Source organism: Mongoliitalea sp. (genome assembly GCF_054166905.1).
In genome coordinates this window covers 57,672-99,322 of the sequence record NZ_JBSZCK010000037.1, presented here as the reverse complement: position 1 = coordinate 99,322, position 41,651 = coordinate 57,672, and the positions used below count along the sequence as shown (strand labels likewise).

At 39.6% G+C, this 41,651-nt stretch carries 32 protein-coding genes and 1 pseudogene (1 of these 33 only partly in view); 16 read left to right on the top strand and 17 right to left on the bottom strand.

Features of this window, described 5'->3' with window-relative positions; genetic code table 11:
- Positions 1–11: 11 nt before the first annotated feature.
- Positions 12–170: a hypothetical protein gene (locus ACXIUD_RS13915; protein WP_458053249.1), complete on the bottom strand. Its 159-nt coding sequence runs from the start codon at positions 168–170 to the stop codon at positions 12–14.
- A 280-nt stretch (positions 171–450) separates the two neighbouring features.
- Between ACXIUD_RS13915 and ACXIUD_RS13910 the strand changes: the two genes are divergently transcribed.
- Positions 451–1,377 (top strand): ribose-phosphate pyrophosphokinase, encoded by a 927-nt coding sequence (locus ACXIUD_RS13910; RefSeq protein WP_458053253.1) that lies wholly within the window; start codon positions 451–453, stop codon positions 1,375–1,377.
- Positions 1,378–1,454: 77 nt separating this feature from the next.
- On the opposite strand, the gene ACXIUD_RS13905 is transcribed toward ACXIUD_RS13910, so the two are convergent.
- The 3 genes from ACXIUD_RS13905 to ACXIUD_RS13895 form a co-directional block, all read right to left on the bottom strand.
- Positions 1,455–2,801, bottom strand: a complete 1,347-nt coding sequence (locus ACXIUD_RS13905; RefSeq protein WP_458053248.1) for a RagB/SusD family nutrient uptake outer membrane protein — start codon at positions 2,799–2,801, stop codon at positions 1,455–1,457.
- A gap of 11 nt (positions 2,802–2,812) precedes the next feature.
- Positions 2,813–5,860 carry a SusC/RagA family TonB-linked outer membrane protein gene (locus tag ACXIUD_RS13900; RefSeq protein ID WP_458053247.1) on the bottom strand — a complete coding sequence of 1,016 codons (3,048 nt, stop codon included), beginning with the start codon at positions 5,858–5,860 and terminating at the stop codon, positions 2,813–2,815.
- A gap of 324 nt (positions 5,861–6,184) precedes the next feature.
- On the bottom strand, positions 6,185–6,511 hold the full coding sequence (locus tag ACXIUD_RS13895; RefSeq protein ID WP_458053246.1) for a HesB/IscA family protein: 327 nt from the start codon (positions 6,509–6,511) through the stop codon (positions 6,185–6,187).
- 82 nt (positions 6,512–6,593) lie between these two features.
- Here ACXIUD_RS13895 and mce point away from each other — a divergent pair, with 82 nt between their 5' ends.
- Both mce and thiL read left to right on the top strand, forming a co-directional pair.
- Positions 6,594–6,998: a methylmalonyl-CoA epimerase gene (gene mce, locus ACXIUD_RS13890; protein WP_458053245.1), complete on the top strand. Its 405-nt coding sequence runs from the start codon at positions 6,594–6,596 to the stop codon at positions 6,996–6,998.
- A complete protein-coding gene (gene thiL / locus ACXIUD_RS13885; protein WP_458053244.1) occupies positions 6,998–8,032 on the top strand; it encodes a thiamine-phosphate kinase in 1,035 nt (344 codons plus the stop codon). The genes mce and thiL overlap by 1 nt, the downstream gene beginning before the upstream one ends.
- Before the next feature lie 139 nt (positions 8,033–8,171).
- Here thiL and ACXIUD_RS13880 read toward each other — a convergent pair whose 3' ends face one another.
- Positions 8,172–8,633, bottom strand: a complete 462-nt coding sequence (locus ACXIUD_RS13880) for a hypothetical protein (protein ID WP_458053243.1) — start codon at positions 8,631–8,633, stop codon at positions 8,172–8,174.
- Positions 8,634–8,667: 34 nt separating this feature from the next.
- Positions 8,668–9,801 (bottom strand): PQQ-dependent sugar dehydrogenase, encoded by a 1,134-nt coding sequence (locus ACXIUD_RS13875; protein ID WP_458053242.1) that lies wholly within the window; start codon positions 9,799–9,801, stop codon positions 8,668–8,670.
- Positions 9,802–9,943: 142 nt separating this feature from the next.
- Here ACXIUD_RS13875 and abc-f point away from each other — a divergent pair, with 142 nt between their 5' ends.
- Together abc-f and ACXIUD_RS13865 are read left to right on the top strand one after the other, a co-directional pair.
- Positions 9,944–11,869 (top strand): ribosomal protection-like ABC-F family protein, encoded by a 1,926-nt coding sequence (gene abc-f, locus ACXIUD_RS13870; protein ID WP_458053241.1) that lies wholly within the window; start codon positions 9,944–9,946, stop codon positions 11,867–11,869.
- Positions 11,870–11,893: 24 nt separating this feature from the next.
- Positions 11,894–13,156 (top strand): type IX secretion system plug protein, encoded by a 1,263-nt coding sequence (locus tag ACXIUD_RS13865; RefSeq protein WP_458053240.1) that lies wholly within the window; start codon positions 11,894–11,896, stop codon positions 13,154–13,156.
- Between the two features lie 38 nt (positions 13,157–13,194).
- On the opposite strand, the gene cas6 is transcribed toward ACXIUD_RS13865, so the two are convergent.
- From cas6 to ACXIUD_RS13840, 5 genes are all read right to left on the bottom strand, one after another.
- Positions 13,195–14,067, bottom strand: a complete 873-nt coding sequence (cas6, locus tag ACXIUD_RS13860; protein ID WP_458053239.1) for a CRISPR-associated endoribonuclease Cas6 — start codon at positions 14,065–14,067, stop codon at positions 13,195–13,197.
- Between the two features lie 102 nt (positions 14,068–14,169).
- Complete coding sequence (ychF, locus tag ACXIUD_RS13855) at positions 14,170–15,267, bottom strand: redox-regulated ATPase YchF (protein ID WP_458053238.1); 1,098 nt, start codon at positions 15,265–15,267, stop codon at positions 14,170–14,172.
- 11 nt (positions 15,268–15,278) lie between these two features.
- Positions 15,279–16,361, bottom strand: a complete 1,083-nt coding sequence (locus ACXIUD_RS13850) for an AI-2E family transporter (RefSeq protein WP_458053237.1) — start codon at positions 16,359–16,361, stop codon at positions 15,279–15,281.
- Between the two features lie 111 nt (positions 16,362–16,472).
- Positions 16,473–16,802, bottom strand: coding sequence for a DUF3276 family protein (locus tag ACXIUD_RS13845; protein ID WP_458053236.1), 330 nt, complete (start codon positions 16,800–16,802; stop codon positions 16,473–16,475).
- Between the two features lie 191 nt (positions 16,803–16,993).
- Positions 16,994–17,341, bottom strand: coding sequence for a 4Fe-4S binding protein (locus ACXIUD_RS13840; protein WP_458053235.1), 348 nt, complete (start codon positions 17,339–17,341; stop codon positions 16,994–16,996).
- Between the two features lie 99 nt (positions 17,342–17,440).
- On the opposite strand from ACXIUD_RS13840, the gene ACXIUD_RS13835 reads away from it, so the two are divergent.
- Entirely contained in the window at positions 17,441–18,505 is a 1,065-nt protein-coding gene (locus ACXIUD_RS13835) for an acyl-CoA reductase (protein ID WP_458053234.1), read from the top strand.
- Here the strand turns inward: ACXIUD_RS13835 and ACXIUD_RS13830 are convergent.
- Positions 18,502–20,253 carry a histidine kinase N-terminal 7TM domain-containing protein gene (locus ACXIUD_RS13830; protein ID WP_458053233.1) on the bottom strand — a complete coding sequence of 584 codons (1,752 nt, stop codon included), beginning with the start codon at positions 20,251–20,253 and terminating at the stop codon, positions 18,502–18,504. The genes ACXIUD_RS13835 and ACXIUD_RS13830 overlap by 4 nt on opposite strands.
- Positions 20,254–20,303: 50 nt before the next feature.
- Here ACXIUD_RS13830 and ACXIUD_RS13825 point away from each other — a divergent pair.
- The 4 genes and pseudogenes from ACXIUD_RS13825 to ACXIUD_RS13810 all read left to right on the top strand — a co-directional run bounded on the left by ACXIUD_RS13825 (position 20,304) and on the right by ACXIUD_RS13810 (position 28,493).
- A pseudogene (locus tag ACXIUD_RS13825) lies at positions 20,304–21,647 on the top strand (TIGR00366 family protein).
- A 113-nt stretch (positions 21,648–21,760) separates the two neighbouring features.
- Entirely contained in the window at positions 21,761–24,022 is a 2,262-nt protein-coding gene (locus ACXIUD_RS13820) for an aconitate hydratase (RefSeq protein WP_458053232.1), read from the top strand.
- A 109-nt stretch (positions 24,023–24,131) separates the two neighbouring features.
- Complete coding sequence (locus tag ACXIUD_RS13815; RefSeq protein ID WP_458053231.1) at positions 24,132–25,337, top strand: porin; 1,206 nt, start codon at positions 24,132–24,134, stop codon at positions 25,335–25,337.
- A gap of 120 nt (positions 25,338–25,457) precedes the next feature.
- Positions 25,458–28,493: an ATP-binding protein gene (locus ACXIUD_RS13810; RefSeq protein ID WP_458053230.1), complete on the top strand. Its 3,036-nt coding sequence runs from the start codon at positions 25,458–25,460 to the stop codon at positions 28,491–28,493.
- On the opposite strand, the gene ACXIUD_RS13805 is transcribed toward ACXIUD_RS13810, so the two are convergent.
- Positions 28,488–29,420, bottom strand: coding sequence for a tetratricopeptide repeat protein (locus ACXIUD_RS13805; protein WP_458053229.1), 933 nt, complete (start codon positions 29,418–29,420; stop codon positions 28,488–28,490). The two genes, ACXIUD_RS13810 and ACXIUD_RS13805, sit on opposite strands and share 6 nt — an antisense overlap.
- Complete coding sequence (locus ACXIUD_RS13800; protein WP_458053228.1) at positions 29,417–30,496, bottom strand: AI-2E family transporter; 1,080 nt, start codon at positions 30,494–30,496, stop codon at positions 29,417–29,419. The genes ACXIUD_RS13805 and ACXIUD_RS13800 overlap by 4 nt, the downstream gene beginning before the upstream one ends.
- A 113-nt stretch (positions 30,497–30,609) precedes the next feature.
- Between ACXIUD_RS13800 and ACXIUD_RS13795 the strand changes: the two genes are divergently transcribed.
- Positions 30,610–31,602, top strand: a complete 993-nt coding sequence (locus ACXIUD_RS13795) for a cation diffusion facilitator family transporter (RefSeq protein ID WP_458053227.1) — start codon at positions 30,610–30,612, stop codon at positions 31,600–31,602.
- A gap of 372 nt (positions 31,603–31,974) precedes the next feature.
- Complete coding sequence (locus ACXIUD_RS13790; RefSeq protein WP_458053226.1) at positions 31,975–33,423, top strand: amidohydrolase; 1,449 nt, start codon at positions 31,975–31,977, stop codon at positions 33,421–33,423.
- A 99-nt stretch (positions 33,424–33,522) separates the two neighbouring features.
- On the opposite strand, the gene ACXIUD_RS13785 is transcribed toward ACXIUD_RS13790, so the two are convergent.
- From ACXIUD_RS13785 to ACXIUD_RS13775, 3 genes are all read right to left on the bottom strand, one after another.
- Positions 33,523–35,550, bottom strand: coding sequence for a M3 family metallopeptidase (locus ACXIUD_RS13785; RefSeq protein WP_458053225.1), 2,028 nt, complete (start codon positions 35,548–35,550; stop codon positions 33,523–33,525).
- Between the two features lie 124 nt (positions 35,551–35,674).
- Positions 35,675–37,546, bottom strand: a complete 1,872-nt coding sequence (locus ACXIUD_RS13780; protein ID WP_458053224.1) for a CocE/NonD family hydrolase — start codon at positions 37,544–37,546, stop codon at positions 35,675–35,677.
- An 84-nt stretch (positions 37,547–37,630) separates the two neighbouring features.
- A complete protein-coding gene (locus ACXIUD_RS13775; protein WP_458053223.1) occupies positions 37,631–38,272 on the bottom strand; it encodes a sulfate ABC transporter permease in 642 nt (213 codons plus the stop codon).
- 127 nt (positions 38,273–38,399) lie between these two features.
- Here ACXIUD_RS13775 and ACXIUD_RS13770 point away from each other — a divergent pair, with 127 nt between their 5' ends.
- The 4 genes from ACXIUD_RS13770 to ACXIUD_RS13755 all read left to right on the top strand — a co-directional run.
- A complete protein-coding gene (locus ACXIUD_RS13770; protein WP_458053252.1) occupies positions 38,400–39,548 on the top strand; it encodes a tetratricopeptide repeat protein in 1,149 nt (382 codons plus the stop codon).
- A 210-nt stretch (positions 39,549–39,758) separates the two neighbouring features.
- Complete coding sequence (locus ACXIUD_RS13765) at positions 39,759–40,241, top strand: Lrp/AsnC family transcriptional regulator (RefSeq protein ID WP_458053222.1); 483 nt, start codon at positions 39,759–39,761, stop codon at positions 40,239–40,241.
- Positions 40,242–40,294: 53 nt separating this feature from the next.
- Positions 40,295–40,834, top strand: coding sequence for an NUDIX domain-containing protein (locus ACXIUD_RS13760; protein ID WP_458053221.1), 540 nt, complete (start codon positions 40,295–40,297; stop codon positions 40,832–40,834).
- Between the two features lie 17 nt (positions 40,835–40,851).
- Positions 40,852–41,651 carry the 5' portion of an MATE family efflux transporter gene (locus ACXIUD_RS13755; protein WP_458053220.1) on the top strand. It continues 562 nt past the right edge of the window, so only the first 800 of its 1,362 coding nucleotides appear in the window; the start codon lies at positions 40,852–40,854; its stop codon lies beyond the right edge, outside the window.

The window sequence follows — 41,651 nt, the reverse complement described above, 5'->3', positions numbered from 1 at the left end:
CTGCTCATTGTTCACTGCTCCATTCCTCTTCCAATGCCGGGGATTAAAATCCACGGCAATTGATTGGTGTATTCTTTAGAAATTCGAATGATTTCAATTTCAAACTCCAGCTCAAGTCGTGGGTTAAAACCCACAGGCGAGGGCTTGTGACAACTGTTCACTGTAACCATTTAAGATTTTAGAAGGCAGATTTTAGATTTGACTTCACTACTCACTCCCCACTGCTAACTGTCAACTCTACAACTACCCGTTAGTCCACTGTCATTCCAAATTCATCATTCCAAATTCTACATTCCAATCACATTGTTCACTGTTCACTACTCACTCTTCATTTCTAATTCCTCATTCCTCATTCCAAATTCACCCCCTCTCCATAACAGATTCATTTTTTTTTCCTGTACCTTTGTTTTATCCAAAACAAATCATTTCACTGCCAAACAAAACAAAATGATGACCGAGGTCAAAATCTTCTCCGGGACCAATAGTAAAATTTTAGCTGAACAAATTGCCAAACACTACGGGAAAAAATTAGGGGATTTAACCATCTCCAAATTCAGCGATGGGGAGCTCTCTCCAAGTTTCAATGAGTCTGTAAGAGGCTGTACCGTGTTTTTGGTGCAGGCTACCAACCCCTCAGCTGATAATTTGATGGAACTTTGCCTCATGATTGATGCTGCGAAGCGTGCAAGTGCCTACAAGGTGTGTGCTGTTATTCCATATTATGGATATGCAAGACAGGATAGAAAAGATCGTCCGAGAGTTTCCATTGCTGCCAAATTGATTGCAAACATGTTGACTTCCGCGGGTGCTGACCGTATCATGACCTGCGATCTTCATGCTGGACAGATTCAGGGATTTTTTGATATTCCCCTAGATCACTTAAATGGCTCGGCCATTTTTGTGCCATACTTAGAGCGCATCAAAACTGAAAACCTGATTTTTGCAGCGCCTGATGTAGGTGGGGTAGCTAGAGCAAGGGCTTATGCCAAGCATTTTGAAGTAGAGATGGTTGTCTGCGATAAGCATAGGAAAAGAGCTAATGAAGTAGCTTCCATGCAAGTAATCGGTGATGTGGAAGGTAAAGATGTTGTGTTGGTGGATGACTTGGTAGACACTGCCGGCACGCTATGCAAAGCTGCACAAATCATCATGGACAAAGGAGCTCTTTCTGTTCGAGCGATTGCCACTCATGGAGTCCTTTCAGGAAATGCTTATCATAATCTCGAAAACTCTGTACTTACCGAACTGGTGATTACAGATACTATTCCTGTCAAACAAACCTCTCCAAAAATTAGAGTGTTGAGTGTGGCAGATCTTTTTGCCAAAGCTATTCATGCGGTAACTGGTAATACATCAATCAGTTCCTTGTTTATCTAAAATTAATTACCTCAACATTATAAAAAAAGCCCCGATTTTACATGAATCGGGGCTTTTTTAGTCTACTTGAGTTTTATTTATAGGGTTTCATATCCAGGGTTTTGAACCAATACTCCTTGAGAAACCAATAATTCATCTCTTGGAATTGGCCATACTCTTCTAAAGTCTGGCATACCCAACACTGTACCGATTCTATTGTACCGTACAAGGTCAAAAAAGCGGTGCCCCTCATAATTCAATTCTACTCTTCTTTCTTGAAGCAAAGCATCCACAAAAGCGTCAGTTGTTCCAAAACCAGACAATGCTTCCAATCCAGCACGTTCGCGGATAGTATTCAAATCAGCTAAGCCTGCATTTGGATCATTATTGGCAAATACAGCTGCTTCTGCTCTGATAAAGTAGATCTCTGCCAAGCGGAATACTTTTGTGTTATTTCCATTATTGTTGTCTGGATATTTATCCGAACGGAAGGAATTTCTACTAAAAGTGAATAAGTCAGCACGAGCATCCCCGTCCTCAAATGCATCCAATAAGGAAGGATCAACATTGTACTCATCTCTTCTGATGATATACGTGTTGAAGCTACTTTGATCCTGATCATTGAATTCCACATCAAAGATGGATTCAGCAGTTGGGGTCAAAGCCACATAAATATCACGCACATTGTCCAATAATTGGAATGGTCCTTCGGTGATGACTCTTTCTGCATCTTGAAAAGCCTCTGCATAATTCCCTCTATAGAGTTGAATGCGGGCTCTCAAGCTTAACGCCGCCCAAAAATTCATGCGTCCTCTGTCATTGAATCCAGGGAGTAAGTCTACGGCAGTATCCACATCCGACATGACCTGTGCATACACCTGCGCAACTGTACTTCTGCTCAAATTTGGAATTCTATTGAAGTCATTGTTTTCAATAGGTTCAATTAATAGCGGCAGACCAAAGGTTGAGCCTTCATTGAAAAACTCTCCGTAGATTCTCAGTAAATCAAAGTAAGCCAATGCCCTTATCGCATGTGCTTCACCCAAGACTCTGTTTCTTGCAGCTTGGGAGAATGTTCCGTCCTCCAAATCAGGCACACCAGCAATTAATAGATTCGTAATATTGATCACCCGGTAGATGTTAGGCCAAGCTTGCGTAATCCACAAATTGGTAAATGGGACAGCTCGTTGATCGATTTCTAATTGGGAATCAAAGAAACCTTGATAGCGTGCATTATCTGCAATCAAGTCATTATTGAGTACATATTCCAAACCATAATAATTGATATTTTGCATTCTGGAATATGCACCTAAGAGTATTGCGTTGGCAGATGTACCATCCACCAATGCAGCATTTGCATCCAAAGCAGTCAATGGATCCGGTTCCAAAATATCACAAGATTGGATCGTAAAGACTGCGAGTAATATATAAAGTAATTTTTTCATGTTCGCTAGCATTAAAGACCGATGTTAAAACCAAGTGATACACTTCTTGTCTGAGGGAAAGTACCGAAATCAGAACCTGCCAATCGAGGGTCTCTCGCATTTTGGCTAACCTCAGGATCCAGACCGGTGTATCGTGTCCATGTCAACAAGTTTTGAGCTTGCACAAATACTCTCAAACTTCTCACACCAATACGCTCTACACGCTGAGGAGTAAAGTTGTATCCCAAATTGATCATTCGTAAACGTAAGAATGAACCATCTTCCAACCATCTACTGGAATATTCTCTCCAGTTAACATTGGTTAGGGAAGCTCTAGGGATATCTGTTACATCACCAGGTTCCATCCAGCGATTATCAGCTAATCGGTGGTTATTGCCATCTGGAAGAGGGAATCCTAGTCCCAATCTACTCCAACCTAAGTTTTCATAAGTTGCTCTGGAATGGTTAAAGATTTGATTTCCCACGATGAAATTGAACAGTACATTTAAATCGAATCCCTTGTAACGGAAGTTATTATCCCATCCACCAAAGAAATCCGGTTGTGAGTTGCCTACAATTCTACGGTCTCCAGAGTTGATTACTCCGTCCCCATTTAAGTCAACCCATCGCATATTCCCTGTTTCAGGATCTACACCCTCTTGATCAATCAGGAAGAATGTTCCAATAGGATGGCCTACAGCCAAAATGTGAGAATCACTCAATACTTGCTCATCTATAACCAATTCCAATACCTTGTTTCTGATCCAAGAAATGTTGAATGCAGAACTCCACGTGAATGGACCGGATGCTAAAATTGCTCCTCTAATACCTAATTCAAGCCCTCTGTTTTCTACTTTACCAATATTGTCAATCACACTGGAGAAGCCTGAAATACCCGGTATAGGTCTGTTAAGAAGCAGGTCAGTAGTTGTTTTAACGAAGTAATCCCCTGTAAAGGTAATACGGTCATTAAGGACCCCAAAGTCAACACCCACGTTCCACTGCTCGGTGCTCTCCCAAGTAAGGTTAGCGTTGCTCAATTGTGCAGGAGTTAGGGTAGGTGCTAATCTATATGCAGAAACACCAAATAATCCTCTAGATGCAAAGTTTCCGATACCGTCTTGATTACCTACTACCCCGTAAGAAGCTCTGAATTTAAGGTCAGATACGGCTGTATTTCGTAAGAATTCTTCTTCACTTAAACGGTAGGCAACGGAGCCTGATGGGAAAATACCGAAACGGAAATTATCACCAAATCGGGAAGAACCATCTGCACGGACAGTGAAAGTTGCTAAGAATTTATCTGCATAGTTGTAATTACCTCGGAAGAAGTAAGATGCCAATCCCCAATCTGTACCGGAAGTGGATGCAGCTGTTACTCTACCTGCCACGGATAATTTAGTAAACTGATCACTAGGGAAGTTTTGTGCAGAGATAGAGGAAAAAGTTCTGGAAGATGCCTGATAAGAAGTACCTAGCAAAGCGCTGATGTTGTGACGGTTATCAGCACCAAAGCTTTTGGTGTAATTCAAATAGTTTTCAGCGATCCAGGTAAAGTCCTGAGTCGAACCAAAGGTACCAAAGCCATTGAAATTACCATTGACTGATTCACGGGAAATGATAGGCGTGTAAGATTCGTCTTCCAAATACGTGTAATCAATACCTAGAGTAGATCGCAAGGTCAAGCCAGGGGCTAGGGTTGCTTCTGCATAGGTGTTGGCTAACCCCCTTACAGTACGTGTGAATCGATGATAGTTTTCCGCAATCAGTACAGGGTTATCCAACATCCACCATCCAAAATAATCAAATGGGTCCGCATATGATCCATCAGCTTCACGTACAGGCATTAGTGGATCACCAGCCAATGTATTGATAACTACCCCATACAAAGAGTTGTCATTGATGGTACGGTCCTGTACGGTACGGCTAAGATTCATACTCGTACCCACCTTCAACCATTTTTTGGCTTGGGTGTCCACATTTAATCGGGCAGAAACCCGCTCAAAGCCGGTTCCTATTTGCACCCCATCTTGGTTAAAATAAGCCAATGAGGTGTAATACTGGGTTTTTTCATTTCCTCCAGAGATGGCCACATCATAACTTTGAATAGGAGCATCTCTGAAAATCTCTCTAAACCAACGTGTGTTTTGCAAATCAGGATCATCTGGTGAAAAACCCCATACATCCGTAATGTTATCATAAGGTAATTGGACACCTGCTCTCAAATCCTGACGGATAGCATCATTCATAAGGCTTAAAAATTCACTGGAGCTATGCATATCAATTTCATTGGTGATTCGCTGGAAACCATAAAATCCATTGATGTCGATTTTAGCATCTCCGGATTTTCCTCGCTTGGTCGTAATCAAAACTACCCCATTTGCACCTCTAGAACCGTAAATGGCAGCAGCGGAGGCATCCTTTAAGATTTCAATGGATTCGATATCTGCTGGGTTGATATCCGCAAGGGAGTTAGTGGCTTGACCTCCGGAGAATAAGCCCGATAGGTCTTCTGATATCATCGGAATCCCATCGATCACATACAAAGGCTGACTACTTGCAGAGAGAGAAGTGTTGCCTCGGATCTGCATGGTAATACCAGCACCGGGTGTTCCGGAAGGAGACTGTACAAATACACCTGCAGCCCTACCTTGTAGTGCGTTGTCCACACTGGCTACAGGCATGCGGTTGATGTCTTCTCCTTTGACGGAACCCACCGAGCCTGTCAAATCTCTACGGGACTGCGTGCCATAACCTACAACCACGACTTCATTCATGGTTCTGGCGTCAATCATCAACAAAACATTGAGATTGGTCTGATTGCCTACCAAGATTTCTTGGGTATCATACCCCACAAAAGAAAAAACCAAGGTTTGACCTTGGGCCACTTGAATGGAAAAGTTTCCATCAAGATCAGTTACCGTTCCGGAGGTGGTTCCTTTGACCAAGACATTTACCCCCGGTAAGGGCAGATTGTCTTCGGAGGAGGTTACCACACCCCTTACGTTTGTTGTTTGGGACATGGAAATGCTGATAGTAGTTAACAACATTACACATGTGACTAGTAAACGTTTCATCATACAAAATGAATTAAGTTGAAAGATGTATTTCATATTCTTGTGTAAAGAATTCTTCAAAATAGACAATTAATGGTCAAAGAATCAAATTATTTTAAGTTTTAAATGGATGAAAAAATAAACAAAATGTAGTTTATAAAATATTATTTTGCGTTTTAAATCAAATGCAAAACAATGCTTGGCTACAGAGTTTTTGATTGCAGGCTTTTTTGGGGGGTGTTTATTCTAAAAAAATAGTTGATTGTATCGTTTTTTCAAACATTTTTCTAACAAAAAAACCTTTCCAGCTGCTGGAAAGGTTAAGACCTTTTGTGGTGGACCAATTTCTTAGACTGAGAAGCTTTCCCCGCATCCACAGGTTCTAGATGCATTCGGGTTGACAAATTGGAATCCTTTGCCATTTAATCCATCAGAAAATTCTAAGACGGTACCGGCTAAGTACAATATACTTTTTTTATCTACCAAGATTTTGATCCCTTTATCTTCAAATACCTGATCTGTATCAACTACTTGAGCATCAAAATTCAGGTCATACATCAATCCTGAACAGCCGCCACCTTTGACGGATACGCGTATATTGTCATTTTCTTCACGGCCTTCTTCTTTTTTTAATTGAAGGATTCTTTCTTTGGCCTTTTCGGAAACTGTAATCATATTTTCACTAGGTTTAGCATGTGAAAGTAGTAACATTATTGCATTTGAAAAAATTCATGAATCAAGATATAAAATTTCAACTATGAGAAAAATTGAACATTTAGGCATTGCTGTATCTGATCTGGAAGCGTCCAACAATCTTTTTAAAAAACTCTTAGGGAATGCACACTATAAAGAAGAAACGGTAGAAAGTGAGGGGGTAAGCACGTCTTTTTTTATGATTGGAGAGACAAAAATTGAATTATTGGAAGCCACTCGAAGCACTAGTCCGATTGCAAAATTTATCGATAAAAAAGGAGAGGGTATCCATCATATCGCTTTTGATGTGGAGGATATTCATGCAGAAGTGGCTCGTTTGAAGGGGGAAGGATTCGAAATTTTAAATGAAACTCCAAAAGAAGGTGCAGATAATAAATTAGTGGTATTTTTGCACCCGAGAAGTACCAATGGTGTATTGGTGGAATTATGTCAGGAAAAGAAAGCCTAATGGAAAATCAGAAAAGAACCGAAATCAGTGAATTGGGAGAGTTTGGATTAATTGAGCGATTGAGTCAGCAATTGACTCCCCGTCATGCATCTACACTCAAAGGAATTGGAGACGATGCGGCAGTCATTGATTTGGGCGATGGAATGGTGCAAGTGGTTACCACAGATCTACTGGTGGAAGGCGTGCACTTTGATTTGTCCTACATGCCCTTGCAACATTTGGGCTTCAAGGCCATAGCTGTCAATGTTTCGGATGTAGCAGCAATGAATGCTATACCGAAGCAAGTCACTGTGAGCATTGCCTTGTCTAATCGCTTTTCGGTGGAGGCAGTAGAGGCCTTGTATGAAGGAATTCGTGCAGCAGCAGAACACTATGCAGTGGACGTTATCGGTGGCGATACGACAGCTTCCCGTTCGGGATTAGTAATTTCTGTGACTGCCATGGGTACTGCCAAAAAAGAAGAAATCAGCTTTCGTTCCGGTGCCCAATTGAATGATATTGTCTGTGTGACAGGTGATTTGGGTGGTGCTTTGATAGGTCTGCAAATTTTAGAAAGGGAAAAGCAGGTATACTTGGCGGATCCCAATATGAAGCCTGACTTGGAAAAATATGCTTATGTGACTGGTAGACAGCTCCGTCCTCAGGCACGAATGGATATCATTCATGAATTACGAGAGATGGGTGTAGTACCTACGAGTATGTTAGATGTTTCCGATGGACTAGCTTCCGAACTGTTTCATATCTGCAAGCAGTCAGCTTGTGGGGTGACTATTTATGAGGATAAACTGCCGATTGACAAACAGACCTTTGACACAGCGGTCGAGTTGTGCTTAGATCCTATCACTTGTGTGTTGAATGGAGGCGAAGACTATGAATTGCTCTTTACCATTCAGCAAAAAGATTTCAAAACCTTAGAGAAACACCCCGATATTCATTTCATAGGCCATATCTCACCAGCTTCAGAGGGAAAATCCTTGGTTACCAAAAGTGGAACTGTTGTGAATTTGAAAGCACAGGGTTGGAAGCATTTTTGAAGTATGCCATTCAGAGGTGACAAAAAACTGACAATTGTATTCCGACTGATCGGACAGATAGTTTCAAAAGTAACTTAACTTATTGTTAAAAAAATGTTTGAATGGGGAGTCCATTGTTTAAATGCAAATATTTTGAATTTTAAAGGTCTGCTATGAATTCTTCAAGGTTTTTATCAGCACCGAGTTGAAGACGATTTCGTAAGCGTTGCCTGGTTTTGTGTACGCTGTCAACAGATATTCCAAGCATGGCTGCCATTTGTTTGGTGGTTAATTCCATTCGAGTCAGTGCAGCCATTCGCTGTTCTGCGATAGTTATATCTGCTGCATTTTTTTTAAGATTTTGGAAAAAGGAAGGGTAAATTTTATCAAAAAGCGATTTGAATTTTGCCCAATCTCCCTCTTTGAGTATGGTCTGTTGGCTTAATTCGGCCACAAGTTGTTGTTGTTCAGAACTCAGTTGATTGTTATTTAATTCTTCTTCTAGCCTTGAGATAAGATTGGTTTTTTCGATAAAAAGCAGTGCGGCAAGCTCGGTGTAAACATGAGGTTCAATAGGGTAGGCTATTTTTTCAAAGAGGTCAACTCCATTTTTAGCATACATGACAGACCAAGCAAGCTCTCCAAATTATTCCTTCTCACCCTTTACTATAAGTGATCTTGTAGACACAATTTGCCATATCATCGGAGACGAGCATGCTGCCATCAGGTAACTGAAGTACATCCACGGGTCTTCCCCAAACTTCCTGGGTAGCATCATTGAGCCAACCATCTGCGAACACCTCTTCCCGAACTACCCGTTGATTTTCATCTAAAATCACACGGACCAGATTGTAGCCGATTTTTTTGCTTCGATTCCAAGAACCATGTTTTGCTATGAAAATATTATTTTGATAAGTGGAAGGGAATTGACTTCCTGTGTAAAATCGCATCCCCAAAGGAGCGGTATGTGGACCTAGTTTAGCTGCGGGAGCTGTATAAGCTGCTTGATCTTGCCCCTTATTCCCAAATTCAGGATCTCTCACATCCCCTGCATGCCAATAGGGATACCCAAAGTGCATACCCTTTTGTGGAGCATGATTCAATTCACAGTCTGGAATATCATCGCCCATCATATCCCTACCATTATCGGTAAACCATAAATCTTTGGTTTCTGGATGCCAGGCAAATCCTACAGTGTTGCGTACGCCATGTGCAAAAATCTCAGGTTTACTAGGGTTGCTCACATCGATGCGAGTAATACTGGCGAATATCTCTTCGGATTCGCAGATATTACAAGGTGCGCCTACTGGTACATAAAGAAGACCATCCGGTCCAAAGGCTATAAATTTCCATCCATGATGCGCTTTAGTTGGGTATTGGTCATAGACCACCTCGAAAGAAGGATTATCCAAATTTCTTGCAATGTCTTTGAATCGTAAGATTCTATTGACTTCGGCTACATAAAGATCCCCATTTTTATAAGCTACTCCATTGGGCATGCGAAGCCCTGAAGCCAAGGTGTATTTTTGGTCGGCTTTTCCATCGCCATTACTATCATGAAGTGCATACACATTTTTTCCCTGTCGATTCCCAACAAAAATAATACTGCCGTCTTCATTGGAAGCCAAGGATCGAGCATCAGGAACATCTTCGGCCCAAACTTCTATGCTGAATCCTTCTGGCAGTCGGATGCTTTCCAACTGAATTTCTGGATTGGATTTCTTTTGGGCATTGCAGCTCAAAGAACAGAAAACTATAAAGGCTGCGATTATAAGAGTGAAGCGTCTCATGGTTGGTTCATTCAATTGTTAAAACATTCTAAGGTATCAAAATTAGTACTCTTTGACTAGCGTATTTGTTTAATTGGCATGAACGTTTGGATTATCGAACATTTTCTAAGCCTTAGTTGGTTTGTTTGGTTATTTTTGTGCCATGTTATCGATTTCTAATCTCTCGTATTTTATTGGTGGAAGGGCCCTTTACGAAAATGCCTCCCTTCATATTCGTCCAAAGGACAAAATTGGCTTAGTTGGTATGAATGGAACGGGAAAGTCCACCCTGCTAAAAATCATCAACGGAGACTATCAACCCAGTTCGGGTGAGGTCCAAAAAGCAAAAGATTGTACCATTGGATTTTTGAATCAGGATTTGCTTTCCTACCAATCTGAGGATAGTATTTTGGATGTCGCATTGGAGGCTTTCAAGGATACACTTGCTTTGCAAGCAGAAATCGATGAGGTTCTCAAACAGATGGAGACGGATTATTCCGACGAAATCATCAATAAATTGGCCAAGCTGCAAGACCGCTTTGAAGCAAATGAAGGGTACACTATCAAAGCAAAAGCGGAAGAGGTCTTGGAAGGGATTGGTTTTCAAACAGCTGATTTGAAAAGACCCTTGAAGACATTTTCGGGGGGATGGCGTATGCGGGTGATGCTAGCGAAGTTGCTGTTGGAAAAGCCAGCCTTACTCATGCTCGATGAGCCTACCAACCACTTGGACTTACCTTCCATACAGTGGGTAGAAAATTATTTGAAGTCCTATGAGGGTGCGGTAGTGGTGGTTTCTCACGATCAGGAATTTTTGGATAATTGCGTTTCCATTACAGTAGAGGTAGCCAATGGGACGCTGACGAGTTACTCTGGAAATTATTCCTTCTTCCAAGAAGAGAAAAAGGAGCGAATGGAGATTCAGCAAAACGCCTATGAAAATCAGCAGCAGATGATTAAGCAAACGGAGCGATTCATTGAACGTTTCCGTGCCAAAGCTACCAAATCCAATCAGGTTCAATCCAGAATTAAAGCTCTGGATAGATTAGAACGGGTCAACGAGGTGGTGGATGATAATATTTCTGTCAATTTTAAGTTTAAATTTTCCCAAAAATCAGGAAGAGATTTGGTCGTGTTAGAAAATGTTTCCAAAGCCTATGGGGATTTGGTGATTCTGAAAAATTCCACGGCCCGGATTGAGCGAGGAGATAAAATTGCCTTGATTGGGGCTAATGGAAAAGGTAAGTCTACCTTGCTAAGGATCATTGATGGAACAGAACCTATCGAAGGTAAGCGTGAACATGGCTATAATGTCATCAAATCATTTTATGCGCAGCATCAGTTGGAGGCTTTAAATGTAGACAATGAGATTTTACAGGAAATGCAGCAGGCAGGAAGTGGGAAGTTGGATACAGAGTTGCGAAATGTATTGGGTTGCTTTTTATTCACCAACGAGGATGTCTTTAAAAAAATCAAGGTATTGTCAGGAGGTGAAAAATCCAGAGTTGCCTTGGCTAAGACGCTGATTTCTGAAGCCAACTTTCTCTTGCTAGATGAGCCTACCAACCATTTGGACATGCAGTCCGTAAATATTTTGATCCAAGCATTGCAGCAATATGAGGGAACTTTCATTACAGTCTCTCACGATAGGCACTTTATCCGAGGAGTTGCTAATAAAATCTGGTATATTGAAGATCAGCAAATCAAGGAATATCCTGGTACATATGAAGAATATGTGTATTGGAAATCCCAACAAGAAGAAATCCCTGTGCATAAATCAGAGGTAAAGATTGCTCTTGCCAAGAAAAGAGAAGTAAGTCCTTCGGATGAGCATTTGTGGAAAAAAGAATTGAAGAAAAAGGAACAGGAACTCACGCAGATTGAGGAACAGGTAATGGCGGTAGAGCTGGAAAAAGAAGCAACTGAGCAAGCAATGGCTTTGCCTGAAAATTACGAATCTTCTGAAAAATTGCAGGTTTTGAACCAATTATACGATCAATTAAAGAAAAAGGAACAGGATTTGAATACCAGTTGGGAGCTATTGGTAGAGGCCATTAGTGATTTGCAGGACAAGTTAGCTGGAAAATAAATCACTGTATAAATTAAAGAACCTATGAGAGTTTTACTTAGTCTTATTTTTTTAACTTTTGTAAGTCCTGTTTTTTCACAAACGGTGTATGAGGATAGGATATTCGATGAAAATATTCTTTCTGCACGTTTGTTTCCAAGAGCGGGTGATTTTTCTGCCCAGTTCAATACGCCTGTGATTGAGTTGAATAGTGGTACACAATTGTTGCTGAGTTTTGATGATTTGGCTTATGATCCGGATTTGTATTCCGTTAAATTGATTCATTGTACCATGGATTGGACTCCTTCAGATTTGAAGGAGCCAGAGTATTTGAATCAATTCAATGAATTCAATGTCTTGGACTATAATTACTCTATTGATACAAGGATTCCTTACATTCATTACAATTTCGTAGTGCCTCCGGTGACTAAATCAGGGAATTATGTTTTGGTGATGTACAGGGGACGGGATATCAATCAAACTGTACTCACGAAGCGTTTTATGGTTTTCCAAAAAACGCTTGGAGTAGCGGGCAGAGTTGTGCCTCCTAGCCAGAATGAAAATAGGAGGGAAGTACAGCAGATCAATGTTTCTATTAATTATAAGGGCAGAGAGCTCTTTGACCCCCTAAACAATGTTCGGGTAGTCATCCGCCAAAATCAGCAATGGGACAATAAGCGTATATTGAAGCAGCCAACTATGCTTCGAGAAGATACACGGATGATGGAATACAACTTATTTGATGGATCCAATGTCTTTTGGGGAGGAAATGAATTTCGATTTATTGACTTACGCTTTGTAAGAGCTCGTGGGATGAATGTACGCTCAATTCAGATGGAATCTGATGTAGTCTATGCAGAGGCGGTTGTAGACAAAGCCAGACGAAACACTACCTACAATGAGTACTTGGATGTCAATGGGCAATTTGCGATCATGAATGTAGAAAGAAGGAATTATGACCTGGAGAGTGAATACATGGTGACTACCTTCAACCTATCTGCAGAAGGCGTAACGGACACACCTTATATAGTAGGTGCCTTTACACAATGGGGCAAAGATCCGGCAGCGAAAATGGAATTGAATAAGCGGACCAATACCTATCAGGCAACGATTCTGATGAAGCAGGGATGGTATGATTATATGTATGGATATAAATCTGGAGAGGGTTTTGACACCCGGTCTTTAGAAGGAAGCTTCTTTGAGACGGAGAATGAATATGAAATCTTTGTCTATTACCGAGATATGGGTTCCCGATACGATGAATTAATCGGATATTTCAACCTTAATCCTAATAAGCGAAGATTCTAAGTATAAAAAAATCCGGCTGAAAAGCCGGATTTAATTTTTTAAAGTTCTTCTGAACTACCTTCCTCCAATTCTGAAGGTCTTTGTCTTTCGCTAGGCTTGTAAGGAACGAATCCTTCTCGCTTAAACTTGTAAGGCGTTGTACGCTGTACCGTAGCATGATTCGCTAAGTCTAACATACCAAAACCTTTATGGGTGAAAGCACCCAAGCCACATTTGAAGACAAAGTCTTGTACTTCCGGTGCTGCATACAAAGTAAATGGAAGCGTGTAGCCTCTTACTTCATACTTTACATCCATATCATACACAGAGTAGATTCTAGCAAATTTCTTTTGCTGCTCTCTCAGCTTGTTTACATAATTCATGTCCGGTACCACTTGGAACTTGTAGAAGGACTCCATCTGCTCTTGGGTATACCAACCAGACCTTTCCATACGAGTAAGGGTAGATTCATATAACAGATCCGAAAATTCGTCGGTATCTGGATTTATGAACCTTTTGCCTGACTCATCATTGAAAGCTGGTGTCAATAATACCAAAGGAGAGATACAAACGAACTTGTTTGAAGTCTCTAATTCAGGTTCTGATTCCAGTTCAGTGTACTCAGGGGATAGAATAAGGTTTCCTAATTCAATCTTAGGCGTAGCAAAAACTTGTTCAAGCAAATAGTCCATGAACTCCTCATTTGGTGACGAAAGGACAAGGGTAACTAAACTTGAATAGTAATGAAGCCCACTTCTACTCACTTTGGTCTGACCTTTCAAACCAGAGAAGTTGAAGTAATTGTAATTGAAAAACTCTTCTTTGCCTCCTTTGACAATGAGACCTTTTAGGAACTGTGCCAGTATGTACTGGTGGTGAAAGGGTAAATAAGCTCCTTTGTTTTTTAACGAAAATATCAATCTTATTCTCACGGGTAATAAAAATATTTATGAAACAATGATTAAATTATAATTATTAACGTTTGTTGGGTAATTAAGTTGTGGATAAATTTAGCAATAATTTTTTAACAAATATCAGACATTAAATCTAAAATGCATAATGTCACCATCTTTTACGATATATTCTTTTCCTTCAATGGCAATTTTACCATTTTCGCGGCATGCTGCCTCAGTTTTGAACTTCTCGTAATCATCTAATTTGATCACTTCTGCTTTGATAAACCCGCGCTCGAAGTCTGTATGAATCACTCCGGCTGCCTGCGGCGCTTTCCAACCCTTTTTGATGGTCCAAGCTCTTACTTCTTGCACACCTGCGGTAAAATAGGTGATCAAATCAAGTAGAGTATAAGCACCACGGATCAATTTATTCAAGCCACTTTCATCTAGACCGTATTCGGATAAGAATAGTTCTTTTTCTTCCAAGTCTTCAAACTCAGCTATTTGAGATTCAATGGCAGCACACAGAACAATGACATCCGCTTGTTCTTCTTTTACTTTCTCACGTAGTTGTTCTACAAATTCATTTCCTGTCAGAATACTGTTCTCGTCCACGTTTGCTACGTAAAGCACAGGTTTGATGGTAAGTAAATGAAGGTCTCTTACGGCTTCCAAATCTTCTTTTTCTACTTGTACCGCACGGGCATTTTTACCAGCAGTCAGTTCGGCCTTGAATAGTTGAAGAATTTCCAGCTCTTTTTTTGCCTTAGCATCGCCAGATTTTGCGATTTTTTCTAATCGCAAAATTTTCTTGTCTACAGACTCGATATCTTTAAGCTGTAATTCAGTATCTATCACCTCTTTGTCAAAAATAGGATCCACTCCACCTGCTACGTGAACAATGTTGTCATCCTGAAAACATCTTACGACATGGATGATTGCATCTACCTCTCGGATATTTGCTAGAAATTTATTGCCCAAGCCTTCACCTTTCGAGGCACCTTTGACTAAGCCGGCAATATCTACGAACTCAATCACGGTGGGCACCACTTTTTGTGGATTTACCAAGTTTTCCAAGGTTTTCAAGCGTTGGTCGGGCACTGTTACCACACCTACGTTTGGTTCGATTGTACAAAAGGGGAAATTTGCCGCTTCTGCTTTTGCACTGGATAATGCATTGAAAAGGGTTGATTTTCCCACGTTGGGCAACCCTACAATACCGCACTGTAATGCCATTGTTCGTTGTTTTACAATTTGAAGATTTTGTACTCCCTGTAACCTCTTAGAAATTCCAGAAAGGAAACCCTAAAAATGGTATACACAGGGATTGCAAAAATCATCCCTAAAATGCCGGCGATTTTTGCACCGGCAAAGATAATAACAAATATTTCAAGCGGATGCGCTTTTACAGATTTCGAAAAAATTAATGGTTGCAAGAGTACATTATCCGTCAATTGTACCACCGCAAAGACGGAAAGAATCTTAAAAACCATAAATAGGATTTCGTTGGTTTCAGCAAAAGTACCTGTAGATAATCCTACCAATACTCCAAAAGTGGATCCTAAGATTGGCCCTGCATAGGGGATTAAGTTCGCTACTGCGGCAAAAAATGCGATTGTCAGTGCATACTCTATTCCCATCAAGGTAAGTCCAATGGAAGCTATTGAAAATATGGTAGTAATTTGAATCAATAAGCCGACCAAGTAATTGGAAAGTAGACGCTCCACTTTACTGAAAGCAGCCACGGAGAGCTCAAAGTAGGCGTTGGGTATTAAGTTGATAATATTTCTTCTCAAAAGTCCATTTTCCAACAAAAGAAAAAAGGTAATAAACAAAACAGCCATCAAAGCAATCAAAAAGGAGCTTGTGGTGTTCAATATACTGTTGATGACCCCCTGGAAATTAATGGCTTTGAAACTATTGACCATGGTTTCCCGAACCTGAGTGATTAGAAAGCCCGGTTCGCCTTTGATGATTTCATATTGGATCAAAATATCCTCTACTTTGCCAACTGGATTTTGAATCTGCTCATAAATATAATCCAAATCATAGGAAGAAATAACTTCAATTTGATTACCGATCAATGGAAGGAAGAGTAAACTCATCAAGAATATCAATAATCCGATCACCGAAAAGGAGGTAAGGATTGCAAACCATCGGGGTATATTTTGACCGAATAGCTGGAATGAATTCAACCGATTGGTCAATGGTCGGAGGATAGCCGCCAAAACAATAGAAAAAATGAAATAAAGGGTGATGTTTGAAAAATACCATCCCAACACAAATACCAACACTAGTAGGATACTGAGGATGAGAATTGGTTTTTTCATAAGGATTGAAAAAAAGAGAAAGGGTTTAATTGCAATTAGACTCTAGATTACGAAATCCAAGGCTATGTTGCAAATTTAAACTCTTTCTCTTAATTAAAATTTGTTAGGATTTTACTCCCACTTCAATTCGTCATCAAATGCTGTCTCTGATTCTTCATTTTCAAACTGTGAAAAATCGAAATCAGGCATCAAATCATTTTTTACATGGTCTACGGCTTCTTGTAAAGCTTCCACAAATTTGCCGAAGTCCTCTTTGTACAAGAAAATTTTGTGTTTTTCAAATGTAAAAGAATCCTGGTTGTTTCTCCTTTTGCTCTCTGTGATTGTTAAATAATAATCATTGGATCTGGTAGCCTTCACATCGAAAAAGTATGTCCTTTTTCCCGCCTTTACCCTTTTGGAGAAAATCTCATCTCGCTCATTACCTCTGTTATCTTCCACTGTATGAAGTATTTTTTTGTAGTTTGACTTTAAATCAGCTGCCAAGATAATTCAAATAGAAAAAAAAAATCAAAAACTTTTCAATATTTTTTCAAACAAATACATAAAAAACTTGTTGCTCAGCCTCAAAATCAATCGCTTCATCCTCAAAAAAAATAAAAATGAGGGCTAACAATAGCCCTCATATATGCTTATTCGCCGTGCATTTTTACTTTTTTGGCCAGTAACTCCTCTTCTGTTTCTCTATGATCAGGGTCATCCACGCAACAGTCCACAGGACAAACAGCTGCACATTGAGGTTCTTCATGGAAACCAGTGCATTCTGTACATTTGTCAGTGACAATGTAGTAAAATTCATCTGACACAGGAGTCTGCTTTTCATGAGCATCTACTACTGTACCGTCAGGAAGCGTAACTTCTGTGAGGTTTGTGCCTCCTGCCCATGTCCATTCAATACCTCCCTCATAAATTGCCGTATTCGGGCACTCTGGTTCGCATGCACCGCAGTTGATGCATTCGTCAGTTATCATTATAGCCATATACTTCTCAATTATAATTCCTAAACAAAAGTAAGAAGCATAGGTTCAAACTTGCAAAAAAAACTTGTCATGCTAAGTAATTTAAATTCGTTCTATCCAATGCACATCAATTCAATTGGTATCTTTGCGGCTGATTTGAAGAAGCACATGACTATTGAAAATAAAATTGAAGCCTTTAGTGCCCTAGGTCAGTTGATCCGGAATTCAGTAGAAGATTCGTCTTTTGAGGAACTCGCTAGACAAATTCAAAATTCTAACAGTTGGTTTACAGAGGTGCAAGTTCGCAATGCTTTCAAAGAAATCGGAAGTTATTTGACCAAAGATTCTTTGAGTGAATGGTTGCAAGCTTACTCACTACCTGATACGATCCAGCCAAAAAAGATTGGTATTTTAATGGCGGGTAATGTTCCTGCAGTAGGATTCCATGATTTGCTTTCAGTATTAATGGTGGGGCACGAAGCTTATGTAAAGTTGAGCAGTACTGATGCCATAACTATTCGATGGATTGTCAATGAACTGAATGAAATTGCTCCCGAGTTGGCGGCTAAGGTGCATTTTCAAGATATGCTAAAGGGCATGGACGCCTACATCGCCACAGGGAGTGATAACTCCTCTCGATATTTTGATTACTATTTTGGAAAGTTCCCGCATATCATAAGAAAAAATAGAACCTCTGTGGCGATTTTAAATGGAACAGAAGGACCCGAAGATTTTGAGCAGTTGGGTCAAGATGTTTTCCAATACTACGGATTGGGCTGTAGGAATGTATCTAAATTGTTTGTGCCCACTCGTGAAACCCTCCAATCCTTTTTACATGGTATAGAGCCCTTTGCCAGCGTAAGGGATCATCACAAATACTTCAATAATTATGAATACAATAAATCTATTCTATTGGTAAATAAGGAAGAGCACTTGGATAATGGGTTTTTAATAGTGCGAGAGAGTACAGAATTAGTTTCACCCATTAGTATGCTCTACTATGAGGTCTACGAGGGTCAAAACAATCTTGATCAGCGTTTGAAAGGAATGAAAGATAAAATTCAGGTGATTCTCAGCAAAGATAGTTGGTATCCAGAAAGCCTTTCATTTGGTCAGGCTCAATGTCCAAGTTTATCCGATTATGCCGACAATATAGATACGATAGCCTTTTTAAAGGAGCTTTAAGCTTCGGGGACTCTTTTGGGAAGTTCGAAGTAAAAGGAGCTTCCCTTATTCAATTCACTAGTGATGATAAGTTCACCACCATTTTTCTGGATGTAGTCTTTGACGAGCAGAATACCAAGCCCGGTACCACTTTCATTATTTTTCCCCAAGGTAGTGAAGGACTCTCCATGATTCAGTTTTTTAAGATTTTCCGGGTTGATACCAAGTCCTGTATCTAGGATTTCAACACTAACTTTGCTGTTTTTTTCTTCCAATATAATCCTTACCTGGTCGCCCAATCCTGAAAATTTCACTGCATTACTTACCAGATTTCTTAAAACTAAGTCAATCATATTCCGGTCAGCAAATGCTTTAATATGTTCTTTTTTGTCTACTTTAAGATTGATTCCCTTTTCCAATGCACGATTGATGTATAATTCAAATGTTTGACTAACCAATTCCGAAATGTCAAATTCCCGTTTATCTACATATTCACCTTTCATTTGAGAACTTGTCCATGCAAGTAGATTTTCCATCAAAATAGATACAGAATCTACATTTTTTGCGATGTCAGGTAGAATGTCGAAGAATTCGTCTTTGGTGACGATTCCCTTATTTGTGAGCTTGATCAATTCATTCAGTCCATGAATAGGTCCTTTAAGGTCATGTGAAATAATGGAGAATAATTTATCTTTCAACTTATTAAGTTCCCCTAATTCTTCGGACTGCTTTTGGATTTGACTTTGATTATTTTTGAGAATGCTGATGTCATCAATCAGCAGTAACACGCCCAAATGTTCCCCATGTAGGTCTGTTATAATCGTTGTTTCTGCTTGCAGATGCCCGTTTTTATTATTCTTTTCTAATTCTATGCTTAATTTCTTCTTGGATTTAATTGCATCCACGATAGCTGGATAATCTTCGAGCAATAGCTGACAATCCATCCCAATTTTTCCATCATTTGGTAATTGCAATAGCATTCGTGCGGCTTTATTGATATCAATGAGCCTATTTAATGGGTCAAATACCAAAATTCCTTTGTCAATGACATCCAAAGTTTTATCCCTGGCAATAGGTTTGAGATCAAATAAATCAAACTTTAATAAGCCGATTCCAATTACGATGTAAACTGACAGGAAACCATAAGGTGTCAAGTCCAAATGGTCAAAAGGTCTCCATCCAAATAAATAAAAAATATTGATAAGCCATGGCAATATTCCAGCGGCTATGAGTAAGTTGATTTGTTTTCGATAGATCTTTTCTGCTCCCTTGAAACTCAAGAATAGCCAATAATTTCCTAGGAATAGATAGATATAAAAGACAGCAGTATGAATATAATACCAAGGTCCAGCGGTAATGTCAAGTAAGGGGAACGGACCTGAATCATCCAAAATTGTAGACTTGTAATGAAGCTGATGAAAGTCATTAATGAGTACCATCAGAAACGTAATCAGTGGTAATGAAAAGACCAGATAAAAAAATCGTTTTCTTTGCCAAGCTTCCCTGTTTGAATAATTGATACAAAACCATAACCATGCTCCTGGCGCAAGAGAAATCCCTACATATTCCAATTTGATCCAAAAGAGCATATCTTCCAATCGGGTACTGGCCAACTCAAAACTATATGCAATCGACCAAAATGAGACTAATAACATGGTTATTGCAAACCATTTGATAGTCGCATCCAGTCTCTTTAAAAGCGCTAAAGAGAGGACTGTCACCAGTAATCCGCTTAGTAAAAGTGTGGCTGAAAAGATATTAAATTCCAATGTAATCAAAGGTTGAATAGTTCGAAAATACGGAATTCTGATTATTTTGGATGGTTATTGTTTTATATTTTGAGAAATTATGGAGAAAATTCAGCATGATTAAACCATTGAGAATTCCTGGGACATTTGAAATTGCACTTATCCTCACACTGATCGTGATTTTCATTGCATGGATTGGCACGATTCCAGAGGATTCCTCAATGCTTAGCTATGGCTTTAATGTCTTAGGTTTTTGGAAAAAAGGTTTCTGGGAGCTTTTGGAGTTTACCATGCAAATGGTGCTTATCCTTATCCTTGGACATGCGCTCGCATTAACAAAGCCAGTAGACAGGTTATTAAATACGTTGATTCAAAAAGTGCGTTCCAATACCTCTGCGGTTTTGACTACAGGGCTGACAGCGATGGCTGCCGGTTATTTCAATTGGGGCTTTGGCTTGATATTAGGCGCTATTTTGGCAGTCAAAATCGCCAATCATTGCAAGCAACAAAGCATCGCTATCAATTATCCTTTGATTGCTGCTTCTGCATATCTCGGTATGATGGTTTGGCATGGGGGATTTTCGGGTTCAGCTACACTTAAAGTTGCAGAGGAAGGACATTTTTTAGCACCCACCATTGGTGTACTGCCCATCTCTAAGACTGTTTTTTCCTCGTTCAATCTATGGACAAATGCGCTTTTGCTTTTGGTGATGACTGTTGTCTTGTTTGTTTTATCAAAGAAAAAATCTTCAGTAAGTAAATCCTTTGAAGTGCCTGTTTCTCAAATTCCTTTAAATAGTTTCTCGGATAAAAAAGGCTTGTTTGTAGGTTTAGTGATGTTGTTATTGGCCATGGCTGATTTCTTTACCTCTGGAAAAAAAGGACTAAGTTTTATTGATCTCAACTATATCAATTTTTTGCTTTTTGCCTTAGGATTGGTATTTTATCAAAGCATCAAGGGGTTTGTAGCAGGAGTAACAGTAGCTGTCAAAGGGGCAGTTGACATTATTATACAATTCCCTTTGTATGCAGGTATTTTGGGAGTCTTGAAATATTCTGGATTGTTGGAGCAGCTTTCCTTAGGCCTGATTCAATTAGGAGGGTAGCATTTTTTTCCCTTGCTTACTTTTGTTAGTGCAGCCTTGTTTAACCTTTTTGTGCCTTCCGGAGGGGGACAATGGGCTATTCAGGGACCAATTATTATGAATGCGGTACAGGAATTATCATTAGAACCAGCTTCCATGGTGATGGTATTTGCTTTTGGAGATCAAGTCAGTAATATGTTGCAACCATTTTGGGCTTTGCCATTACTATCGTTGACAGGGCTTCCAGTCAAAGAACTTTTCAAATACACGGGGATCTTTTTTATTTGTGGTTTTTTAGTCTTTGGGCTAAGTATTTGGCTTAGCTTGTAGAGAGTGTATATAAATTAGCAGGCTTCTAGCTATTTGTCTTCCGATTTTGCCCTTATTTTTTATCTTTGCAAACGATTTTAAAATAAACCATTTAACATAAATACAATTTCCTAATGGCGTTTGATATAGAAATGATCAAAGCGGTATACGAGAAGTTCCCTTCCCGTATTGAGGCCGCACGCAAGGCAGTGGGTAGACCATTGACTTTGACGGAGAAAATATTATACGCACACCTTTCCGAGGGTGCTGCTACTCAGAGCTATGATAGAGGAGTTTCCTATGTGGACTTTCAACCAGACAGAGTAGCTATGCAAGATGCAACTGCTCAGATGGCATTGTTACAGTTTATGCAAGCCGGGAGAAGTAAAGTAGCCGTTCCTTCCACAGTACATTGTGATCATTTGATTCAAGCTGAAATTGGAGCAACTGCTGATTTGACTAAAGCAAAAGATAAAAATAAAGAGGTATACGATTTTCTTGCCTCTGTTTCTAATAAATACGGTATTGGCTTCTGGAAACCAGGTGCGGGTATCATCCACCAAGTAGTTCTTGAAAACTATGCATTCCCTGGAGGTATGATGATCGGTACAGATTCCCATACGCCAAATGCCGGTGGACTAGGAATGATTGCTATCGGTGTCGGTGGAGCTGATGCTTGCGATGTGATGGCAGGTCTTCCTTGGGAGCTTAAATTCCCTAAATTAATTGGTGTTCGTTTGACTGGAAAATTATCTGGTTGGACTTCTGCCAAAGACGTTATTCTGAAAGTCGCTGGAATCTTGACTGTGAAAGGTGGTACCGGTGCAGTAGTTGAATATTTCGGTGACGGAGCACGTTCCCTTTCTGCTACAGGTAAAGGCACTATTTGTAACATGGGTGCAGAAATTGGTGCTACGACTTCTATTTTTGGATATGATGAGAAATCTGAAGCTTACTTGAGAGGTACAGACCGAAACGATATCGCAGATTTAGCAAATGCAGTTAAAGAGCATTTGACTGGAGACGAAGAAGTTTATGCAAATCCTGAGAAGTATTTCGATCAGGTAATCGATATCAACCTTTCTGAGTTGGAGCCACATATCAATGGACCTTTTACTCCAGATTTGGCTTGGCCTTTATCTAAGTTTGCTGCTGCTGTTAAAGAAAATGGATGGCCTGCGAAATTGGAAGTAGGTTTGATTGGTTCTTGTACTAACTCCTCTTATGAAGATATATCTAGAGCAGCATCTCTTGCTAAGCAGGCAGTAGATAAAAAGTTGGTTGCTAAATCTGAGTTCACCATCACCCCAGGATCTGAACAAGTTCGCTTCACTGTCGAAAGAGATGGCTTCTTGGATGTATTTGGCAATATGGGTGGTGTGGTATTAGCGAATGCCTGCGGTCCTTGTATCGGTCAGTGGGCTAGACATGGTGCCGATAAGCAGGAGAAAAACTCCATCATCACTTCCTTCAACAGAAACTTTGCAAAAAGAGCAGATGGTAACCCCAATACCCACGCCTTTGTAGCTTCTCCTGAAATCGTTACAGCCTTGGCCATTGCGGGTGATTTGACCTTTAATCCTGCGACTGATACCTTAACAAATGAAGATGGTCAACAAGTGAAATTGGATGAGCCTGCTGGTTTGGAAATGCCTACTCAGGGCTTTGCTGTAGAGGATGCAGGTTATCAAGCTCCTGCAGAAGATGGTTCTTCTGTGGATGTGATTGTAGATCCTAAATCTGAGCGTTTGCAATTATTGGCTCCTTTTAAGCCTTGGGAAGGTACAGATTTAACAGGATTGAAATTATTGATTAAAGCCAAAGGAAAGTGTACAACAGACCATATTTCAATGGCAGGTCCGTGGTTGAGATTCAGAGGTCACTTGGATAACATCTCCAATAACATGTTGATCGGTGCTGTCAATGCATACAATGGTGAGACCAACAAGGTGAAAAATCAGTTGACTGGAGCCTATGGTGAAGTGCCTGCGGTACAGCGTCATTACAAAGCAGAAGGCATTGGAACAATCGTCGTTGGTGATGAAAACTATGGTGAAGGTTCTTCCCGAGAGCATGCCGCAATGGAGCCAAGATTCTTAGGTGTTCGTGCCATCTTGGTAAAATCTTTCGCACGAATCCATGAAACCAACCTGAAAAAGCAAGGGATGTTGGCTTTGACATTTGCCAACCCTGCGGATTATGATTTGATCCAAGAGGACGATGCTATCGACATCTTAGGCTTGACTGAATTTGCTCCTGGCAAGCCATTGACTGTGAAATTGACGCACAAGGATGGCTCTACAGATGAAATTACTGTAAACCATACTTACAATCAAGGTCAGATCGGTTGGTTCAAAGCAGGTTCTGCATTGAATCTAATTAAAGAAGGTGTCTAAGAAATCTATTTGAAAATAAATTAAAGACCAGTCATTTGTTGACTGGTCTTTTTTTTGGACATTTAAGGACAATCAAAGCTTACTTACTTATAGTTTATTGGTTAATTGCATGAAATTTAGCTGGTTAGCAGTTTTTTCTATAGTTTTTCTTTGTATTTCACCGATACATGGCTTTGCACAATCTGTTGAATCGGATGAACGAGCCCTTCTTTATGTGGATGATGGAATCAGTTTTTCGAAAGACTCCTTGTTTTTAATGAATCTACGGTTCAGAATGCAAAACAGGGCAGGCTTTAACACCTTAGGAGGGGACGATTTTGAAATCAATGATTTTGAAATGAGGGTCAGAAGACTTCGATTGCGCTTAGATGGGTATGTGATGAACCCTCGATTTCAATACTATATTCAATTGGCTTTTTCTCGGGCGGATTTAGACTTAGAGGCTGGGTTTATAGCTCAGCCATTACGTGACGCAATACTTTATTATGTGGTCAATGATAAATTTTATATTGGTTTTGGACAATCGAAGCTGCCAGGAAATAGACAGCGTGTGATTAGTTCGGGCAATTTACAGTTTGCGGACCGTTCTATTGCTAACGGAATCTTCACCCTGGATCGTGATTTCGGATTTTTTGGTTATTATACAGAGACTTTTCCCAATCAATCCATTCTTCAACTAAAAACAGCTATAACTTCTGGAGATGGTAGAAATGCAATAGCCATTAATAATGGATTAGCTTACACAGGAAGGATTGAATACCTCCCATTGGGAAAGTTCACGAATAAAGGGGATTACTCTGAAGGGGATTTAGAATTTGAGCCAAGGCCTAAATTTTCTATTGCCTTGACTTATTCCATGAATCAAAAAGCTGTAAGAACAGGTGGGCAGCTTGGTCCGCAACTGTTTGACGAGCGTGATATGAATACATTGATTATTGATGGGGTCTATAAACATTTGGGTTGGGCAGTCAGTGGAGAATATTTAAAGCGGACTGCGATTAACCCCATAACAGAAAATGAGACAGGTGATATTCGGTATATCGTAGTAGGAGATGGTATGAATCTACAAATAAGTAGAATGGTCTCCAGAAAATCGGAATTGGCTGTGAGATATTCCAATGTTTTACCTTCTGAGATTATTAGGGACTTGCAGCAAAGGACCGATACAGCACTCATGGGATATACCTATTACATGAATGGTCATAGGATAAAAATTCAGGCAAATATTGGGTATAAATGGTTAGAAGGATTTTCTAAATTTGATAATACAGGAAATTCTTGGACAGGAATGTTCCAAGTGGAGTTTGGAATTTAAAATTTTAACAACAAAAAATTTGGTGTAAAAAACAAAAAAATGTATGTTTAATGCCTGATACAGTATTTGTATTTAATTGCCCAATTCGATAGATTTACCCATTAGATTTTAAAAGCTTTCATGAAAGAAAGAGGTATCAATAATACGTTCAAGAAAATAATTTTTGAGTCAACCGAAATGGTATTTTTGGCCGATGATACCTATCCCTACAATATATTCTACAACAATCAGATCTTTGAAGATCTTGTTGGACAATTTTTGGATGAGCGGAGTTTAGTTGGCTTAGGATTGGATATCAACAGCTACCTATTCAATGAGGAGCTTATTCTCCGTTTTATGGGAGTAGACTATACGTTCAATCTCGAATTACCACAGGAAAATGGATCTAATTATTTCCTTTTTTATAAAGGTAAGGAGATGAGAGGGCAGGGGCTTCCTACCAAAAAGGAAGCACATTATTTTTTTAGAAACAGTATGGATTTAGTTGCCATAGGTCAGGAAAATTACCTGACGTGGATAAGTAACTCGGTCAAATCGATATTGGGATATGCCGCAGATGAAGTTATTAACATCGAGTTGTGTGAATTTTTCCACAAAGATGATGTAGAGTTTGTTAAATCCTTGGTATTTGATGTCAAAGATGATCGGAAAAATACCCAATTCACAGCTAGAATCCTCAATGCATATGAGGAATACCGATGGATGGAATTTAATATCCATTTTATAGTTGGTAAGTTTTATGCAGTGGGAAGGGATGTGACAGATAATAAAAAACTGCTAGCAGAGAAAGAAAGTAATAATAGGATTTTTAAATCTGGGGAGGCACTTGCTGGGATCGGTTTTTGGGAACATTTATTGTTTGATAAGAAATGGATCATTTCTCCTGAATTTCATAAGCTCACAGGAATACCCGATAGCACAGAGATGAGCTTTGATTTACTCATCAATCGTTGTGTTTCTCATTTCCGCCCAACCTTACAGGCTGCTTTTGCGAATTTGGTCAATGATGGAAAGGGGTTTGATTTAGAGGTGCAATTGACCAAAGACCAAACTCAAACTTCTTGGGTACGATTAATTGGACAGGCTGTGTTGCAAGAAGGTAAGCCTGTGAAAGTTTTTGGGAGCATCCAAGATATTTCTACATACAAATTTCAAATAGATGAAATTTCGTTGTTCAAAAACTTAATGGATGCAGGTCCCGACTTTTTATTGGTTTCTGATTTAAGTGGGCAAGTAATTTTTGCAAACCAACGGGTAAGAAATTTACTTAACCTTCAGTCTACCAAAAAATACCACATTTGGGATGTAGAGCAGATATTTGAAAATAATGAAATTTGGGAAGGCCACCTCAATCAAATCACACTCGATGGCCCCAAAAATTATACAGGTTTTTATTTATTGCCAGGAGGCTCCACCATGGAGTTGGATATACATTCCTCCATTGTACATGTCAAAGGGAAGAATTACCTGATCTCCCAAGCTCGGGATATATCCGATAAAATGATTGTATCCAAAAGTTCAGGACAATCTGTGGAGGTGCTCAAACATTTAACCGAGCAAATTCCTGGAGCCTTGTATCAGTTTACGGTGGATACAGAAGGGGAGATGAAGTTTAATTATGTAAGTTCAGGCATCAGAGATTTGCTGGATTTACCAGATGAGGATTTTTCTGAGTTTAATGACATTGGTAAAGTTATCAGTCTCGTATATTCCGAGGACTTACCCAAAGTCTTGACAAGTACCGTTTCTTCTGCCCGTAAGCTTTCTCCATGGTCCTGTAAGTTTCGGGTAAAAACTGCTGGAGAAATGAATTACAAGTGGGTTTTGGGAAGTGCCAAGCCTATTCAGTTGGAAACAGGAGATGTGGTATGGTATGGGTATCTGAATGATGTTACCTCTCAGATGAGTTTTGAAGACCATTTGAAAAAAGCTAAGGAAGAGGCTCTTAAAGCAAGTAAAGTCAAATCTGAATTCCTTTCTATTGTCAGTCATGAATTGCGAACCCCTCTGAATGCGATATCAGGTTCAGTATATTCCTTGATGCAAGACGATCATACTCAAGGTCAGGCTTCCGCCTTTCAAACCATCAATTTTGCTGTGGATAGCTTAATGTCCATGATCAATGATTTGTTGGATTTCCAGAAAATTGAGGTAGGCAAGCTAACACTGGAAAAAACCAGTGTGAACTTAAGTGAGTTGTTGGCCCAAATTATCAATAGCTTGGAGCATCATGCCAAAGAAACTCAAAACCAATTGAGTTGGACCGCAGATTTTGATGTTAATGTAGATGTTAGAACAGATAAAGTTCGATTGACGCAAGTGCTTAATAATCTACTAACCAATGCGCTGAAATTTACTGATAAAGGCCAAGTTGAACTCAATCTATTGTTGAAAGAAAATAAAGCTGAAAAGATAAAGGTCTACTTTGAGGTAAAAGATACGGGTATTGGTATTGCCAAGGAGAATATTGCAAGACTATTTAGCGAATATGATCAAATACAGCAGTCCTACAGCAAAAAATATGGGGGTACTGGTTTGGGTTTATCCATTACAAAAAAACTGTTGAATCTGATGGATTCAGATATTAACGTGATGTCTGAATTAGGGACAGGTTCTACCTTTTATTTTGAGTTGGAATTCGATAAAGTTTATAAGGAAGCCACGCCAACCCCAAAAGCAACTACGACAGAAACAGCAGTTGTTAAAAAGGTTATTGTAGCTCAAACACCAGTAGAAGAAAAACCTGTGATCAGTGGCTTGGATAAGCTAAGAAAGCCGGTGGATATCAATCAGGTGAAGCTATTGATGGCTGAGGATAATGATGTCAATGCCTTGGTGTTGGGTAAAATACTCAAGAAATGGGGCATGAACTACAAGCGGGTCAATAATGGTAAGGAAGCTGTAGAGGCTGTGAAAAATGAACTATTTGATTGTGTGCTGATGGATATTCAAATGCCTATTATGAATGGTTTCGATGCGACTCAGAAAATCAAAGAATTTTCGTCCGTTCCTGTACTAGCCCTTTCTGCGGCAGACAAGTTGGAATATCTGGACAAAATGGAAGAGATAGGTTTTGAAGGTTATGTATCAAAACCTATCGATGCATCTGAGCTTTTGAAGAAAATCAAAGAAGTCTTAATGATTTCTCAATTATAAGGCTTCTGTAAGCTGGTAATATTTCTCTACTAGCTCTAACTCAGGAAATTTTTCATATAAATCGCGAAGGTATTGCATAGCCAATGCCTTTTCGCCTTTGTAGTAGTAGTAGATACCTTTGTTTCTAAGGGCGAAATTGTTTCGAGGTTCTTGCTTAATGCTCTGATTGATATCCTTTAATCCTTCATCCAAATACCCCAGGTATACTTTAAATAGGCCTCTGTTATTGTAGAAATAGGGGTTTCTCGGGTCTAGTTCCAAGGCTCTTTCCACAAAATTTAATGCTTGGGTATATTCCTCTCGTTCGAAAGCAACCATCCCTTGTAGGTTGTATATATTTGCTTCTTGTGGATTGATGGCTATTGCTTTGGTCAGTAAGCTTTCTGCTTCTTCCAATCTTTTCAAATAATACAATATAGTAGCTTTATTGGTAATCAAATCCACATTATCGGGCTGAAGGGCCAAACCAGTATCAAAAGCTGCTAACGCTTCATCATTTTGTTTGAGCTTTTCTGCAACCAAACCAGATAAAAAGAAGCTTTTCCATTCCTCAGGGAATTTACTGACGAGATTGTTAGCATCTGCTTGGGCTTTGTAAAATTCTCCGTTGTCAACATAGGCAAGACCTCGTTGGAAAAGCAATTCGAAGTCGTCAGGATTATATTGAAGAGCCAAAGTGAAATCTTGAATAGCCTGATCCAATCTATTCAAACGCTGGTACATCAACCCCCTATTATATAAAGCGTCTTTGTAGGTTGGATCGATGCCTAAAGCCTCTGTATAAAACTTAATGGCACCAGTTAAATCATTGTCTTTAACCTTTTCATTCCCTTTCAATAAAAACCTTCCTTTTCTGCTATCATCGTCGTCACATGCGGTCAATGCACCTAGTATGAGTAAGCAGAATAATAATATGTGCTTTTTCATTCGTTTTCCTCTGATTGTTTAATCTTCTCTTCTCCTAACAGAAAAGCGTATGGTTTTGTGCTATCAGATAGCTCAAATATTTTTCGAAGGATCGCTAGGGTGGGGATAATGATAATCATTCCTGCCACACCCCAAATGGATGCTCCTATGAGTAATCCCAAAAACGTTACAAATGCATTCAAGTTTACATTGCTTCCCACGATTTTGGGTGTCAGAAAGTTACTTTCGATCAATTGAATGACTTGGAAAGAAGCAAATACTGCAATGGGATAAAACAATGTCTCCTTGGTAAGAAATGCAAATGTCATCGGTAAAATTGCTCCTAATAATGGGCCTAAATAGGGGATAACATTCAGAATAGCAGCAAATACAGCAAAGAAAATGGCATGTTTGATTCCTAGACTAAATAAGGCAACACTGTTCAGAATGGCTAAAATACTCATAACTTTCAGCAGTCCTAAGATATAATTTTGAATGAGTTTCCGATTTTCTTTAATCTCAGATTTGACTTGATCAGGATCTTTTGATTGGAATAAATACACAAAAAAATCGGTCAAATGCCCCCTGTACAAAATAAAGAAGAAAATGAAAATTGGTAACAATACAAAGCTGGACAATGAACCCAAGGTACCTAAAATTGCCTGTGCAATATTAGACCCATTGGTTTCGATCAAATCGATCAGGTATTCCTGATCAAATCCATTTTCCAAACCTGTTGCTATACCAAGTTTTTGCTGAACAAATTCATTGAAACTACTCAAATAATCATTCAATTTTTCCCCCACATTCTCCAAGTCTTTGCTAAAACTCACTACTTGTAAGACTGAAAAACTCAGTAAGGCTAGAATTGCGATCAACCCACTAAGCACGGTCAGGATTGTGCTACTTGTTCTTCCCAAACCCCATTTTTCAAATTGCTCACCTACAGGAGTTAAAATAATGGAAAGTAAACCGGCTAAAATAAGTGGAATCAGGATACTTCTCCCAACAATGAGGATAAATATGATGGAGATGATCAACAGTAAGATAGCCAGGCTTTTAATGGAGGTTGGGAATTTCTCAATTTTAGCTTCCATGACTTTTTTTTACAAATTAAGGAATCTCGTTAGGAACTTCTGCCAAATTCAAGAGAATAGTTTGGGTACTATGAAAAAAATCCTTCTATTTGTACCTCATTTAATGAAGCAAAGTGGAAGCAACACGTTCTCGATGGGTCAGGATTTCTTTGGTAGTCAGCGTATTATTGTTGATTATTAAATTTTACGCCTACGTGATTACTGGATCTACGGCGATCTTGACGGATGCCCTGGAGAGTATTGTAAATGTGGTTGCAGCAGGTTTTGCCTCTTACTCCATTTACCTCAGTTCTAGGCCACGTGATGACAATCATCCTTATGGTCACGGAAAAATTGAATTTTTTAGCGCAGGTTTAGAAGGAGCTTTAATTATTATCGCAGGTTTATTTATCATTTACCAATCCATATATAACCTATTTTTTCCTCAAGAGTTAGACAATCTTTTAGAAGGTATTTTGCTCATTGCAGGTAGCGGCATAGTCAATGGTGTGTTGGGGTATACCTTAAGAAAGAAAGGCGAACAAACCAATAGCATTACCTTAATTGCCAATGGGAAGCACTTGTTGACGGATACCTTTACATCATTATTGTTGGTTTTGGGAGTTACTGTATTGTATATAACTAAAATCCTAGCTTTGGACTCCATCATCGCTATTGGTTTTTCTGCCTATATTGTGTATTCTGGGTATGGCTTAGTGAGGAAGTCTGTGGCCGGTCTGATGGACGAAGCTGACCCTGAAGCATTGGAAGCTACTGTGAAAGTTATTAATCAACATAGAAAAGATACTTGGATTGATGTACATAATATGCGTGTGCAGCAATATGGTGGAGATAGACATATTGACCTTCATTTGACATTACCCTATTATTTGGACTTAAAGCAAGTACATGATGAAGTTGAGGAGTTGGAAAATGTTTTAGAGTTGGACTGGCCAGGTGTAGTGGAAGTTTTTGTACATGCGGATCCTTGTATTCCAGAAAAATGCTGCCATTACTGTCAGATAAAAACATGTGAAGTCCGGAAATTTGAAATGGATACAAAAATCGATTGGACTGCTTTAAATATGTCCAAAAATCAAAAACACTACCACGATCTGGTGAAATAATATTTTTTTAGGAGAACTCAGTCCAAAGAATTTTTGGAAAATACTTGACATTGTGCAGAATAGTTCGTACATTCAACAAAAAAACAGCTATGAACGAGGACAGACAATTCAGAGTATTGCTGGCGATATCGTCCGCAGTCTGGTTGATCCTTGTTGGGTTTCTCATTGTGATCTAACAGGATCCCAAGAGTGCAAAAGTTGTTATAATAACAGCTCATGCTTTTCAAATGGATTATGGATTTTAAAAAAGAGATATGTGCATACATATCTTTTTTTTTGTACCCGTATTTTTTTCTGAGTATCCTATTGGATACGGTACAATCTTCTGTTATTTTTGATTCATATCCTATTGATGAATTATAATCTGTCCCAATGAAAAAATCTTTACTAAGTGTATGTGCAATGTTGCTCTCTTGGCTACTTTATGCACAGGAGGTCAATCATGATGCTTTTATCCTAAAAACGCTTGATACCAAGACCGATCAGTTTTCTAAAGTCGCCCGAGAAATCTGGGAAAATCCAGAATTGGGTTATTTAGAGTTTACGAGTTCCAAACTCCTCATAAATGAATTAAAAGCTGCTGGCTTTGCTGTGGAGACGGGTGTGGCAGGTATGCCTACCTCTTTTGTTGCTACTTATGATAGAGGTGGGCCAGTATTAGGTTTTTTGGCAGAGTATGATGCCTTACCGGGATTGTCTCAAGATGCAGTTCCTTTTCGATCTGTATTGGTAGAAGGAGGAAATGGTCACGGTTGTGGACACAATTTATTTGGTACGGCGGTGGTAGCTTCAGGGGTAGCTTTGAAAGAATGGATTGATGCCAACAATATCAAAGCTACGATTAAAATCTTCGGAACACCTGCAGAGGAAGGAGGGGCAGGTAAAGTATATATGGTGCGAGAGGGCTTGTTCAAAAATGTAGATGCCGTCATTAACTGGCACCCAAGTGATCGCAACGCAGCTAATGCATCAACTTGTACGGCGGTGATGCAAGGTTATTTCAAGTTTTATGGACAATCTGCCCATGCCGCCGGCGCTCCACAGCGAGGAAGATCAGCTTTGGATGGTGTAGAAGCCATGAATATGATGGTGAATATGATGCGTGAACATATAGATCAGGAAAGTAGAATACATTATGTGATTACTAATGGTGGATTGGCTGCTAACGTGGTGCCAGACTATGCTGTGGTTGAGTACATGGTGCGTCATCCGGATGTAGTTGAAGTCAAAGATATGTGGGAACGTGTCATCAATGCAGCAGAGGGTGCTGCTTTGGGTACTGGTACCCGTGTGGAAGTTGAAGTAGTAGCAGGGATTTATGGTCTGTTACCAAATGAAACGTTGGCGAAAACCATGCATAAAAACTTAAGTATTGTGGGCGGAGTTGAGTATGATGAGGAAGAGAGGGAATTCGCAGAGAAGATACAGGCTACTTTGAATTTGTCTAAACTTCCATCATTGACAGTTGCCAAAGAAGTTCAGCCCTATCAACTGATACACTTTCCAGCGTCCACCGATGTGGGAGATGTGAGCTATGTGGTACCTACCGTAGGGCTTGGTACGGCTACTTGGGTGCCTGGTACAGCAGCCCATACCTGGCAGGCAGTTGCCGCTGATGGAATGAGCATCGGGTACAAAGGTATGATGGTGGCAGCCAAGACTATGGCGCTTACAGGGAAAGATTTGATTTTGAACCCGTTGTTGATCAAAGAAGCCAAAAAAGAGTTTGATGAGCGCTTAGGTGGTTTGCAATACGAACCATTGATAGGAGATATGGCACCACCTTTGCATTTCAGAAAAGACCAAAATAAGGTTAGATAATATCTGAGTTTTGAAAAAAATAAAAAGAGGATGCTCGTCGGGAGTCATCCTCTTTTTGGTTATATGCCTTTTAAAGGACATGATATTGAATCAGCTTGATTAAATCAATCCAGATCGTTTTAACAAAGCTTCTGGTTTAGGATCTCTGCCTCTAAATCTTCTGTAGAGAATAGATGGGTGCTCACTTCCACCAGCTGACAAAATATTTTTCTTGAAAGAGCTAGCAGTTTCTTTGTCAAAAACGCCTTTTTCCAAAAACAATTCAAATGCATCTGCATCCAAGACCTCTGCCCATTTGTAGCTGTAATAGCCGGCAGCGTAACCACCTTGGAAAATATGCGAAAAGGATGTGCTCATCAAAGTGCCTTCCACAGCTGGTAGCAAACTTGTTTCCTGCATAATTTCTTTCTCAAAAGCTACCACGTCTGTGATACTTGCGGGATCGGTACTATGGTAAGCCATATCCAATAAGCCAAAGCTGATTTGTCTTAAGGTTTGAGTCCCTTGTTGGAAATTGACGGCAGCTTTGATTTTTTCCAATAATTCTTCAGGAATAGCTTCTCCTGTTTCATAATGCTTAGCAAACAAGTCCAAACAGTCTTTTTCGTAACACCAGTTTTCGAAAATCTGGGAAGGGAGCTCTACGAAATCCCAAAATACGGAAGTACCAGATAAGGATTCATACGTTCCATCTGCCAACATTCCGTGCAAGGCATGACCAAATTCATGAAATAAGGTAGTTACTTCATTGAAAGTAAGTAGCGAAGGTTTGGATTTGGTAGGCTTGGTGAAGTTGCAAACAATGGAGACATGCGGACGCTTATTGGCTCCCTGTAGTTTACTCTGTCCTCGATAGCTAGTCATCCATGCCCCGTTTCGCTTGCCTGCTCTTGGGAAGAAATCAGCATAAAATACGCCCACATGATTTCCCTGAAGATCCTGGACTTCATACGTGATTACATCTGTATGATATTTAGGAATATTTGTATTCTCTTTGAACTGTATATCATACAGCTTGGAAGCAGTATGGAATACTCCGTCAATGACATTTTCTAACTTGAAATAAGGACGTAAAAGCTCATCATCTACCGCATATTTTTCCTTTTTGAGTTTCTCCCCATAATAGGCAGTATCCCACTTTTCAAGTTGAGTCAAACCATCTAGTTTTTCTGCAAATGCACGCAATTCTGCTAACTCTTCTATGGCTTTAGGCTTAGATTTGGTAAGAAGATTTCCTAAAAACTCCCGCACATTGTCTGCTGATTTAGCCATGCGCTCCTCTAAAACAAAATCGGCATAGGTTTCATAACCAAGCAGCTGAGAACGCTTATGTTTGAGAGTAAGCATGCGTTGGATATGTTCCTTATTGTCCAATTCATCCCCTTTGCAGCCTTTGGTATTGTATGCAAGGAATAGTTTCTTCCGTAATGCTCTATTCTCTGCATAGGTCATGAAAGGGATGTAGCTAGGGAAAGCAAGCGTAAATGCCCATTTCCCGGCATGTCCTTTTTCTTCTGCTGTTTGAGCTGCTGCTTCTTTGATTGCATCAGGTAGTCCTTTGAGGTCCTCTTCCTGCTCCACGAGCATCACAAACTTATTGGTTTCTGCCAGTACATTTTCCCCAAACTTGAGACTCAATTGAGCCAATTCCTGATCAATTGCACGCAATTGCTCTTTTTCCCCATCATTGAGCAAGGCGCCATTACGGACAAAGCCCTTGTAGGTTTTTTCCAGCAGCGTCAATTGCTCGGGAGTAAGATTTAGGTTTGCTCTATTTTTAAAAATCGGTTCAATCTTCATAAAAAGCTCAGCATCTAATAAAATGTCATTGCTATGAGCTGTCAATAGAGGGGAAATCTCCCTTGCCAATGCTTGAATTTCATCATTGGTTTCTGCAGAATTCAGGTTATAAAATATCCCTGCGATAATGCCCAAGCGCTCGCCAGCCTTATCCAAAGCTTCGATGGTATTTGAAAAATCGGGGGAACTAACGGACTTAATTACATTGATTTCTGCTTTAGCCTGTTGGATAGCTTCTTGGATGGCGGGTAGAAAATGCTCATTTTTAACTAGATGAAAAGGTGCTGTCTCAAATGGCGTGTCAAATTTTTCCAATAATGGGTTCATATACTTTTTATTTTCTCAGGTCAATGATTAAGTTTTTGAAGGGAATGGCCAACAAAAAAGCTACTTCCCTTTTGCTTCCCTGAGGTAACAAAAAGGAAGTAGCTATTTGTTCAGCTGCATGGGTTTATTTCAATACCTGAACGCTGATTTCGGTTGGCTTATCCGAGTGATGATATACACGATGAGTTGCCTTGATGAAATCTGTATCATTCGCTTTGAAAATGTTTTCAACGTATTTCTGAGGATTTCTATCGATCAAAGGAAACCAAGTACTCTGGATCTGAATTTGTATTTTATGTCCTTTTTTAAAGGTGTGCAATACATCCTGCAATTGTAGCGGAACTTCCGTTAGCTGATTTGGGATAAATGGTTTTGGATCAGAAAAACTCTCCCGATATCTTCCTCGAATAACTTCCGATCGAACCATCATGTGATAGTTGCTTAAATGGGTGCCTTGTTGTACGAATTCATGGTCAGGGGTGTCATGTGGGAATACATCCACCAGCTTGACAATCCAATCTGCATCTGTTTCTGTGGTGGACACTTGGAGCTTTGCGAAAATCTCACCAGCTAAAGTGATGTCTTCTGTCAATACACCTGTTTCGAATACCAATACATCAGGTCTTCTGGCAGCAAAGCGCTGATCATCGGCCATGTATTTGCGTGGAGTAAAGTTGAATTTGATGTCAGGGCTGTGGGGCACGGGCTTAGCGGGGTCAGAAATAAATTCAGAAACTTCATTTCCTGTTGGTTTTTGCGTAGAAAGTGCACCGTTAGCATGTGGGAAATAAGGGGTTGTTACCGCTTCCTTCGGAGGCCAGGTATCAAACTTTTTCCATTCTTTGGATCCTGTATCGAAGAGGTAAGCTTCTGGTAAGCCGGTTTTTCCGTCTCCTGTACCTTTTAGGAAATGATCGAAGAAGACAGCCTCAACTTCATTTTGATACCAAATATTTATATCATCTCCGAAGTAGATATTAGATACCTTTTGTGGACCACTTACTCTTGCCCAATCTCCGTGTGACCAAGGACCCATGACTAATGTATTGTAAGCGTTAGGTGTATTTTTCTCAATTGTTTTGTAAATATTCAATGGGCCATACAAGTCCTCAGCGTCAAACCAACCCCCAACAGTCATGACAGCAGGTTTGGTGTCTTTCAGGTGAGGGAGTAGGTTTCTTTTTTGCCAAAACTCATTGTAATCAGGATTTTCTTTCAATTCGGTCCAAAAAAAGTTGTCTTCATCATAGTATTTATCTGCATTTTTCAAGGAGCCCATATCCAAGAAAAACTGATAAGCATCCTTAGTTCCAGTGTTGATCATTTGGTACCAGGGTTTGTCCGTAGGGCCGTCATGCTGATAACCGAATACAGCAGTAGCTACCCAATAACTGAGGAAATAAGCACCATTGTGATGAAAATCATCGAAGTAGAAATCTGCGATTGGGGCTTGTGGGGATACTGCTTTCAAGGCCGGGTGCGCAAAGGGGAGGGCTGCGGCTGAATAAAAGCCTGGATAGGAAATTCCCCACATACCCACTCTTTTATTGCTGTTTGAAAGATTTTTTAGGAGCCATTCAATGGTGTCAAAGGTGTCAGTACTTTCATCAATTTCTTTGCTGTTTTTCTTGCGTTCCGGAAGCGTTGGACGCATATTGTCATACGTGCCTTCTGACATCCATCTTCCTCTCACATCCTGATAGACGAAAATATAGCCATCTTTCATGAGCTTTTCCGAAGGGCCTAAACTCCTTTTCAAATTTCCTTCACCGTAGGGACCGGAATTGTAGGGTGTTCTACTCATCATGATGGGGTAATTTTTCGAAGCATCTTTAGGACTATATACTACCGTATGTAACTTCACACCATCTCTCATGGGAATTTGAAATTCCTGCTTGGTGTAATTTTCTTCTACGTAATTGGATTGCTGTGCCTGAACTGTCCACTGAGACAGGCCAATAAAGCAAATGATTAAAAGGGACTTCAATAGTTTCATAAGCATCAATTTGGATACTTAAATCTATTACAAATCTTAGTCAATACCATCATGAAATCTAGGAGCGGTCTATTCCGTTGCTTATTAGCGGTAAGCGAGGATATAAAAAACTAACCATCCCAAAAATAGCAATACATATCCTGTGCCCACTATCATAAGTGAAGCCTTCCAGTCTTTTTTTAAGATAGCAGTAATACCTATGGTAAGGCTGAGCACATATACCAATTCAAATAAGTTGAGTGCTTGGAGGGGGTAAATGTAGGCTTTGGAGACTTGGTCATGATCCATCAGGCTTAAGATGGATAGGGGGTAAAGGTCCCTCATTTCTGCTAGAGACCAATGCTCGGGGAAAAGAATCAAGGCAAACAGTTTAAGAATTTCCGGCACGATAAAAATCACTTCCGCCAGTAAGACCAAACTCCAAATTCTATTAAAAGATATTTTATAACCCCAGGCAAAAGAGCCCATCCATAAGAGGAATGTTGTCAGTAAAAATTTCCAAAGGAGTGAAAAAGGTGTCCATAAGTAATTCAGTGTATTGAAGATATGGAAATAGGTAAATGTGCCTTCTTTTTCCAACGATTCATACCCTGGGATACTTTTCAAAATCAAATCATTGGTCACAAAGCGAATCACCACATAAAAAACTGTTAAAATCAAAAAAAATACCTTCCGATTGAAATCTAATTGCTCGTCTATTCGTTGGAGGATTGGTGAGGTATTCATGGGGTTTGGAGAAATTAAATCTTGTTAAAACTAAATTAAAATTTGGATTACCTACTAATTTTGCGTCAAATTTAAAATAAGTATGCAGTACAGCAGGATTTTGCTAACGATTCTTTTTACAGGCTTCATGGGGTTATTGCTGGCCCAAAATGCTCCATTGGATGATGTGGGGGAGCCAGAATCAACTTATCTTTTGCTGGACAAGGGTTTACAATTCCGGATTACGGAGAATGTAAATGCTTTATATAATTATGATTTTGAAAAAGCGGAGAGAGGATTTGCCGTCATGCAATACCAATATCCTGATCACCCACTACCTTATTTTTTACAAGGATTGGCTACTTGGTGGAAGATTGCTCCCGATATAGAAAACAAGTCTTTTGATAATCGCTTCCTCAAGCAGATGGATACGGTCATAGAAAAAGCGAAAAAGCTGCTCGATGAAGATCCTGATAATAAGGAGGCAGCATTCTTTTTAGCAGGAGCATATGGTTTTCAAGGGAGATTGCTTTCGGAGCGAAAAAGTTGGACCAAGGCAACCTTTGCAGGAAAAAATGCTTTGAAATACTTAAATATGAGTAAAGGAGAGGAGGAGTTAAACCCTGAATTGCTCTTAGGTGATGCTCTTTTTAATTATTTTTCTGTTTGGATACCTGAAAATTACCCGATTCTAAAGCCTGTGGTGGCTTTATTTCCCAAAGGTAATAAAGAATTAGGATTGAAACAGTTGGAAGACGTGGCTCAAAATGCATTTTATGCACGGGTGGAGGCACAATATTTTTTATTTAGATTGTATGGGTCCGAGGAAAAGCAACCTTATAAGGCTTTGGCCATCACGGATTATTTGCATGAAAAATTCCCTAATAATCCATACTTCCATCGCTCCTATGCACGACATCTGTATACAGTGGGAAGAATTACAGAGGCTAAGGATCAATCTTTGGAGATTTTAAGAAGAATTGATGATAAATGGACGGGGTATGAATCCAACAGTGGGAGGTACGCTGCTTTCTATATCGCACAGTTTTATGACCGCGTCAATGATAAACCCAATGCCAAAAAATATTATTTAAAAACACTTTCCTATGGTGAGGAATCAGAGAGTCAGGAAAGTGGTTACTATTTATATGCTTTGATTGCTTTAGGCAAGATGGAAAATGAGGCGAAAAATAAAGCTAAAGCGAAAGAATATTTCAATAAAGTAAAGAAATACGCCAAGCGTAAACACCCAGCTCACAAGGAAGCGAGAGAATATATCAAAAAGAATAAACTTTGATTAGAAGTTTACGTATAGGGTAGGATGAATTCAGGAGATTATTTGATAAATACCGCTCATTGAATGGTTGTATTCAAAATTCTTTCATGAATCAGATAAATTAACTAAGAATATTTCGTCAGGTGCAGCGTTTTTTATGTGCCTGCGTTTTAAAATAAAATAAAATTATATTAACTTTGCACAACATAAAATTTTGAAAAATCTGAAATTATGGATAACAGTGTTCGAGTGAAATTTGACAAAATTGATAGGGCTATCCTTGAAATACTTCAGGCAAATGCCAAAATAACCAACGCCCAATTATCTAAAGACATCGGTCTTTCTCCAGCTCCTACTTTGGAGCGTGTGAAGAAACTAGAGCAATCCGGAATCATCAAAAGTTATCATGCTACACTCGATCCAGAGAAAATTGGCCTTGGTGTTAGTACATTCGTATTGGTTTCTTTGATTGGTCACAACAAAGGAAACATCGATGCTTTCATGAAGGAGATCAATGAAATTCAGGAGGTAATCGAGTGTCACCATATCACGGGTACAGGTGATTTTATCTTGAAAATTATTGCTAAAGATATCACAGCCTATCAAAAATTGATGTTGGAGAAAGTTTCTGAAATCAAAGAAGTAGACTCCATGCAATCTATGGTAATCCTTTCCACATTCAAGGATTCCAAAGTATTGCCTATTCCAATGTAATAATAGCATTCAAATGTATTGAAGGGTGGCTCGTTCCACCCTTTTTTGTTCGTATGAAAAATCCATGGACTACACTTTCCAAACGTTCCATTTATAAGAATGCCTGGATTGATGTCTCCGAACATCAGGTAATTAATCCATCAGGTAAACCGGGTATTTATGGCAAGGTTTCTTTTCTAAATAAAGCAATAGGGATTATTCCTGTGGACGAAGAACTCAATACCTGGCTCGTAGGTCAGTATCGTTATACTTTAGATGAGTATAGCTGGGAGATACCCATGGGGGGAGGTTTATTGGAAGAAGATATTTTAGCAAATGCCAAGCGGGAACTGAAAGAAGAAACTGGCTTGGTAGCTGACCGATGGACAGAAATTATGCGAATTCACACCTCTAATTCCGTTACGGATGAAGAAGGCTTTGTGTTTTTGGCACAAAATCTTACCCTTGGTGCTACTGATTTTGATGAAACCGAACAACTGGAACTTTGGAAGTTACCTTTGAAGGAAGCTATACAATTGGTCATGGAGGGTAAAATAACTGATGCAATTTCCATTGCCGGCCTGCTGAAAGTCGGTAAACTTTTGGATATTTGAGCTTTCATTGAAAGCATATGTTTGGCGGAAATTTTAAAAATCACTTTCAGAGTACCTTCACCTTAGCTTATCCTGTTATGCTCAGTCAATTAGGACAGGTATTGGTTGGGGTGGCTGATAGTATGATGGTGGGAAGGCTGGGTGCAGTGCCTTTGGCTGCTGCATCTTTGGCCAATAGTATATTTTTTGTGGTTTTGATGTTTGGTATTGGCGTTTCTATGGCAATTACACCATTGGTCGCGATGGCTGATGGAAGCAAGCGATCAAAGAGGATGGCCCGACTATTTAATCATGGCTTTCTGCTGAATATGGGTGTGGGACTGATGCTGTTTTTATTGATTGTTTTGGCTTCTCCAATGTTGAAATACATGAATCAGCCAGAAGAAGTGGTGCAGTTGGCCATTCCATATTTGGCGATCATTACCCTATCTTTGATTCCTTTCATGTTTTTTCAGACCTTCAAGCAGTTTGCAGAGGGCTTATCACAGACTAAACAGGCTATGTACATTACCATTGTTTGTAATGGAATCAACGTTTTTCTCAACTGGGTATTGATTTTTGGTAATTTAGGTTTCCCTGCGATGGGTCTAAATGGTGCGGGGATTGCTACCTTGATTTCTCGCGTACTGATGGGGCTAGTCATGGCTTACTATGTCATGAAATCCAAGCGCTACCAAAATTTCAATCTATCCTTCCGGATAAAAAACCTAAGTTTCCCCATGCTTTCCAAAATGTTGAAAATAGGAGTTCCAACGGGATTTCAGTTTATTTTCGAAGTGGGGGCATTCAGTACTGCTGCTATCATGATGGGATGGAT

Coding starts and splice junctions, on each gene's coding strand:
- ACXIUD_RS13915 (WP_458053249.1), bottom strand. CDS start 170: ATGGTTACAGTGAACAGTTGTCACAAGCCCTCGCCTGTGGGTTTTAAC.
- ACXIUD_RS13910 (WP_458053253.1), top strand. CDS start 451: ATGACCGAGGTCAAAATCTTCTCCGGGACCAATAGTAAAATTTTAGCT.
- ACXIUD_RS13905 (WP_458053248.1), bottom strand. CDS start 2,801: ATGAAAAAATTACTTTATATATTACTCGCAGTCTTTACGATCCAATCT.
- ACXIUD_RS13900 (WP_458053247.1), bottom strand. CDS start 5,860: ATGATGAAACGTTTACTAGTCACATGTGTAATGTTGTTAACTACTATC.
- ACXIUD_RS13895 (WP_458053246.1), bottom strand. CDS start 6,511: ATGATTACAGTTTCCGAAAAGGCCAAAGAAAGAATCCTTCAATTAAAA.
- mce (WP_458053245.1), top strand. CDS start 6,594: ATGAGAAAAATTGAACATTTAGGCATTGCTGTATCTGATCTGGAAGCG.
- thiL (WP_458053244.1), top strand. CDS start 6,998: ATGGAAAATCAGAAAAGAACCGAAATCAGTGAATTGGGAGAGTTTGGA.
- ACXIUD_RS13880 (WP_458053243.1), bottom strand. CDS start 8,633: ATGTATGCTAAAAATGGAGTTGACCTCTTTGAAAAAATAGCCTACCCT.
- ACXIUD_RS13875 (WP_458053242.1), bottom strand. CDS start 9,801: ATGAGACGCTTCACTCTTATAATCGCAGCCTTTATAGTTTTCTGTTCT.
- abc-f (WP_458053241.1), top strand. CDS start 9,944: ATGTTATCGATTTCTAATCTCTCGTATTTTATTGGTGGAAGGGCCCTT.
- ACXIUD_RS13865 (WP_458053240.1), top strand. CDS start 11,894: ATGAGAGTTTTACTTAGTCTTATTTTTTTAACTTTTGTAAGTCCTGTT.
- ychF (WP_458053238.1), bottom strand. CDS start 15,267: ATGGCATTACAGTGCGGTATTGTAGGGTTGCCCAACGTGGGAAAATCA.
- ACXIUD_RS13850 (WP_458053237.1), bottom strand. CDS start 16,361: ATGAAAAAACCAATTCTCATCCTCAGTATCCTACTAGTGTTGGTATTT.
- ACXIUD_RS13840 (WP_458053235.1), bottom strand. CDS start 17,341: ATGGCTATAATGATAACTGACGAATGCATCAACTGCGGTGCATGCGAA.
- ACXIUD_RS13835 (WP_458053234.1), top strand. CDS start 17,441: ATGCACATCAATTCAATTGGTATCTTTGCGGCTGATTTGAAGAAGCAC.
- ACXIUD_RS13820 (WP_458053232.1), top strand. CDS start 21,761: ATGGCGTTTGATATAGAAATGATCAAAGCGGTATACGAGAAGTTCCCT.
- ACXIUD_RS13815 (WP_458053231.1), top strand. CDS start 24,132: ATGAAATTTAGCTGGTTAGCAGTTTTTTCTATAGTTTTTCTTTGTATT.
- ACXIUD_RS13810 (WP_458053230.1), top strand. CDS start 25,458: ATGAAAGAAAGAGGTATCAATAATACGTTCAAGAAAATAATTTTTGAG.
- ACXIUD_RS13805 (WP_458053229.1), bottom strand. CDS start 29,420: ATGAAAAAGCACATATTATTATTCTGCTTACTCATACTAGGTGCATTG.
- ACXIUD_RS13800 (WP_458053228.1), bottom strand. CDS start 30,496: ATGGAAGCTAAAATTGAGAAATTCCCAACCTCCATTAAAAGCCTGGCT.
- ACXIUD_RS13790 (WP_458053226.1), top strand. CDS start 31,975: ATGAAAAAATCTTTACTAAGTGTATGTGCAATGTTGCTCTCTTGGCTA.
- ACXIUD_RS13785 (WP_458053225.1), bottom strand. CDS start 35,550: ATGAACCCATTATTGGAAAAATTTGACACGCCATTTGAGACAGCACCT.
- ACXIUD_RS13780 (WP_458053224.1), bottom strand. CDS start 37,546: ATGAAACTATTGAAGTCCCTTTTAATCATTTGCTTTATTGGCCTGTCT.
- ACXIUD_RS13775 (WP_458053223.1), bottom strand. CDS start 38,272: ATGAATACCTCACCAATCCTCCAACGAATAGACGAGCAATTAGATTTC.
- ACXIUD_RS13770 (WP_458053252.1), top strand. CDS start 38,400: ATGGGGTTATTGCTGGCCCAAAATGCTCCATTGGATGATGTGGGGGAG.
- ACXIUD_RS13765 (WP_458053222.1), top strand. CDS start 39,759: ATGGATAACAGTGTTCGAGTGAAATTTGACAAAATTGATAGGGCTATC.
- ACXIUD_RS13760 (WP_458053221.1), top strand. CDS start 40,295: ATGAAAAATCCATGGACTACACTTTCCAAACGTTCCATTTATAAGAAT.